Annotated in this window: 43 protein-coding genes (1 of these 43 running past the window's edge); 19 read left to right on the forward strand and 24 right to left on the reverse strand. The window is 44.5% G+C overall.

Annotated elements, in window-relative coordinates; genetic code table 11:
• Nucleotides 1–683: 683 nt before the first annotated feature.
• From serC to FFM77_RS14225, 6 genes are all read left to right on the forward strand, one after another.
• A complete protein-coding gene (gene serC / locus FFM77_RS03950; RefSeq protein WP_137634452.1) occupies nt 684–1787 on the forward strand; it encodes a 3-phosphoserine/phosphohydroxythreonine transaminase in 1104 nt (367 codons plus the stop codon).
• Nucleotides 1774–2943, forward strand: coding sequence for a phosphoglycerate dehydrogenase (locus FFM77_RS03955; protein ID WP_137634453.1), 1170 nt, complete (start codon nt 1774–1776; stop codon nt 2941–2943). The genes serC and FFM77_RS03955 overlap by 14 nt, the downstream gene beginning before the upstream one ends.
• 12 nt (nt 2944–2955) lie before the next feature.
• Entirely contained in the window at nt 2956–3390 is a 435-nt protein-coding gene (locus FFM77_RS03960; protein WP_137634454.1) for a GNAT family N-acetyltransferase, read from the forward strand.
• A 152-nt stretch (nt 3391–3542) separates the two neighbouring features.
• A complete protein-coding gene (locus tag FFM77_RS03965) occupies nt 3543–5201 on the forward strand; it encodes a peptide ABC transporter substrate-binding protein (RefSeq protein ID WP_137634455.1) in 1659 nt (552 codons plus the stop codon).
• Between the two features lie 679 nt (nt 5202–5880).
• Nucleotides 5881–6723, forward strand: coding sequence for a helix-turn-helix domain-containing protein (locus tag FFM77_RS03970; protein WP_137634456.1), 843 nt, complete (start codon nt 5881–5883; stop codon nt 6721–6723).
• 87 nt (nt 6724–6810) lie between these two features.
• Entirely contained in the window at nt 6811–6942 is a 132-nt protein-coding gene (locus tag FFM77_RS14225) for a hypothetical protein (protein ID WP_263390486.1), read from the forward strand.
• A gap of 62 nt (nt 6943–7004) precedes the next feature.
• On the opposite strand, the gene FFM77_RS03975 is transcribed toward FFM77_RS14225, so the two are convergent.
• On the reverse strand, nt 7005–11066 hold the full coding sequence (locus tag FFM77_RS03975) for a SpaA isopeptide-forming pilin-related protein (RefSeq protein ID WP_171001554.1): 4062 nt from the start codon (nt 11064–11066) through the stop codon (nt 7005–7007).
• A gap of 259 nt (nt 11067–11325) precedes the next feature.
• Between FFM77_RS03975 and FFM77_RS03985 the strand changes: the two genes are divergently transcribed.
• Nucleotides 11326–11535, forward strand: coding sequence for a hypothetical protein (locus FFM77_RS03985; protein WP_137634458.1), 210 nt, complete (start codon nt 11326–11328; stop codon nt 11533–11535).
• Between the two features lie 50 nt (nt 11536–11585).
• On the opposite strand, the gene FFM77_RS03990 is transcribed toward FFM77_RS03985, so the two are convergent.
• From FFM77_RS03990 to FFM77_RS04020, 7 genes are all read right to left on the reverse strand, one after another.
• Nucleotides 11586–12176 (reverse strand): ATPase, encoded by a 591-nt coding sequence (locus FFM77_RS03990; protein WP_137634459.1) that lies wholly within the window; start codon nt 12174–12176, stop codon nt 11586–11588.
• Nucleotides 12176–12361 carry a hypothetical protein gene (locus FFM77_RS03995; protein ID WP_137634460.1) on the reverse strand — a complete coding sequence of 62 codons (186 nt, stop codon included), beginning with the start codon at nt 12359–12361 and terminating at the stop codon, nt 12176–12178. Before FFM77_RS03995 ends, FFM77_RS03990 begins: the two co-directional genes overlap by 1 nt.
• A gap of 119 nt (nt 12362–12480) precedes the next feature.
• Nucleotides 12481–13722 carry an MFS transporter gene (locus FFM77_RS04000; protein WP_137634461.1) on the reverse strand — a complete coding sequence of 414 codons (1242 nt, stop codon included), beginning with the start codon at nt 13720–13722 and terminating at the stop codon, nt 12481–12483.
• A gap of 1 nt (nt 13723) precedes the next feature.
• Nucleotides 13724–14608, reverse strand: coding sequence for a shikimate dehydrogenase (locus tag FFM77_RS04005; protein WP_137634462.1), 885 nt, complete (start codon nt 14606–14608; stop codon nt 13724–13726).
• 26 nt (nt 14609–14634) lie between these two features.
• Entirely contained in the window at nt 14635–15519 is an 885-nt protein-coding gene (locus FFM77_RS04010) for a shikimate dehydrogenase (RefSeq protein WP_137634463.1), read from the reverse strand.
• Between the two features lie 500 nt (nt 15520–16019).
• Entirely contained in the window at nt 16020–16859 is an 840-nt protein-coding gene (locus FFM77_RS04015; protein ID WP_137634464.1) for an SDR family NAD(P)-dependent oxidoreductase, read from the reverse strand.
• 41 nt (nt 16860–16900) lie between these two features.
• Nucleotides 16901–17752, reverse strand: coding sequence for a sugar phosphate isomerase/epimerase family protein (locus FFM77_RS04020; RefSeq protein ID WP_137634465.1), 852 nt, complete (start codon nt 17750–17752; stop codon nt 16901–16903).
• Nucleotides 17753–17968: 216 nt separating this feature from the next.
• Between FFM77_RS04020 and FFM77_RS04025 the strand changes: the two genes are divergently transcribed.
• The 3 genes from FFM77_RS04025 to FFM77_RS04035 all read left to right on the forward strand — a co-directional run bounded on the left by FFM77_RS04025 (nt 17969) and on the right by FFM77_RS04035 (nt 22621).
• On the forward strand, nt 17969–18874 hold the full coding sequence (locus FFM77_RS04025) for a LysR family transcriptional regulator (protein ID WP_137634466.1): 906 nt from the start codon (nt 17969–17971) through the stop codon (nt 18872–18874).
• A 1333-nt stretch (nt 18875–20207) separates the two neighbouring features.
• The gene (locus FFM77_RS04030) at nt 20208–21101 is read left to right on the forward strand and encodes a LysR family transcriptional regulator (protein WP_137634467.1); all 894 of its coding nucleotides are present in this window, start codon (nt 20208–20210) and stop codon (nt 21099–21101) included.
• Between the two features lie 80 nt (nt 21102–21181).
• Nucleotides 21182–22621, forward strand: coding sequence for a hypothetical protein (locus tag FFM77_RS04035; RefSeq protein WP_137634468.1), 1440 nt, complete (start codon nt 21182–21184; stop codon nt 22619–22621).
• A gap of 481 nt (nt 22622–23102) precedes the next feature.
• On the opposite strand, the gene FFM77_RS04040 is transcribed toward FFM77_RS04035, so the two are convergent.
• Nucleotides 23103–25622, reverse strand: coding sequence for a PRD domain-containing protein (locus FFM77_RS04040; protein WP_137634469.1), 2520 nt, complete (start codon nt 25620–25622; stop codon nt 23103–23105).
• 260 nt (nt 25623–25882) lie between these two features.
• On the opposite strand from FFM77_RS04040, the gene FFM77_RS04045 reads away from it, so the two are divergent.
• From FFM77_RS04045 to FFM77_RS04065, 5 genes are read left to right on the forward strand one after another with little or no spacing between them, the layout of a single operon-like run.
• Nucleotides 25883–26320 (forward strand): PTS sugar transporter subunit IIA, encoded by a 438-nt coding sequence (locus FFM77_RS04045; RefSeq protein ID WP_137634470.1) that lies wholly within the window; start codon nt 25883–25885, stop codon nt 26318–26320.
• An 11-nt stretch (nt 26321–26331) separates the two neighbouring features.
• The gene (locus FFM77_RS04050) at nt 26332–26826 is read left to right on the forward strand and encodes a PTS sugar transporter subunit IIB (protein ID WP_137634471.1); all 495 of its coding nucleotides are present in this window, start codon (nt 26332–26334) and stop codon (nt 26824–26826) included.
• Between the two features lie 31 nt (nt 26827–26857).
• On the forward strand, nt 26858–27718 hold the full coding sequence (locus tag FFM77_RS04055) for a PTS mannose/fructose/sorbose/N-acetylgalactosamine transporter subunit IIC (RefSeq protein WP_137634472.1): 861 nt from the start codon (nt 26858–26860) through the stop codon (nt 27716–27718).
• Nucleotides 27719–27720: 2 nt separating this feature from the next.
• A complete protein-coding gene (locus FFM77_RS04060) occupies nt 27721–28566 on the forward strand; it encodes a PTS system mannose/fructose/sorbose family transporter subunit IID (RefSeq protein ID WP_137634550.1) in 846 nt (281 codons plus the stop codon).
• A gap of 38 nt (nt 28567–28604) precedes the next feature.
• Nucleotides 28605–28910 (forward strand): DUF202 domain-containing protein, encoded by a 306-nt coding sequence (locus tag FFM77_RS04065; RefSeq protein WP_137634473.1) that lies wholly within the window; start codon nt 28605–28607, stop codon nt 28908–28910.
• Between the two features lie 454 nt (nt 28911–29364).
• On the opposite strand, the gene FFM77_RS04070 is transcribed toward FFM77_RS04065, so the two are convergent.
• The gene (locus FFM77_RS04070) at nt 29365–31041 is read right to left on the reverse strand and encodes a glycoside hydrolase family 13 protein (RefSeq protein WP_137634474.1); all 1677 of its coding nucleotides are present in this window, start codon (nt 31039–31041) and stop codon (nt 29365–29367) included.
• A 301-nt stretch (nt 31042–31342) separates the two neighbouring features.
• On the opposite strand from FFM77_RS04070, the gene recA reads away from it, so the two are divergent.
• From recA to FFM77_RS04090, 4 genes are all read left to right on the forward strand, one after another.
• Entirely contained in the window at nt 31343–32422 is a 1080-nt protein-coding gene (gene recA, locus FFM77_RS04075) for a recombinase RecA (protein WP_137634475.1), read from the forward strand.
• Nucleotides 32423–32914: 492 nt separating this feature from the next.
• A complete protein-coding gene (gene nhaC / locus FFM77_RS04080) occupies nt 32915–34312 on the forward strand; it encodes a Na+/H+ antiporter NhaC (protein WP_137634476.1) in 1398 nt (465 codons plus the stop codon).
• Between the two features lie 110 nt (nt 34313–34422).
• Entirely contained in the window at nt 34423–35349 is a 927-nt protein-coding gene (locus FFM77_RS04085; RefSeq protein ID WP_137634477.1) for an NADP-dependent oxidoreductase, read from the forward strand.
• A gap of 603 nt (nt 35350–35952) precedes the next feature.
• Complete coding sequence (locus tag FFM77_RS04090; protein ID WP_137634478.1) at nt 35953–36819, forward strand: fructokinase; 867 nt, start codon at nt 35953–35955, stop codon at nt 36817–36819.
• Nucleotides 36820–37715: 896 nt separating this feature from the next.
• Here FFM77_RS04090 and FFM77_RS04095 read toward each other — a convergent pair.
• The 14 genes from FFM77_RS04095 to FFM77_RS04160 all read right to left on the reverse strand — a co-directional run.
• Complete coding sequence (locus FFM77_RS04095; RefSeq protein ID WP_137634479.1) at nt 37716–39983, reverse strand: glycoside hydrolase family 65 protein; 2268 nt, start codon at nt 39981–39983, stop codon at nt 37716–37718.
• A gap of 101 nt (nt 39984–40084) precedes the next feature.
• Nucleotides 40085–41188: an ABC transporter ATP-binding protein gene (locus FFM77_RS04100; RefSeq protein ID WP_137634480.1), complete on the reverse strand. Its 1104-nt coding sequence runs from the start codon at nt 41186–41188 to the stop codon at nt 40085–40087.
• Nucleotides 41189–41224: 36 nt separating this feature from the next.
• On the reverse strand, nt 41225–41893 hold the full coding sequence (locus FFM77_RS04105) for a YesL family protein (protein ID WP_137634481.1): 669 nt from the start codon (nt 41891–41893) through the stop codon (nt 41225–41227).
• Nucleotides 41894–41924: 31 nt separating this feature from the next.
• Nucleotides 41925–42737, reverse strand: coding sequence for a carbohydrate ABC transporter permease (locus tag FFM77_RS04110; RefSeq protein WP_137634482.1), 813 nt, complete (start codon nt 42735–42737; stop codon nt 41925–41927).
• On the reverse strand, nt 42737–43597 hold the full coding sequence (locus FFM77_RS04115; protein WP_137634483.1) for a carbohydrate ABC transporter permease: 861 nt from the start codon (nt 43595–43597) through the stop codon (nt 42737–42739). The genes FFM77_RS04110 and FFM77_RS04115 overlap by 1 nt, the downstream gene beginning before the upstream one ends.
• A gap of 51 nt (nt 43598–43648) precedes the next feature.
• Nucleotides 43649–44950: an ABC transporter substrate-binding protein gene (locus tag FFM77_RS04120; RefSeq protein WP_171001555.1), complete on the reverse strand. Its 1302-nt coding sequence runs from the start codon at nt 44948–44950 to the stop codon at nt 43649–43651.
• An 863-nt stretch (nt 44951–45813) separates the two neighbouring features.
• Nucleotides 45814–47094: an alpha-amylase family glycosyl hydrolase gene (locus tag FFM77_RS04125; RefSeq protein ID WP_137634485.1), complete on the reverse strand. Its 1281-nt coding sequence runs from the start codon at nt 47092–47094 to the stop codon at nt 45814–45816.
• Between the two features lie 13 nt (nt 47095–47107).
• A complete protein-coding gene (locus FFM77_RS04130) occupies nt 47108–48766 on the reverse strand; it encodes an alpha-glucosidase (protein ID WP_137634486.1) in 1659 nt (552 codons plus the stop codon).
• 563 nt (nt 48767–49329) lie between these two features.
• Nucleotides 49330–50289: a LacI family DNA-binding transcriptional regulator gene (locus FFM77_RS04135; protein ID WP_137634487.1), complete on the reverse strand. Its 960-nt coding sequence runs from the start codon at nt 50287–50289 to the stop codon at nt 49330–49332.
• Nucleotides 50290–50316: 27 nt separating this feature from the next.
• Complete coding sequence (locus FFM77_RS04140) at nt 50317–51324, reverse strand: LacI family DNA-binding transcriptional regulator (RefSeq protein WP_137634488.1); 1008 nt, start codon at nt 51322–51324, stop codon at nt 50317–50319.
• Between the two features lie 122 nt (nt 51325–51446).
• Nucleotides 51447–53687 carry a glycoside hydrolase family 31 protein gene (locus FFM77_RS04145; protein ID WP_137634489.1) on the reverse strand — a complete coding sequence of 747 codons (2241 nt, stop codon included), beginning with the start codon at nt 53685–53687 and terminating at the stop codon, nt 51447–51449.
• A gap of 190 nt (nt 53688–53877) precedes the next feature.
• The gene (locus tag FFM77_RS04150) at nt 53878–54810 is read right to left on the reverse strand and encodes a helix-turn-helix transcriptional regulator (RefSeq protein ID WP_137634490.1); all 933 of its coding nucleotides are present in this window, start codon (nt 54808–54810) and stop codon (nt 53878–53880) included.
• A 76-nt stretch (nt 54811–54886) separates the two neighbouring features.
• Nucleotides 54887–56809: an FAD-dependent oxidoreductase gene (locus FFM77_RS04155; RefSeq protein WP_137634491.1), complete on the reverse strand. Its 1923-nt coding sequence runs from the start codon at nt 56807–56809 to the stop codon at nt 54887–54889.
• Nucleotides 56810–56960: 151 nt separating this feature from the next.
• Nucleotides 56961–57671: the end of a DUF262 domain-containing protein gene (locus tag FFM77_RS04160; protein WP_137634492.1), read on the reverse strand. It continues 906 nt past the right edge of the window; the window shows 711 of its 1617 coding nt (coding positions 907–1617); the start codon falls outside the window, past its right edge; its stop codon occupies nt 56961–56963.

Raw genomic sequence — 57671 nt, forward strand, 5'->3', positions numbered from 1 at the left:
CGTTGTAACGATGACCGATTAGGAGCCATGAATATTGCAATGCTTGGGCAAGACTGGTTGAACGGTGTCAAGCACCCCAAAATTAAGAAGCTAACAACTGCTGGGTAAACCTGGCAGTTAAACGGGTAGCTGTCAATTACCCGATGATGTTGCCACTACGAGTAGGAGTGCCTAACGGGTATGTTGGACTACTGTGCCGTCAGACACGTGAGCGACAAGCCTCTGAATTTATTCAGGGGCAATTGACTATCACCATTGTAAGTTACCCACAATCCTTTAGCTAGTCATTTCAGTCCTAACTAACCCAATTCAATAGCTCAAACACTTGGACACTAGTACAGTAGCTTAAAATGAGCTTATCGTTAAATTCTCTATATATTTTCACATTTTTATTTAATTTTCATATTGACAAGCCGCAATAAACTTGGTAAATTGGGGGCATACGAAATCAAAGGAGTGGTCAAGATGTTTATGAACCAAAATGCCAATTTAATCGTCTCCTCCTGGTCAACACAATCATCTGTGTCGGCCTAATTTCGTGTAAACACTAGCCCGAACATGGATGTTAACCAACATTCAATGATGAGGGCAGTTATTCTATTTGACGTTAACAGTCCTCGTGGTCATCTGACCATTGGGACTTTTTTTATAGCTAATTTTAATAATGAAAGTGGGAACTTTTAATGACAACTTATAACTTTGCAGCGGGTCCCGCCGTTATGCCGAAACCCGTAATTGACCAAATTCAAGCTGAACTACCGTCGTTCCAAGGTTCTGGCATGAGTATTATGGAAATCTCACATCGCTCCGCCCTCTTCGATCAAGTTATCAATGACGCCGAAGCGGATCTGCGTGAGTTACTGGGGATTCCAGCTAATTATCGCGTGCTCTTCTTCCAAGGTGGTGGCACCTTGCAATTCACCGCGGCACCTTTAAATCTAGCCACGAAGCATCACCACATTGGGCTATTAGATAGTGGGCATTGGGCGAGTCGGGCAGCCGATGAAGCCCGGCGCGTTGGTACTAAAGTTGATATTCTTGGCACGGCTGCGGACAATCACTTCACGGCACTACCAACACTGGAGCAGCCAGTTGATCAAGCCCTCGACTACGTGCATCTCACGACTAACAATACGATCGAAGGCACGGCGTACACGACGCTCCCACAAACAGGTAATGTTCCGTTGGTGGCAGATATGTCGTCAAACTTTTTAGGCCAACAGTATCAAGTGACCGACTTTGGCATGATCTTTGCCGGCGCCCAAAAGAACTTAGGCCCCGCCGGATTAACGATCGTCATTATCCGCGATGACCTGATTGGCCAGGCACAAGATTTACCAAGTATGGTCGATTACCAACTCTTCGCCGACAAGCGTTCAATGTTCAACACGCCACCCGTCTTTGCTATTTATGCGGCCGGATTAGTTTTGAAATGGTTAAAAGCCCAAGGTGGTTTAGCCGCAATGGAACAGCGCAATCGTGACAAAGCCGCGTTGTTATATGACTTCTTAGACCAATCAAAACTCTTCACAAGTCACGTCAAACCCGCTGACCGCTCGTTAATGAACATGCCATTTGTCACTGGTAAACCGGCATTGGATGCCCAAGTCATCGCGGGCGCCACGGATCGTGGGCTCTTAAACTTAAAGGGCCACCGGTTAGTCGGCGGTATGCGCGCCAGTCTGTATAACGCCATGCCGAAAGCCGGGGTCCAAGCACTAGTTGATTATTTAGCTGATTTTGAAGCGACTCATGCCAAGGAGGAATTGACCGATGTATCAAATTAAAACTTATAATGCGATTGCGCAAGCTGGTCTGGATGCCTTTACAACCGATTATCAATTAAATCAAAGTGACGAACCGGATGCTTATTTGATTCGCTCCGTTGATCTGCACCACCAAGCTTTACCAAAATCCCTCAAAGTCATCGCCCGGGCCGGTGCTGGGGTAAACAATGTGCCCTTAGAGGCTGCCACGGCGAACGGGACTGCCGTCTTCAACACGCCCGGTAGCAACGCCAACGCGGTCAAAGAATTGATTATTGCGCTTCTGATAATCGCGTCACGCAACTTGATGGCTGCGGCCAACTACTCCGCCCAACACACGGAAGCCGATGTCTCACAACGGACAGAACACGATAAGACGAAGTTTAACGGCACTGAATTATTAGGCAAGACCCTGGCTGTCATTGGCTTAGGCCACGTCGGCTCTCTGGTCGCTAATGCTGCCCTAGGTCTCGGGATGCACGTTATCGGTTACGACCCATATTTGTCAGCCGACGCTGCTTGGAACATTGCCAAACAAGTCCAACGCGCCGATAGCATCGAAACTGCCGTTAAAAACGCAGATTATGTCACTGTTCACGTACCTAAAGAAGAAGACACGTTAAACTTACTAGGCGCTCCTGAGCTGGCCGCAATGCAGCCACAAGTCCAACTGTTTAATTACTCGCGGGGTGGGATTGTCGATAACGGGGCTGTTTTGGATGCCTTAAAAGCCGGCAGACTCGCACATTATTACACCGACTTTGGTGAGCCACGAATAGCTAATCACGCTGATATTACCGTCACGCCACATATTGGCGGGTCCACCATTGAAGCCGAGGTCAACGGGGCCACACAAGCTGCTCAGACGATTATGACCTATTTGGAGACTGGCAATGTTCAATATGCGATTAATCTGCCAACGTTAAACGTGCCCTTCAATGCTGCTTATCGCTTCACTGTCATCCATCAAAACGTGCCTAATATGGTCAGCCAAATCACGCAAAAGTTAGCCGCCGCCGGATTAAACATCGCCACGATGGCTAACGCTGCCAAGAAGCAGACCGCCTACACGATTATTGATGTTGATGACTTGGATCACGAAAGCAGTCAACAACTTATCGACGCGCTAAATAAAATTCCGGCAGTCAATCGCGTCCGACTGTTAATCAATCACTAAGGATTCGGTCAAATGCAGATACAAACCTTGAAACAACCTACGGATCAACAACTTGATCAGCTGATGTCACTCTGGTTAGCCGGCAACCTGCATGCTCACGACTTCGTGCGTGCTGATTATTGGCGTAAACAAGCCGCCGCGGTTCGTCAGGCGTTACCGCAAGCAATTTTGATTGCGGCGCTGGAAACCGACCAAATCCTTGGCTTTATTGGTCTGCAAGGTAACGATATTGCTGGGCTATTCGTCCAACCAACGGCCCAGCAACATGGCGTTGGGACCGCATTATTAGATGCTGCTAAAGCCCAGCATCATAAATTGCAGCTTTCGGTATATGTGGCCAATCGTAATGCCGTTGCCTTCTACCATCACAGCGGCTTTCACGTGCACAAGCAAGGTGTTGATAAAGCCACCCATCAACCGGAATACACGATGCGTTGGTACCGTTAATTCACAAAAGCCCACTCACCCTTTAAATCAAGGCTGGGTGGGTTTTTGTGTCCCCCTAAATTAAATTATTAAAAAATAACAGTTGATTTTAATCCAATTCTAATGTATTCTCATACACATATCATAAAAAGAACTAGGGGGATATTATACATATGCAATTAAAAAAAGTTTCAACCATCTTAGCCGTTACAGCAGCGGCCGGTTTCTTATTAACCGCTTGCGGTAGCAAAAGCTCAAGTTCTAGCAGCAGTGCCACTTCAGGTAATTTGGCCAAGTCCCAAGTCTTAAATTGGTCCGAAAACGGCCAAGACTTATCCACATTGGACCCATCATTGGCCATTGATGTTATCAGTGGGACGATGATTAACAATTCGCAAGAAGGGTTGTATCGTTTAGGTAAAGATAGCAAAGCGACCCCCGGAATTGCCACGGCCACTAAAGTCTCTAAAGATAAAAAGACTTACACCTTCACGTTACGCAAGAACGCTAAATGGAGCAACGGCGATAAAGTCACCGCTAAAGATTTCGTCTATGGCTGGCGTCGTACCGTTAATCCAAAGACGGCCTCACAATACGCTTACCTCTACTCTGGGATCAAAAACGCTGACAAGATCACGAATGGTAAAGCGAAACCATCAACATTAGGGATCAAAGCAGATGGCAATTACAAGTTAACTGTCACATTGGAAAAACCCATGCAATACTTTAAACTCTTGATGGGCTTCGTGGTCTTCTTCCCACAAAACCAACACGCCGTTGAAAAGTACGGTAAGGATTACGGGACCAGCTCCAGCAAGATGGTCTACGATGGCCCATTCAAGATGACCGGTTGGCAAGGCACGAACTCAACTTGGACCTTGGTTAAGAACAACAGCTACTGGGATAAGAAGCACGTCCACTTGACTAAGATCAACGATCAAGTTGTGAAGTCGACCACGACCGCCTTTAACTTATTCCAAAGCGGTAAGTTAGACGTCGCCACCTTATCTGGTCAACAAGTTAAGAACGAAAAGAACAACAGTAAGCTCACCATTCGTAAATCTTCTCGTTTGAATTACTTGGAATACAACCAAAAGAAAGTTAAAGCACTCGCTAACAAGCAGGTGCGCCAAGCAATGTCCATGACATTGAACCGTAAAGAATTGGTTAACAATGTCTTAGGCGATGGTTCCGTAACCCCAACTGGCTTTGTCACCGCTGGTTTAGCTAAGGACCCAACTACTAAGAAAGATTTCGCCACCGAAAATGAAGTCAAAGCTTCGGTCACGCAAAACAACGCCAAGGCTAAGGCCCTTTGGAAACAAGGTCTAAAAGAACTTGGCAAGAAGAAGCTAACCTTAACCTTGACTCATGACGATACCGACCAAATGAAAGCTTTATCTGAATATGTCCAAGGTCAATTGGAAAAAGAATTACCTGGTTTGACGGTTAAGAGTGTCACCGTTCCTTATAAGACCCGGATTTCACGCGAAGTCGCTGGGAACTTCCAGTTGGTTATCTCCGCATGGCAAGCCGACTTTGCCGATCCAATCTCTGACTTAGGGATCATGACTTCAACCAATGACTACAACTTCGGGAAATGGCAAAACAAGCAATTTGACGCTGCCGTTAAGACTGCTAACAGCACAACCAGCACGAAGAAGCGTTGGGAAGCTTTGGCAACAGCCGAAAAGACAATTGGAACTGATCAAGGGGTCGCACCACTTTCACAAAACGTGGTCGCTCAAATGGTCAATCCTAAGTTGAAGGGCTTGGTTTATAACACTGCCGGCATCAACTACAACTTCAAGGATGCTTACATGGCTAAATAACTGACTAAGCGTTCACATTTAAAACAAGGCTACAAGCTAATTTGATTTAGCTTGTGGCCTTGTTTTGGGTTATGGTGCTTAAATCTCGTTCCGCCAGGCAAGCACGCTATCCGGTGGGGACCGGTCATAGCTTAAGTACATCTACGCCCTCGCCTCAAGGCCGGAACCCACGTCTCTAAGGTCGTGTCCCATGCAGACCCAGCCTATCCCGCTGGCTAACTGCATCGACACGGGAGATACCATGCCTGCCCTGCTCCGCTTAAACTAGTCCTATTAATTAAATTCCCGACAATAGTCCTTTTTAAAGCGCTAGAACACCATGAACCATTCTGAAGTTTTCAAAACTGTCGTTGTCCTAAGTCCGAGTATTTTGGAAATCAACCTCACAGCCAAGATAACTAATTAACAAAGATAATCGACTAAAGTCTTCTTTTCTGGTGAAAGTTTACTGCTACCTTCCATTCAGCCCGACCAAATACCGGCCTGATGCGGTCAATTTAGGGATATGTATTCATTTTTCATGAAAATCAATCAATAAAAACAATATATTTTCAGAATATCAAGTATGCTTTATAAATATTGACAAAATTATATAAACATTGTTTAATTAAAGATAAGAGCGCATCTCAGCCCCGATACTATTGGTAATCTAATTGCCTTTCAAGGGAGGAAAATATAAATGAATATCGAATTATTCATTGCCCGTCGAAAGGCACTAGGTTTATCCCAGAAAGCCTTATCCGACGGCATTTGTACACAAGCAACTTTAAGTAAATTTGAAAACAATGGTAAAGCGCCAGCGATTCGCATCGTTGCACAGCTTTGTCAGCGACTGCATTTACAATTAGAAGATGTCTTTCCAACTGAGCGTGTTGCCGATGCGGCGGTCTTAAAAGAACTCGCCACGATTGAATTCGACCTCATCACTAGTGAATATACGGACGCCGAAAATCGACTAAGTAAAATCACCGATAAACCGCGTCATGACTTGGAAACTAAGCTACAATACTGTTATCTAAAAGGCTACGTTGCCGCTTTAAATCAGCACCCAATCAGTGACGTGTTATTTAACTTCGATCAAATTATTACAGATTTAGATGAACCCCATGCCACAATCTATACCCAATTGGCTTATTGTGGTACTGGGATCGCCTATCAAAATAATCACGAACCGGATAAAGCCGAATATTATTTTGAAAAAGTCCGTCAAGCTTTAACCGATCTTTCATTAGAAACTACCGCCAGTGTTTGGCGCGTCATCAATTTGGCTTACTATACCGGTAATTTTTATGCCAAGATTGGCGAAGAAACTATCAGTAGAACGTTGCTCGCCTATGCAATTACCGTTTGCGCAGAACATCATGTGACTTACTACGTCGCAAAGATTAAATTCTTACAAGCACAATTAAGTGCCGGTGGTCCTGAACAACAAGAATTATTAAGCGATGCTTGTGCCTTTGCAAGAATCAACAATAACCGGCAATTACTTAAGAAAATTACAAATTATTCAAATTCGCTTTAAGGACCAGCTTATTAATTGCAATTCTTGCCCAAGTCGCCTAAACTGCAAGTATCAAGAAGCGGAAATGACGATAGGAGGTCCTGGATTATGTTACTAGCAGGTTTATTAGCGGCCGCGGGTTTGGCTGCCGTCGCCGGCGTTTTGGCAGGCGGGCGGACACCCGCTGCTCAACCAGTGCGAGTACGTCATGATGAGGAGTCTGGCCAGAATCGTCGCTAAACTTAAACAAGAAAAAAGTTCATTCAGCACCTCAAAATTTTGAGATGTCGAACGAACTTTTTTTAGTCTAACCTTTTAAAACGTGCATAACTTAAGCCGCTTAATAACAAGCCAATTAGCCCTAATAACTTTAACCAAAGTGCAGTCGCATCATTAGTTTGTGGCAATTGTTGGTGGGCAACTTTCGGCGTGGCCGTTTTAGTTGGCATCACCGTCGCAGCACTGGCAGTCACCGTTGTGGTTACTACTGTTGGCCGATCGGTTGAAGACTTTGTCACCGTGGTTAACTGTGGTTGTTTTGGCGTAATGCCACCATAGTATTCACCAAACGTGACCCCCGCTGGTTGATCTGGCGTTACCGTCACGGTCACCACATCAGGGTATCCCGGTTGTTCTGGTTTAACCGGAACAACTGGTTTAGTCGGAATTATTGGTATTGTCGGTTGCCTTGGTTGTTCTGGTTTCGTCGGTGTTACTGGCGTCACAGGAACAACTGGCTTAACTGGTGGTACAACGGTCGCGGTATCCGCAACCGTGATCGATTGCATGGTCGTCTCCCCGATTGTCACCAGTTGTGGCTTAGTATTTAAATCATAACCAGCTGGCGCAGTCGTTTCAACGACTTGATACGTCCCATAAGTTAAGTTGTTAAACATGACTTGACCATTTTCAGCAGTCATACCACTCGCAACCAAGTTTCCACTGACATCGCGCAAGTCAAAAGCGGCACCGGCTAAACAATGTTTAGTTGTGGCATCAACTTTAATCACTTGCAACGACCCAGTTGGAGTTGGAATAACTGGTACCTTGACCCAAGTGTTGGTAATATCAGCGACCCCGTTAACGACGTTGCCACCAGTTGTGGTATAACCCGCAATTGGAGTTTCAACAACCGTATAAGTCATCGCTTGGTCATTGGCATCGTTCACTGCTAAGTTCGTGAACTGGCCCGTGTACCCATTAGCTGCCGTCAACGTTAAGGTTTGATCAGTTAACGTCCCATTAGCCACTAAGGTTACCGTGACACTTGGCGTCGTCGTTGACGCTGGCACTTGTACCCAGTGTTTGTTAACGGTAATTGTGGTCGTTGGTGGCACAACAATTACGGGTACTGCGACATCCGCCACCGTAATACCAGCCGCTTTAGCACTAGTCGCATCGACCGTTACCATTTGATCAGCGGCTAACTGATAGCCAGTTGGCGCAGTCGCTTCATGTGACGTATAGGTGCCACTAACTAGACCAGTAAAGGTTAATCGGCCTTGCGCATCCGTAGTGCCAGTCTGAACAAGCTGTCCATTAGCATCACGCAAGTCAAAGGTCGCACCGGCTAAAGCTGCTTGCGTCTGACTGTCAACTTTTGTAATGGTTAACGAACCCGTTTGTAGCGTATTCGTAAAGTCAACCACACCGTCAACTAGCTGACCACCACTCATCGTATAACCTGCAACTGGTGTTTCACTAACGGTATACACAATCGGTGTCCCATCAGCAGTGGTCATGGCTAAGTTCGTAAACTGACCCGTATAGCCAGTTTCGGCTGTTAGGATTAACGTTTGTACCGCCTTGCCATTCGCTGATAAGGTCATCGTCACCGGCGATGTTACCGCCTTGCCTTGGGTATTGGCCCAATGCTTGTTAACCGTAATGGTCGTCATTGGGATAACTGGATCAGTGATAGCTAAATTAGCGGTATAACCATTAGTATAGTCAACTGTAATTGTTTGATCAGCAACTAGCTGGTAGCCAGCTGGTGCATTGGTTTCTTTCAAGGTATAACTACCTTGATTCAAATCAGTGAACACTAATTGGCCTTGATTATCAGTCGTCCCAGTCTTAACAATCTGACCATTTCCATCAACTAAAGCAAAGGTTGCACCAGCCAAAGCAGTCTTGGTATCACTACCAGTTTTGACGATGTTGATTGTCCCAGTTTGATAGGTATTGGTGATAGTCACTTGATGACCATCAGTTGTTTGTGCACTCGTATAACCAGTTGGTACAGTTTCAACAACCGTATAAATAATGGTCTTTCCATACGCATCGGTGGCATCCAAGTTACTAAATGTCCCTTGATAATTATTAGCACTGGACAACGTTAAAGTCTGACCTGTACTTGTGAGTGTGTCATCAGCATTTTTAATATATAACGTCACCGTCACAGCTGGTGTCACCACGTTTGTTGGTACTTGCGACCAGATTTTTTTCACATTAAGCGCCGTTTTGGCAATGGGTAGATCCTGAACTACTAGATTAATATCAGCATTAACTACTGTAACTTTATGCAAGGTTTCATCTAATAGGTAGCCAGTAGGTGCCATTGTTTCTTGGATATAATAATCACCTGGTATAACATTAGTCACTGTTACCTGTCCCAAATAATTGGTTTCTAACCCTGATTGTAAAAGTGTTTTGCCATCAGAATCATATAAGCTAAATAACGCATGTGAAAGTGGCTTTTCTTCCGAACCAACTTTCTTAATGACAATATTATAGTCTTGCCAATTAGCAGTACCACCAGCACCCTGAGAATAATCGTGTCGAGCTTGAACCACAGTCGGCTCAGTATTGTTACTATTACCAGCATCTCCACTGCCTGATCCAGACGATGACCCACCATCACCTGGATTATTACCAGCATCAGGAATGTAGGATAATTTAGCACTATTTGAATAACCTTGTGCAACTTCATTAACCGAAACTGTATAAAAGATATATAGTGCCTGCGTAATATTACCGATATTCAACGTCAAAACATTACCATCATACTTAGCTTGCACACTTTTCGAAATATCTTGGCTCATCGTAAACTTATCAGCCTTCAAGTCATATGAGCCAACTTGGACAGTTAAATTATCTGGATTAAAGCTCTGATATTTGCCGAGTGAATCAGTAATCACAACTTGATTCCAGCTGTAACTATTAGGATTAGCAACGATATTCCATGTCATTTCTGAAATATTTTTTTCGTCATCCCATTTAGTAGGCCAGCCCGCTTTGTTGATATCAAAGCTACTGCCTGTCGCTGAAGTATTAGTACTTTCTACACTAGCCCAAAAAGTATTTCCATCGCGCCCGGTAAGGTGTGTTGTATAAAAATCATTAAAAGTTAATATTCCTGTGGAAGAGCCTTGTACCGCTGAAAACGTTGCAATAACATTTTTATCATCATCTACAATAGAAGCTGCATTGGCAGCAGTAAAAACGACTTTATCTGGTAATGTTATTGTGTATTGGTCTCCATCATGAACAACAAAGCCATCTGGTAACGACCAAGAATAGATAACTTTATACTGATTACCAGAAAACATACCATTACTAATGGTCGTATTGTCAAGATTAGAAAAAGTTGCATTTTCAGGATTCAGCCCAACTATTGGCAAAGTCGCTCTAGCTAATAAAGATTTGAAACTGGCAAACGGTAATATGCCAGTAGCTAAATGATTGGCAAGTGACGATCCTTTCTGACTCGTTGTTACCGCGCTATACATCTGTGTGTTCAGTTGCGAATTAGCAAGCGTCGCACTAGTCGATTTGGTTTGACTTTGGACAAGTAACTGCTGTTGATTAAGTTCACTGACAGCTGGATTCGCGGTTGATGACACATCGGAGACCGTCGTATCGGGCGTTGCGTCTTTGACTGTTGAATCGGCTTTTACCGGACTAACCGGTGCTGGTGTTGACGAACTTGAAGCACTGGCACTTGGCGTACTAGAACTTGAATCATCAGAACTTGAATTACTAGAACTCGAAGCACTAGAGCTTACAGAACTAGAACTTGTAGAGCTAGAGCTTACAGAGCTAGAACTCGCAGAACTAGAACTCGTAGAACTAGAACTCGTAGAACTAGAACTTACAGAGCTAGAACTTGCAGAACTAGAACTTGTAGAACTACTACCATTAGTCGCGGTACCGTTACTAGTGTCGTTGCTACCACCACTAGAGTCAGCGCTACTATTATGTAACGTGACAACCTGTTTCGTTGTCGTAGCTGAACTAGTCGCAGTCGTATCCGCATCACTAGTTGCTGTTGTACTTTGACTAGCAGCCTGAGCTTTCACTGTATTGGCTGCCATTAAGGTTAACAACGTTGCGGTACCGGCTAAAATTGTTTTTAATCGCATGTATTTTCCTCCTTTCTTCAAGGATTGGTAGTATTAGTTCAATCTAAATAAACTAACACCACGATTTAATTATAAATCACTTTATCTATTACAGACAATGATTATTATTAAATATTATTAAACCCGTTAGTCAATTCGCCTAATTAAGTCGTTGACTGTCCAAACTTGTCAAACGAATTGACTTGTAAACGTTATCGCAATTATACTTAGTTCCAAATTATAAGTAAGTTTGCTAGCATTACTTGAGAGGAAAATTACCTTGGATCAGAAATTTATTATGACCAATGGCCGCTTGATTTTCGCCTTAATTAGCGTCATTGGCGCCGCTTTGATTACATTGCGAGTTAGCCCTGCAACTTTATATCCGACACTACGATTATATTTAACCGGTATGGTTATTCTGGGTATTGGTTTAGATATCTTCGGCCGGATTGAATTGGCTAAGTTTGATACTGACGATGATGACTAATAAACTAATGGTGGTAATTCTTATAAAAATTAAGAATTGCCACCATTAGTTTATTTTTTCATTTTATATTGTAACGTGCTAGCTAGTGGTAGACCTGAAACTGAAACTAATAAGTCTAAGCTAACACGTTGCTGTTGCCGTGCATACATCAACGTCAACAGCTGACTATTGTCAAATATCTGAATATTATCGCAATATTGAGCCAATTTGCCAAGATTACTTAGCGATTGTTGATAACATTTATAGACCAACTCTGTCGGTACACCATGACCACCAAGAAGCACCCGCTGTTGCACACGTTTCACGGCTAATTGTACATTTGCGACAACAACATATAGTAACGTGATTGAATAGCCTTGTTGATGTGCTAGTTCAATTAGGTCCAGCTGAGTTCTATCATTTCCAGCTAAAGCCGTTTCAACATGTAATGACTTTCCACTCATTATCGTCTGTTTCAATAAGATTAGCTCTTGCCGCATCGCACGAAAATTATCCGCCCGTTTACGCCGATCACCTTGCTGTTGTCTTAAAATTTCATCAGCATTAAACCGTTTAGACGCTTTGAATAGACCGGGTTGCGTCTCAAACAATGTGCTTTTTCCAGCACCATTAACCCCAGCCACAATGATGTAGTCCGACATCAAATCGTAAACGCTCGTCGTTTAATAACTTGAATCTGACGAGTATCCAATGCATAATCATAGAGTGCCTTAAGAACTGCCTGCTTTGCTGGATCCTGTTCATGTAACACTACCTGTAGTAAAACATCCAAATTCATCGTTTTAGTTTGGTTTAGGATCTCATTTAGTTGTTGCTCATCAGTCATCGTAACCACCTGGCTTTCAAGCTTAATTATCCGAAAAAACACATTCAGCGTCCACGTATTAGCTGCAGCCTGAAACCACAAAAAGCACCCGAACAAGTCGAGTGCTTTTAAATTCAGTATTAAGCTTTCGCCGCTTCAGCGTTCCCTTTACCTTGACTACGGCGCTTCACGATAACCGCTAAAGCGACCCCAATCAACGTAATCACAACGTTCAGCAAGATAATCATCCGCGGTGCGCTGGCACCAGTGGCCTTAGTCAAGTAAGCCGCTAAGGATAAGACGGCATAGTTGGCTACACTTGAGGCAATCATGACTAACGACGTGGCCAGTCCCTTACTGTCTGGGAAGAAACCAACTGTCGTTGAGGTCGCGAGTTGTAGAACCCCGCCAGCCGCGGCATAACCAATCACGAAACTACCGATATACAAGATAACCGGTGTTTGAATGAAGTAGCAGAGTAACAACATCACTATTGAAATACTTGGATATAAAATCAAAACAGTGGTTTCTTTTAAGCCCATGTGAATGAACTGAGCGGTTAACAAGACCGCAATCGTCGCCCCAACCGCATAAAATGATTGCAACACACTTGGATCTTTAATCCCATAACTAATCCCTAATTCTTGATTACAGTTCAACCAAATCATAAAGGTTGCAGAACTCGTAAATCCGATTAAGATTGACGCAATTGATGCCGCTGAAAAATGAGTTTTCGGCTTAGCAGTCGTCCCATCGCCGTTGGCTGGCGTTTTACCAGCTTGCTTAGGAAATGGCAGAATCAAAACTAAGATGGCATCGATAATCATCAAGATCCCACAGCCAATGAAGATTGCTTTGTACGACATATTGGCCGTTGCCACTAACCCAATCACGAATGGTAACACGAATTGGGCGACCGTAATGGCAAACTTCGTAAACAAATTGGCAATTGACGCCGAATTTGGAAAGATTTCCATGACACTCGGTGACACACAGGTATCCAAGAAAGAGTTAGCGACCCCGTTCATAATCCCGACACCATAAGCGAACCACATGCTGTGAGCACTAATCATGCCGAAGAAGAACGCCGCGTATAACGCCATCCCAATGAAGCCACTGACCCGCCGACCGACTTTATCGGAAACGGGACCCGCAAATGGATAGGCAATCAAGCGGCCTAACCCATAAGCCGCAATGACGGAAACGACCATACTAACATCGATCGCGCCACTAGGTAAGGTCGAGGCCCCCCAGGCTTTGGCGAACTCGGTCTTGTATTGGCCCATAATGGAAGACGCAATCCCTAAGATAAAGTAGGCAAAGTATAAGGCTAGCGCGGTCGGGTAAAACTTTTTATTCGAACTCGTCGGTGTTGTTGACATGTTAATGACCCCCAGTATCGCTGAAGAAGAGCCGTTTGACATCATCAACAGGCATTTCTTGACCAGTGTACAGCTTGAAAGCTGCGGCCCCTTGCCAAACGAGCATGCCTTTACCACCGATAGCTTGACTACCATGGGCCGCCGCATCGACTAACATCTTCGTCGTTGCGGGACTGTAGACCGTATCCGTGACAACCAGATCATCACGAAAGACACTTAAATCTTTAATGTTACTTTGGTCAGCATGTGGATTCATCCCAACTTTCGTGGCGTTCGCTAAAATGTCACTGGCTTTAATGGACGCAGCTAATGCGGCTTGGTCATTAATATCGCCAACTTCAACGTGGCAAGCTGGGACCTTTTTCATAATCTTTTGTGCGGTGAGTTCCGCATTCTTATAAAAGTCATCTTTCGGGTTAAAGATCCGAATCGAAGCAGCGCCTTCTAAGGCCATCTGAACCGCAATCGCCGTCCCAGCGCCACCAGCACCAAGGACCGTCAATTTCTTACCCTTGGGATCAACGCCATGGTGCCGTAAATTCTCAACATACCCCGCGCCATCAGTATTATGACCCACTAAAACGCCATCATTATTGACGATCGTATTGACCGCACCAATTAATTCAGCGGCTGGCGAGAGTTCATCAACCAATTCCGCAGCGACTTTTTTACAAGGCATCGTCACATTAGCACCGCGCATATTGAAGATGCGCATCTTTTCTAAAGCACTAGCCATTTGATCGGCTTGAATATCAAATGCCAAATACGCATCGTTAATCCCCGCTTGTTCAAAACTGTAGTTATACATGGCCGGTGACCCGGAATGCCCCACTGGCGACCCAAATAATCCTAACATTGTCGTATGTCCATCAATTCTTGCTTCCATCAGCGTTAATCCCCTTTCAGTCTAATTTAATGTTGTGCTGCCGCTTGTTTGGCTTCGTAAGCTTGATACTCATCCGTTGGCATGTCTTTGCCAGTAAATAAGGTATAAGCTGCCGCACCTTGCCATAAGAGCATCCCTTTACCAGGTGCCACCGTGCAACCTAGACTTTCGGCATCTTCGATCAACTTCGTCTTCAATGGGTTATAAACCGTATCTGCAACGACTAAATCTTGCCGTAAGAAGGCTGGATCAACCAATGATTGACCATCTAATGGCTTCATCCCAACAATCGTAGCGTTAACCAAGATGTCGGCACTGTCGATTTCGGCCTTTAGCTTTGCTTGGTCAGCTAAAGGATAGACGTTAACCTCAACTTCAGGCTTAGCTTCCTTAATCTTCGCCTGTGTCTTTTCAGCATTAGCATAAAATTCATCATCTTGGTTAAAGATTGAGATGGCTTTAGCCCCATCCAACGCACTTTGGACTTGTAAGGCTGTCGCCGCACCGCCAGCACCAATGACCACTAGCTTTTTGCCAGCAACCTCGACGCCGTTTTCTTTCAAATTACGGACAAAGCCAATCCCATCAGTAATATGACCGGTTAATTTGCCGTTATCATTAACGATGACGTTAATTGCGCCGATAATCTTAGCAGCTGGTGAAAGTTCATCAACCAACGTCGCTGCGACACTCTTGCAAGGCATGGTGACATTGCTGCCCCGAACTTTAAATAACCGTAAGGCATCGATGGCTTGTGGCATTTGTTCTTTTTTAACATCAAACGCCATATAAGCGTAATCTAGCCCTTGCTTTTGGAAGCTAAAGTTATACATGGCTGGTGAGCCAGAGTGACCCACGGGGGTACCTAGTAACGTAAATAAACCGGTTGTTCCTGAAATGCGTTTTTCCATAATCAAAGACACTCCTATCTCAATTTGATTGATCAATTTATCGAACAAAAGAGACCGAGACAGTTGTCCCAGTCTCTCTTCGACTTAAACGTTCAATTTTAAATGGTCCCGTTCATTGTCGCCGACCGGTTGGCCAGGCTGACGCTGGAACGTGGTGGGCACGTTTTCGAGCCAAAGGACGGTCTCGAAAGCCGGCCTTTAGCTAAGTCACCAGCAAATCACTGGTAACTTAGCTAAATTTCACCACTGAGCATCAGCCTGACCGCCCTCACGGCTAAGCTAGTTTCTACTATATAAATAGATTTAATAATAGCGTTCAGTTAGCCGAGAGGGTGAGCGCCAAAATGCTCAGCCGTGTCGTTGGTCTTAATCTGGGTGAATTTCCCGGATTTAGACCAAGGTCAATTTGGAAGACCGACTTTTGGCTTCCAAATGACCCATGGCGTTCCAGCGTTTTGGCGCTCACCCGGCAGGCGGCAACTTAATCACTAACTCAGCGCTTATTTCTTGGCTGGTTGATGATGATCGATGGCGTATTGACGACGGCCACCTGGCTTTGGAATCATGTCAGAAATCATCATGTTCAACCCACCATCAACGGTAACTTCGCCGCCATTAGTGTAGTCAGAACGATCACTAGCTAACCAAAGCACCGTGTTTGCGATATCGTCTAAGTTACCAATCCGCTTGCTGGCAACTAAGCGCTTGCGACCATCTTCAACTTTAGGATCACTGTAGAAGTTAGCGGATAATGGTGTCTTAACTAAGCATGGGAGGACACAGTTACTGCGAACCCCGTATTGGCCCCATTCAGCAGCCATTTGCTTCGACATCATGTTGACGCCGGCTTTAGTCGTACTGTAAGCGCCACTGTAAGTTTCAGGATAACGCGATGCAACGGTTGAAATATGAACCATGTTGCCGTGCTTTTGTTGAATCATGACTTTCCCGAAACGTTGTGACATTAAGAAATAACCAGTCAAGTTAACGTTTAAAGCTGCTTGCCATTCATCTAAGCGCAAGTCTTCTAATGGTGAGAAGCGTAAGATGGCAGCGGTGTTTACTAAGACATCGACAACACCGAATGTGTCAACGACTTTCTTAACGGCTGCATCAACATCGGCTTCGCTAGTCGTGTTGCAGACAACGGCAACGGTTTTGATTCCGTATTCGTCAGCCAACTTCTTAGCGGCCGCTTCCGTCTTATCTTTTAACATATCAACTAAAGCAATGTTAGCACCTTGCTTAGCAAATTCTTCACAGAACTTTGTACCCATCCCACCGACAGCACCGGTGATGACAACAACTTTACCGTTTAATCCTAACCAACTGTTACTCATAATTTAGTTCCTCCTAATCAGTTTTCAATCGTTATTAAATGTTATGCATTTACTGGATCTTGTAAAATTTCAGGCCAAGCTTTCTTCAAAGTTGCGACCGTTTGCTTGTAAGTGTAATCGGCAACATAATCAATGCCTTTAGCCATGTAAGCATCAGAAATAACTTCAACCCCGATCACCTTGGGATCAACGCCGGCATCCTTGATCATCTTAACGAAGCCAGCCGTATCCAAGTCACCCGCACCTGGTGCCAAACGATCGTGCATGGATTCGTCACGTAAGATGGATTCAGCGTAAGGACGAGTGTAAGCGTCATCAATTTGGATTGAGATAACCCGCTTAGCTTGTTCCTTAGTCAACAGATCGTATGGTTGGTTAGCTCGAACCCAGTGCCACATATCTAATAACATGTAGACATTGTCGCAGTTGGCCTTTTGCATGATCTTCCAAGTCTTATCTAAGTTTGGTAAGCCACTGTATGGCATTGGTTCCAACGCGATAATATGCTTGCCAGCGCGAGCAGCCAATTCTTGTAACTTCTTGGCGGTATAGTCAATGGAATAATCTTCCATTAAACCAGTGTTGATATGTTTAACACCGAACAAGTCACACATATGGAAACAAGCTTGTTCCTTGTATTTTTGTTCGTATGAGCGTTCAGGTTCACACCATTGCACGATATATTCGACTTCGGTACAACGAATGTTGTATTTAGCTAAGGTATCCAAGATATCTTGGTCGCTCAACCCTTCGTTTACAGCATCAACGTAAGTTTCAGCCCGTAAACCAATCCCATCATAACCAGCTTCACTAGCGGCTTTGCACCGATCTGCGAAACTGCATTTGTCACCTAAAGTCCATGAACTAACTGTAATTGGATGTGTCTTTGTCATAATTGCTTCCTCCAAATCGTGGATTTTTCAACATGCATGCTCTTTAATTCACATAATTTATTTTACAAGACTAATGTAATCGTTTTCCAAAGCAGCGTCCAATTGCTTTTATCCGCAGTGAACGATAGCTAAAAGTTATCAATTCTGTTATATTAGCTATAGTAAGCGCTAACGAGTCGCTGATAACTCGCGATTTCACGGGAGGTTTTGTTACTCATGAACTTAGATCATTTACGTTACTTTGTGGCCCTATCCCGGACCGAAAACTATACTCAGACTGCTAAACTGTTACATATTACACAACCAAGTCTAACTAAAGCCATCCATTCGTTAGAGAATGAACTGAATATCGCCCTCTTCAAACGGACCGGCCGTAATGTCGCTTTAACCCCCGCTGGCAAGCTATTTGCCAACGGTGTGGAATCTTCCTTAATCACCTTGGATAAGAGTATTGCCGATGTGAAGACCTTTAATCTGCAAAAGGCCATCATTCGCGTAGCCGCCTTACGGACGTTAAGTATCAAATGGCTACCGGATATGGCCCAACGCTTCTTACATGCGACCGACAATCCGGCCATTCGCTTCCAATTCAATACCGATACTGGCTTATCCCCGGATATTTTAAATGGATTACGATCTAAAAAATACGACGTCGCTTTTTGTTCCAAAATGGACAACTATCCGGATATCAACTTTTTTCCAGTCGCTGAACAGACTATGGTTTGTATCACCCCATTAGATCATGCGCTAGCAACACGTTCGAGCATTAACCTGACCGAAACCTTGGCCTATCCGCAGATTACGTTTTCTGAACGCAGTGGCCTGCATCCCATCATGACCAAGCTATTCAATGACTGTGGCGGTCAACCGATTAGTGCTTACTCAGTCGAAGAAGATCAAGCGATTGCTGGATTAGTCGCCAATGGATTCGGAATTGCCGTCGTGCCAAACATGTCGATGCTACAAACTATGCCCGTTAAAATCATTCCATTATCATTCCCCAAATGGCAGCGAATTCTCTATATGGCTGCCTTAAAAAATGCGACACCACAACCGGCCATCACGCATTTCATTGACTTTGTCCGGGAACAAAGCGACCAGTTGTCGGTCAATAATATTTAACCGGTACGCTTGGTTGATTAACACACCCCTAAATGCTTGGTGCTAGTTGGTTTAAATTGCCACTCTGGTTGGCCCAGAATCGGCTGGAACGTGGTGGCCACGTTTTCGAGCCATAGTGCGGTCTCGAGAGCCGGGCTTTATCTAAGTCGGAAAATCACCGACCAAGATAAACGACACCACTGAGCCAATTCTGGTCCGCCCGCTGTTAATTAACGGGAAAAGTTAACGATTGATTATTCTTAGTTCAATCATTAGCCGAGAGGTTGGTTCCTAAAATGCTCAGCCATGTCGTTCCAGCATTTTAGGAACCAACCGGCAGGCGGCAATTTCAACTAGCACCAAGCGCAACCCCAAAACTAATGACTAATTTTCTAGTAAACGTCCTGCATTCGCAGGGCGCTTTTAATTAACCACAATCAACAGTTGTTATAATTAAAATTAATACTCAACTTACGAACTACCTTTAAAAACGGCATTTGCGTGTTATAAATCGGCTTTAGTATTATAATTGCTTATAGTTATTAAGGGATTAAGCTCGTTTTTACTCATTGGACGCTTAACTCAGTGCGATTTGATAACTACGACACCCCTTTAAGTGATAAATCGAATTTATTTAGCTAAGGACAATTTCCTAATCTAGCAAGCTTTAGACGTTATTCATTAAAAATGGTATTACTGACGATTATAGCTTTGACCCGTTAACTAATTTAGTTGTGCCAGTCTGCCGTTCAGTCTTGCGCGATTAATCAACGCAATCCAACAACCCCTTAACCGATAACTAATAATTATAGTCAGTTATCATGTGATAGTGAATTAACAGTTGATAACTGACTTATTAACTGCTAAGGTATTATAAGTTTTTATACTTTAAACCCATTAACTATTTTGAAATCAGCATCGTCAGCAACTGTCTTTTCATCAACAATTAATAATCATTATTCTCCTTTAATAATTTGACTTAACTAATTGGCACCCCCGCTTAACCAATAAGCCAAAATCATAGCTAAAATCTAAGTACTCCGCTATGATAGAGCGTGGACCAATTTGCTATTTCTGAGTATTAATTTCTGTTATAGCTTTAAGCCATTAACTATCGGCAGTTAACTAGCGGTTAAACACGACCTTGCAACTATAAATTGCGCCTTTTCGTGATTAATCGTGGTATGATTGAGTGGCCGATTGATAATTAAACTAACCAACGACCATAATTGAACACCACCTTAACTGATAACCTTTATTTATAACATCGTCGTCAGCAGGTCACCTATTTTTGACTGTTACTGGCGCTTATTGTTAATTACTAATTAATAATCTTTATGGAGGCTGCGTTTTCATGAATATTAAGGATTTGTACTATTTTCAACGTTTGATTAGTACGCAGAGTTATACGCAAACGGCCGCCGATTTCCACGTCAGCCAGCCCACGATTTCTCAAGCCATCAAACGTCTGGAACGACATTTTCAAACAACCTTATTCTTCCGTCAAGCTAAGACAAAAGCTTTAGTCTTAACCCCTAGCGGTCAACAATTACTACTAGCAGCAAACGATATCATCGCCAATTGGCAACATGTTAACGAATCGATTGGTCACTTACGGCAACATACGTTACGGTTAGGTGTTGAACCTTCTGTCGGCGAACGTTACTTACCAGCCTTAACCCAACCCATCGTTGAACAAGACCTACTTAAAAGTATCCACACTGTTGAAATGGGCGCCAATCAATTGGTCAAACAAGTCTTGGGTGGTCAATTAGACCTCGCCATCAGTTGTAATCTTGACCAGACATTAGATGAACGATTAGCGGTAACCCCATTAAAACCGTTCCATTTCAAGATCCTTTGCAGTCCTGAACATGCCTTAACAAAGTTGGAAAACCCAACGTTTAAGGACGCTTTACAATATCCGTTCGTCATCTTGAATGCGACTTACTTAAACAAACTTGTCTTCCATCAATTGGCCGAACAACTATCGATCGAACCACAAGTGATGTTTGAATCTGACAACAGTACCTTAATCAGTGGTTTAGTTCGCGAAAACCTCGCACTCGGCTTTATCTCCGATATTGGGATGGCCCCGACCGATGATCTGGTTGAGATTCCGATTACCGACGTTCAAGCACCAAGTGTGCATATTAACTTGATTCGCCGGGCGCACCAGTTCCCAATCGGGCTTTTCAAGCAAGTCATGGATATTGTCGAAGATACCTTTAATGTTAAAGTTAACTAAATTTTCAGAAAAAATACCACCCGCGCTGAAAAAAAGCTACAATGGACATTGTAGCTTTAAAATCAGCGGGGGTTTTATTTATGAACAGCAAATTTATCGGGGGACTAATTGGCAGTGCCCTGATTATAGGGCTCAGCTTACCGGCGATCACCGGCCAAGCCGCTACCAAGTCCTATCAAGTAAAAAAATTAACCAAAACAGCACACCACCACTACTATGTCCCAACCAAAGACTTTAGTCAGCATAGCTGGTACCTAGGTTTGCACGGCAAACATGCCACCTTAAAGCATGCACATAGATTATCTAAGACGGCCCGCAACACCTATACCAGTGATAAACAAATTCAGTTGAAGACTGGCAAAAAAACGTTTAAGTTGCTGGGAGTTAAGCCTAGTGCTCATGCGGCCGTTGTTTGGATCAATACCCAGTATTTACACAGCGGTAAGAACCCAAATCGGATCCGGTCAACCCGTACGTCTAAAGGACATTACACGCAACATGGCGATGCTTTAGACTGGTTTAACGGCAGTCATTTCAAGACACTCAGCAACGCGGATTATTATGTCACCACCTATCCATTCGCACGCAGCAGTGACTATCAACAATCGGCTTACCAAAAGACACCATCGACCATCAAAGCCGTCTCCGGTAATCATTTGGCTAGCTTCAAGACCTTGGCCTACTTGCCGATTACGATGCAAACAACTGGTGACTATAGCAATCCACAAAGTATCGTGATGACCCCACATGGGCAAGGCATGTACATCATGCAAACAACCCACAGTTATTCGACAACTGGCCGAGTCGTTTACTATAATCTAGCCGGCTTAAAAAAGTATGGGATTACCAGCACGCATATGGACCGTTTACGGCGCGCCACACACGATCACGCAACTAACAAACTAACGGCGACCGACCGCGAGATTCTGACTCAAGTTAAAGTTGGGCCGCAGTTTAACACTGGCCATGGGCAGTCATTAGCCTATAATCCACATAACCATCAGCTTTGGTTCATCGGTCACGGCGGTAAGCATGCTAATGTTCAGCGGCTTTCGAAGACGACACTCAAGCCGATTCGCAAGATCAACTTCCATCTGGGCAATCGTATTAAAGTCGGCAGTGTTTTAACGTTTGATCAACACGGAACCGCCTACTTCTACAGTCAAACGGCCACTGTCGGCAAGTCTCCCAAACGATCGGTTAAGCTCTTTGCTGGTAAAATTGGTGCCAAGACAGTACGGTTCCACTTAATCATGCAGGGTCTCCGTTACAGTCCGGGTACAATCACCCAAGCAATGAGCTATAATCCACGTCGTAACCGACTTTACTTAGTTTCAAACGGCAGTATTACCTCACTACCGGTTGCACACTTAGGGCACCTCAAACATGGCAATATCGAATCCACCATGTTCCAAACAACCCGTGAATTTGAAGGGTTAAGCTTTACCACTAATGGTCAAGCAAATCTGCTCGTTAATCGGGGCGCAGAAGTTTTAAAAGCAACTAGTAATGATTTCTAAAGATAATTAAAAAGGATTTACTTTGATTGAAATCAAGGTAAATCCTTTTTTAGCGATAAAATACGCTTGGTGCTAGTTGGATTAACATGCCACTCTGGTTGGTCCAGAATTGGCTGGAACGTGGCGGCCGCGTTTTCGAGCCATAGAGCGGGCTCGAAAGCCGGGCTTTATCTAAGTCGACAACCCACGACTAAGATAAACGACACCACTGAGCCAATTTTGGCCCGCCCGGCGTTAAATAACGGGTCTTAAAAAGTTAACGATTGATTATTTTCAGTCCAGTCACTTAGCCGAGAGGTTGGTTTCTAAAATGCTCAGCCGTGTCGTTGACCTTAGTGCGAGTGCTTTTCTCGGACTTAGGCCAAGGTCAGTTTTGAAGACCGGTTTTTGGCTTCAAAATGACCCATGGCGTTCCAGCATTTTAGGAACCAACTGGCAGGCGGCAATTTTAACTAGTCCCAAGCGTAACTGACACGCTTCATCAATTTGCGATAAAAATAAAATCTTTCAATAGCTGATACAAAAGTTCAATCTCATAATCTTGAATACGAATATTAAATTTTTGTTCGATTGGTTGAAAAATACCACTTGAAAGTGAGAAGAATTCTTGCTCTTTAGCTGTTAGGGTGTCCTGTTTAATGACATTTTCGGAACCCTTAGTATCCATAATCATCCGCTCAATCATTAATGACAAGTGCATATAGAGATTAAGCTTGAGACGCGGACTGAACTTCACATTATAGAAATCTTCATAATGCGCCACGATGTCCTGACTATCCTGAATCACAATATCGGGATTCAAGATTTGTAGTCGCCCACGAATACCTTCAATCGATAAGAAACGCAACAGTCGTTCAATCAACAAATCACTAGATTCCTGATTTTCACCGGCATGACGTAAGACTGATTGTAATTTCAGTGAGGTCGCTTTATCAAAAATATTATAGATATTCATAATATTCAAATCATAATCGCCACTGACATCTGTCGTGGTCAAGATTAATTGCGTATTCGCAAAAAATTGCCGGTCATGATTTTTTAGTAAGCCATGCAATTTTTTGTAGTCCACTGCAATGACTTCCAGTGATGGTGACAACGTAGATTCGATCAATTTCTTAAGTTCCTCTGATAGACCCACACCCGACATACACGAAACAATAATATTCTTTCGATTCGACAAGCCTTCGTAATATTGCGCATCGGTCGTTGAACTATACTTTTTGCTGGCCTCCGCAATTGATTGGAACGTCTCGTTACGTTGTACCCGCAACCCAATATCTAAAGCCATCGCCGTTGTCACATTATTCACAACCAAAAGTTCTTGATTCGATATTTTCTTAATCTCACTAAACATCTCGCGCAGTGAGCCCATGTCAAATAATACAATATTCCCCTTCGTCGCCGGGGCCTGATCGACTAAATAACTGCGCACGTACTCATTGATCTTTTCCAATGAGACATCAATCGGCATATCAAACGCTTCAAAAAAGTAATTGCCACATAACGTGTTGACAACCTGCTGAATACTTGAGGCTGTCTTTTCACCATGTGCCAACAAAATCGCATTATAGTGAACCGATTCGACTTTATCCGTACATTGCGCCATCAGGATAAAGAACGGCAAACAATAATAATTGCTCTGAGTGTACTGCGGCCCTAATTGCTTTAAAAACTGGTTAAACAAATAGTAACTTCTAGGGTAACGATCCTTGAGTGCAATCTCTACCTTGGCCAGCACCTGATTAGTTGGCAGATTATCATTGCATAGACTTGCAAATATAAAGGCTAAGGCTACATTACGCCAAAATACGGCATCCGGCGGAAATCCAATACCGTATCGGTGGGTAATTGTCGTTCGTGTGACCGTTTGAAGCCGCTTCGCAAAGGCTGTTAGCAAAGTTTCACTGATGGTTGTATCAATCTGATTAAGCACTTTCAGCACGGCAAAGTTCTGCTCAGTCAAGGTCTCACCATTAACTAACGACTCTGATAATGACTTAAATAACAGTTCTGCCGTGGGGCCTAATTGCAACACATTAATAATCAGTGACCGAATTCGATCCGTCAACATGGACTGATTAGGCGTGATACAAATCGCATCGGCAGTGGCGCCAGCAATGATTAATTGCTCGGCATCCGGCGTCTGAGCATACGTCGCCGCACAAAGTAGTTGAATCCGATTGCTGAGTTCCCGAATGTTAGTCGTATGTTCCGAGGCCGCCAGTTCAATCAGTTTATTAGGCATAATCATGATTCTTCGACCAATTTGGTTCGCCTGTTGCTGTAAAAACATCGCAACAAAGGTCATCCGTTCATCAAATGGCCGTTCATTTAACGGTTTTAAGTTAAGTTGCACTGCGGCCGCCTTAAAAAAGAGACCATTAGCTTTCGAATCCGATTGAGTTGCTGAAAAAATATACCGAATACCAGTTGTCTCTTGCTGATTCGCCTCATTGAACAAGTAATGCTGAGCTGACGAATTCAGCGCTTGCAGATTTTCAATATACAGATAACCGGTCTTTTCCGCAGTAAAGTCTTGAATAGTTGTGTTTAATGCCTGCTTAAACGCTTCCGGCTGACCTTTATAGCTCGCACAATCAACGGTTTTAAAAATGGCCGTTGCCGGCAAAATCTGCCGACGCACCGCTTCGCGATAGATTGCCCGGGCCATCGCTAACTTACCACTACCAGCAATTCCAGTCATAAAAATGGGTAAGCCGTTGACCGGATAAACAATGGCTTCTAGCGCATGCTGAATATCAGTGCTTAAACTGCCCCGATAACCGATTAATCCGTCAAAAGCTGAGTGTGCACGTTTAACCTGCCAATAAACTGGCCGCGTTCCAGTTTTGATTAATTTTCCGCGTTTATGCAGTTGTGATAAATAACTACTGGTGACGCCACGAGTTAGTCCGACTGCCGTTGCGGCTTGTTTAGTTGTGATCCGTTCATTGGGAAATTGCTGCGAAATTGTCGTATAAAGCTTATCGATTGCATCCAATACGGTTCCTCCTTAAGCACTATTTTTGATAATTAAGCACAACATACAGGTGACATTTGACTTGTATGTGATTAACATAGTCATTGTAAGCGTTAACTTTATTTAAGTCCAGATGAGTATGGCAAACGACCTACACATTTCAAATTGAAAGGAGGTGCTTCCTTGACGGTAACAATCATCGTGACATCCCGTCACCATGATTGGCAATTACCGTTTTCTGCAAGCTCGTTTAACGACACTACAGATTAGGAAGAAATTAAATGAAATATTTGTTACTCGTTAGCCACGGTGATTTTTCAAGTGGGCTAAAACAAACCTTAAGCATGTTTGCCGGAGGGGATCCGATTAACTCGGTGATTGCAGTCGGGCTGAAACCTGATGAAGCCGCTTCAACATTAGGTACACGGTTTGAAGCCACTTTAGCAGAGCTTCCCGCTGACGCTCAGTTCATCGTTTTGGCTGATGTTATTGGTGGTAGTCCGCTCACCACAGTCTGCAACGTTTTAAGTAATCACGGTAAGTTACAAGACAGCCTAATCATCGGTGGCATGAACTTTCCAATGGCCATCACCGCCACAATGTCTAAAGATACTTTAGATAACGCGGCCTTAAAAGAAAAGATTTTCGCTGAAGCAACTAGTGCAATCAAAGTATTTAATACAAACACATCATCAGATTTTTCAGATGATGATATTTAGGAGGATGCATCATGGCAGTTTCTTTTGTACGAATTGACGATCGAATGATTCACGGTTTAATTACGGTACGTTGGGGTAAAGAATATCCTTGCGATGGCATTATTGCCATTAATGATAAGGCCGCTAACAACCCGATTTTATCAGAGGCTTACAAAGCCGCATCTGATAAGAAGACCTTTGTTTGGACCTTGGCTCACTTTGAACAAGTAAAAGATAAAGTCTTAAATTCAGCAACTAAGTACTTCGTGATTACCAAGAATCCACAAGACATGAAACAAATCTTAGTTGATATGGCCTTCAAACCTGGCGACATTAAGACGATCATCGTTGGTCCTGGTAACGATCGCGAAAATGCGATCAAACTTGGCGACAACCAGTCCTTTACTCAAGCTGAAGGTGATGCCTTTGAAGCCATCGAAAAAGCCGGCTACAAAGTTGAATTTGCTTTGTTACCAGATCAACACATCGGTAGCTGGGACAAGTTCAAGTCAAGATTTGGTTATTAACAGCTAAGCTTTCAAAAGAAGGGGTATTAAAATGACAATTAGTTGGTTTCAAGCAGCTATTTTAGGAATATTCGCTTGTTTATGTTCCAACTCATGTATGGCCGGTCAAGCAGTTGGTAATTATACGATTGGTCGTCCATTAGTTGGTGGACTTGTTTGTGGGATTGTCCTTGGCAATATGCCATTAGGGATTGCCTGTGGGGTTGCGATGCAATTAGTTTACATCGCTTTAGTAACACCAGGTGGGACGGTTTCAGCTGATGTCCGGGCTATTTCTTACATTGGGATTCCTTTGGCCATGGTCGCTATCTCCGCTCAAGGTTTAAATCCATTAGGCGGTAGTGCTGCTGACTTAGCTAAGTCAGTTGGGACTTTAGTCGGGACTGTTGGGACGGTGCTCTATTACGCCGTTGCAACCATGAACTTGGTTTGGCAATCATTCGGTTGGAAAGATGTTCATAAAGGTAAGTTAGATAAATTAACCGCTGTTAACTTTGGCTGGCCTTGGATTTCACATGCTTTATTCTCATTCTTACCGACCATGTTTTTAACTTACTACGGTGCAACCGCGGTTACAGCTTTACGGAATGCGTTACCAATGGATGGTATCGCAATGAAGACTTTATTTACAGTTGGTGGCATGTTGCCATGTGTTGGGATTGCAATTTTACTTCGTCAAATTATCGGCCATCCAATTGATTTCGTGCCATTCCTAGTCGGCTTTACCTTAGCGGCTTCATTACATCTGAACTTAGTTTCCGTTACGGTTATTTCCTTATTGTTCGCCGTCATCTTCTATGAAGTTGAAATGGCTAGAGATGCTGGTAATGGTTCTGGCAAAGGCCCAGTTGCTGAAGGTCCTGCCGATAACGATGATGAGGAGGATATTTGATGATGCAAAACACTAGTAATTCGAATCAGCTTGATAAAAAGACCCTTACCAAATCATTTCATCGTTGGTTCTGGGGTGCGTTGACCTGCTTCTCTCAAGAACATATGCAGACTTTTGGCTACATGGCTTCCATGTTACCAATCCTTAAAAAGTTATATCCTAAACATGATGACCAAGTTAAAGCGATTCAAGCCTATACTGCCTTCTTCAACACTAACCCAATGCTTGGGACAGTGATTGTTGGGATCACCGCTAGTATGGAACAAGCCCGAGCAAATGGTCAAGATATTGACGGCGAAACGATCAACGATATGCGGGCCGGCTTAATGGGCCCGATTGCCGGGATCGGTGATTCATTGATTGATGGGACCTTGATTCCAATTCTCTTAGGGATTTCCCTAGGGATGTCTTCCGGCGGTTCACCGGTTGGGGCAATCTTCTATATTATCGCTTGGGTCTTAATTGCTTACTTCGGTCAACGTTTCCTTTATTTCCGTGGTTACAAGTTCGGTGATCAAGCGGTCAGCTTCCTAGTTGGGAAGCAAGGCGCTGCTATTCGCCACGCGATTGGGATTGTCGGTAGTATGGTCGTTGGTGGTGTCTTGGCTTCATGGGTCAACGTTACAACGTCACTTAAACTATATGGGTCAAACGGTAAAGTCTTCTTAAATCTTCAAGATAAATTAGACAGTATCTACCCTGGTATCTTAACCGTCGCGGTAACATTCTTCTGCTGGTGGTTAATGACTAAGAAGCATGTATCCGCTATTTGGACCATGTTAATTCTAGTAGTTATTTCACTCATCGGGGTCTTATTAGGATTCTTCAATCCTGGTCTTTCATACTAAATTTCAAGTTGACAACAAGCTGGAGGAGATGAAGTAAAATGACAATTAAAGAAATGAGAACCGGTTATGAACAAGAAGTTGCTTACCAGAAACACATGCTCAGAAATCTCGGGTATTGGTTTCAACTTTGGACCATTACTGGCGGTATTGGCATCGTCCTCACTTACTTTTTCCATGCCAAAAGCTTGGGGCTGACGATCTTTGGTATCACCCTACTCGTCATTGGGGCATTAGGCATGCTAATGTTTGGCTATTCCGGTTGGAAAGGCCAACAGAATATTAAAGCATTGGTGAATGATTACGAGTTAAAAATTGATTATCTACAAAAACATGCTGCTAAATAAATCCGTATCCAGTCGATTAATCAAACTAGTCTGAGACTGAGATTCAGGTATTAGTGCTGCTAAAAAGACATCTTGAGAAATTTTCTCAGGATGTCTTTTTGTCTTAGAAGTTAATCACTATGCTAGTTAGATTAAGTTGCCACTCTGGTTGGCCCAGAATTGGCTGGAACGTGGTGGCCGCGTTTGCGAGCCAAAGTACAGTCTCGCAAGCCGGGCTTTATCTAAGTCGGAAAATCACCGACTAAGATAAACGACACCACTGAGCCAATTCTAGTCCGCCCGGCGTTAAGTAACGGGTCTTAAAAAAGTAACGATTGATTATTTTCAGTCTGGTCACTTAGCCAAGAGGTTATTTCCTAAAATGCTCAGCCATGGCGTTCCAGCGTTTTAGAAACCAACCGGCAGGCGGCCATTGTAACTAGCGCCAAGTGTATTTCTATTGAACAAGTCTGCGTTAAAACTGATAAATCTTCGCTTCATACGGCCGCAATGTCGCACCTTGGTCGTCGGTATAATTACCAATCAATCGTTGCGCATCACTAGGCAACTGGTCGTAATCGCGCACTTGATCATGCGCCGTAAAGTTACAAATTACCAGTAACTGCTGCTCACCGGTCGTCCGCAAATAGGCATACACAGCCCCATCGTCAGCGTCCAATAGTTGATAATCGCCTGTCGTCAAAATAGCGTTCGTATGCCGTAACTGAATCAACTGTTGATAATAAGTAAAGATTGAGTTGGACGCAGCCAAGGTTTGCTGGACATTCAATTGCGGATAGTTCGGATTAACTTGTAACCATGGCGTCCCCGTTGAAAAACCGGCATTTAAGCTATTATCCCATTGCATCGGTGTCCGGGCGTTATCACGTGACATATGCGCAAGGTCGGCCAACATCTGTGTACTGCTGAGCCGGTGTTCTTCATCAACTAAATGGTGATACGCATTCAGGCTTTCTAGATCTTTATAATTACTCAATTCCGTAAAGTGCGCATTCGTCATGCCGATTTCTTCGCCCTCGTAAATGTATGGTGTGCCTTGCAGGCCATGCAACATTGTGGCTAACATCTCAGCCGAAACCACCCGATATTTTGGATCATCATTGCCAAACCGGGAAACAATCCGCGGTTGGTCATGATTATTCCAATACAAACTATTCCAAGCTTTACCGTGCAGCCCCGTTTGCCACTTACTTAAACTCTGCTTCAGGTCAATCAAATTAACCGGCTGATCGTTCCACTTCCCTAAAACCGGATTCGAATTGCCATCCAGGTTCATATGTTCAAATTCAAAAACCATATTCAATTCGTTGGTCGTCAATCCGGCTGATTGTTGCGCATCTTTGATTGTTGCATTCGGCGTTTCACCGACCGTAATCAAATCTGCGCCAGCTAAGACTTGGGTATGCATTTCTTGTAAGAAGGCACTTAACCGGTGCCCATTAGCGATAATCGGGCCGATATCTGCGTACGGTTCGCCAGAATTTGGTTGACCATCGACAAAGTCGATCGGTTTCGAGATTAGATTAATGACATCTAACCGAAACCCGTCAACGCCTTTTTTGACCCAAAAGTTCATCATGTCATAGATGGTCTGCCGCAATTTGGGATTTTCCCAGTTCAAATCAGGTTGTTCAACCGCAAAAGAATGCAAGTAATATTGTTGCCGCGCAGGGACATACGTCCAAGCAGAACCACTGAAGAACGAGCCCCAGTTAGTCGGCGCATGACCATCGACCGGATCACGCCAAATATAATAATCTGCATAAGGATTATCTTGACTCTTAGCACTTTCAATAAACCACTGATGTTGATTTGAGGTGTGATTAACCACAATATCCATCATTAGTTTTAAACCGCGTTGATGTAGCTGGGCTAACAAGTGGTCAAAATCCGCCATCGTCCCAAATTCCGGATTGATCGCCTCATAATCACTGATATCATAACCATTATCGACACCTGGCGACTGATAAATTGGATTTAACCAAACGACATCAGCACCCAACTTTTTAATGTAATCTAATCGACTTGTAATCCCCGGTAAGTCCCCAATCCCATCACCATTTGAATCCTGAAACGACCTTGGATATACTTGATAAACGACCGCTTTTTGCCACCATTGCGTTGTTGCCATATTAGTCAGCTCTCCTTTTTGTCTACGCTTACATTAAAGCCATTCTATCATGTTGGTCATCCCATTCGTAGTGCTTACCGCCATGTTAGCGGTAACTAAATACTAGTTGGTTTAAATTGCCACTCTGGTTGGTCCAACATTTTAGAAACCAACCGGTAGGTGGCAAGTTCAACTAGCACCAAGCGTTAGTAGCCATCGATTTTAGCTCTTATTTAAAATAGTTGAGCATCAATCGAACATACGTTTGGATTTAATGGTATACTTAGAACATTAACAAACGAGTTAAAAGGAGGATTTGACCATGGGTAAGAAATCACTAGCAACCGCGACTCCCAGTGCGATTGATCAGACAGAAACATCCGCCCGTAAAACGGCTTTAGATAAGGCTTTGGGTAAGATCAAAAAAGAATTCGGTGATGGTGCCGTCATGAAAATGGGCGACAATCGTTTAGCAAACGTTGAACGACTCAGTACCGGAATTCTCTCACTGGATCAAATTACCGGTGGCGGCTTACCACGCGGTCGTATCATCGAAATGTACGGTCCCGAAAGCTCCGGTAAAACGACCGTGGCCCTGCAAGCGGCTGCGGCCGTCCAAAAAGCTGGCGGTAAAGTGGCTTATATCGATGCCGAAAATGCGTTAGATCCTGCCTACATGAAAAACCTCGGCGTTGATCTAGACGACCTGCTCTTGTCACAACCGAATACCGGTGAAGAAGGTTTGGAAATTGCCAACACTTTAATCGAATCCGGGGCCATCGCGTTAGTCGTCGTCGATTCTGTCGCCGCCTTAGTGCCGAAAGCTGAAATTGATGGTGAGATTGGGGACGCTCACGTGGGGATTCAAGCCCGCTTGATGTCTCAAGCGTTACGTAAGATTTCCAGTGCTGTCCATTCGACGCAAACCGTCGTTATTTTCATCAACCAACTCCGTGAAAAGGTCGGTGTGATGTTTGGGAGCCCAGAAGTGACTCCTGGGGGCCGCGCTTTGAAATTTTACGCCTCAATCCGACTCGATATTCGACGAACCGGCCAAATCAAAGATAAGGTGGACGGTGAAGTTCAAGTCGTTGGGAATACCGTGCGCTTAAAAGTAACTAAGAATAAAGTTTTTCCACCATTTAAAGTCGCCGAAGTCCAAATGGATTACGGCTATGGCATTTCCCGAACGGCGGATATCTTAGACCAAGCGACCAAGGCGGATATTGTCCAAAAATCTGGCGCTTGGTACTCATACCATGATGAACATATTGGCCAAGGCCGCATTAATGCCATTAAATATTTGAATGACCGACCAGAACTAGTCGAAGACCTGATGCAACAAGTGTTACACCCTGCCCCAGACCCTGAACCGGCAGAGCCAACGACCAAAGACGCTTGACGGTAGCCCGGGCAACATGCTATCATCACAACAACTTAATTAATGAACGTTACGTCCCCTCCCAAGTAAAACAATAGCTGAGCGTCAGGAAGTCGGTGGTTGCTGCGAACCGATCAGGCTAGTTGCTTTGAAATACGGGGGATCACGTCCGGATACGTCCGGCGGTTAATAACTAGACCCGTTACCTTGCTAGTGAGTGGAAAAGTCTTCGGATTTTTCAAGCTGGGTGGTACCACGGTCCAATCAATCGTCCCTGTTGTCTTTATTGACAACAGGGACGATTTTTTTGTTTTAACTTTGTTGGTTTGGTTTACATTGCCGCTACAGTTAGGCTGGATTGATCAAGAAAGTTCAAAATCAATAATGTTATCTGTCATATGACATCAATCATAGTCGCAGTGACTAGCAGGTCTGCCCCATCGCGAACCTGTTGGTCAACGAAGACGGGCAACTTAACACCAACTACAATTATAAATTTTGGAGGAATGTACAATGAAAAAGCAACGACCATGGCGACCAGTGAGTTTACCGGAAGCTTTAATTGTTTTATTAATCATGTTAGCCATCATGGGCTTAGGCGTCATTAAGTTTGGCCTTTCACCACAAACACCGGTGATTTTAGTGATTGCGCTAGTTATCCTATGGGCGCGGATTCGGGGTGCCGCTTGGGATGATATTCATGGCGGCATCATTGAAGGGATTAAGACTGGGATCATTCCCATCTTTATCTTCTTACTGATTGGGGCCTTAATCAGTGTCTGGATTGCGGCCGGAATTATCCCCTCAATGATGGTATTTGGCTTTCACCTCATCTCAGCACAATGGTTTGTGCCCTCAGTCTTTCTGGTCTGTGCCATTATTGGGACATCCATTGGGAGTGCCTTTACGATTATCTCAACAATTGGGATCGCCCTTTTCGGGATTGGGACAACCATGGGCATCAACCCGGCCTTGATCGCCGGAGCCATTATTTCTGGGGCCATCTTTGGTGATAAGACCTCGCCGTTATCTGACTCCACCAACTTGGCTGCCGCGATCGCTGAAAGTGATCTGTTCAGTCATATCCGTAACTTGATGTGGTCGACAATTCCTGCGTTTATTGTCTCTTTAATTGGCTACACGATTCTCGGGATGGGCGCCGCAACTGAGACCCATCTCGGCAAAATCAACACCACGTTAGCCGTCTTAAATCAGCATTTTACCATCAGCTGGTGGGCCGCCTTACCGTTAATCTTGATGCTAGTCTGTGCCGTACGGAAAATTCCCGCGATTGCCACATTATTAATGAATATTACTTTAGCGATTGTGATGATTTTTATTGAACACCCACACATTGCCATCAGTAAAATCGCGACAATGGTTGAAACTGGCTTCGTTGCTAAAACTGGGAACGTCGGCGTTGACCAATTACTCTCGCGTGGTGGGATTAGTGCCATGATGGGGACCGTTTCCCTAATCTTACTGACCCTGTCGTTAGGTGGCTTGCTAATGCAGTTTAACTTGATTCAAACCGCAATGGTGCCCTTAGCTAAGCGATTAAACAACAGCGGTTCGACCGTTACCGCCGCCATTTTAGCCGGAATTGGCGTTAATATCTTCGTTGGAGAACAATACTTATCTGTGATTTTGCCAGGGAAAGCTTTCAAAAAGACGTTTAACGACCAAGGCCTAGCGAACCTAGCCTTAAGTCGTGTGCTGGAAGATGGCGGGACCGTCATTAACTACTTGATTCCTTGGGGCGTGGCCGGGGCTTTTGCCGCTAACACGTTAGGTGTCTCAACCTTAGCTTACTTACCATTTTGCTTCTTCAGCTTACTTTCACCAGTCTTCTCCATTATTAGTGGATTCACCGGTTGGGGACTCAAGCGTCAACCTAAAGCGACGGTTTAGTCACTAACTAAACAAAGTCTCGAATGTAATGGTTCTGACTTGTGGTTTCGCCCTTGTGCCCGCTACAATTGGGCTAAAGGATTTTTTGCCACAAGGAGGGGGATTCTACGATGCTTGCATATGGTTATCGAAAATTTGGGGGACCCGCCGTTTTTGAAACAATTCGGCAACCGGCCTTAGAACCTGCACCAAATGAAGCGGTGATTGAAACACTCGCCGTTAATTTAAATGACGCTGATCGGATCGAACGTTTAGGGGCCACGCCGACGACGCCATTACCACTGATTCCCGGTCATGATGTCGTTGGCCGGGTCATCAAAGTTGGTACCGCGGTCACCGATTTGCCACTAGGGACAATTGTGGCGGCACATACGGACCACACTTACGCTGAGCAAGTGTGCTTAGACGCTGATACCGTCGTCACTGTTCCGGATAATCTCAGTCCAGCCCAAGCGGTTAGCCTGATCACACCCGGGATTACGGCCTACAAAGCCGTTCGTTACTTTGCCGATATTCATCCCGGACAAACCGTTATCGTTAAAGGCGCTGCGGGTGGCGTTGGCTCATTGGCAGTCCAATTGGCCCAACGTTTAGGGGCAAAAGTTATTGCCATCGCTAGTCAGCGCCATGCCGAAACCGTTAAAAACTTGGGTGTGGCTCAGTTCGTGGCTTATGATCACCATGATCCAGCTCACGTGCTCGCTGACCGTGGTGATGTCATTATCAATGTGTCCTTGAATGGTGCCGATGGTAAAACTGATCTAGCAATGGCCCGGTTTGATGCCACAATTGTGTCAGTGGCAAAACGCCTGCCGGCAACAAGTAAGTCGATTGAGTTTCATTCGATTCATCCGACCAATGCGATTTCAGATCAGGCCGCCTTACAAATGTTATTTAAGTTACTAAGTACCGACCAGCTACAGACCAATATCGGCTACCATCTGCCGTTCACTTTAGCGGGCTTTATCCAAGGCCACGCGTTGTTAGATGAACCGCACAATGGTCGTATCATTATTGAAAAAGAGCTTACTGAATAGCTAAAAACAGACTAGTGCAAATCGCATTAGTCTGTTTTTAGTTCTAGTTACACTTAGTGCTAGTTGGATTAGATTGCCACTCTGGTTGGGCCAGCATCGGCTGGAACGTGGTGGCCGCGTTTGGAAGCCAAAGTTCGGTCTTCCAAGCCGGGCTTTATCTAAGTCGGAAAATCACCGACAAAGATAAACGACACCACTGAGCCAATGCTGGCCCGCCCGGCGTTAGTTAGTGGAAATTAATGATGATCTATTATCGACCACAAATTTAGCCAAGAGGTTGGTTTCTAAAATACCCAGCCGTGTCGTTGGACTTAGACCAAGGTCAGCTTTGAAGCCAAAGCCCGGGCTTTGGCTTCAAAATAGCCCATGACGTTCCAGCGTTTTAGAAACCAATCGGCTGGCGGCAATTTCAACTAGTATCAAGCGTATATCCTTTTTTTAATGACTATCACCCCACAATCATTTTGATAAGCAATGTATAGCGATTTTCAATAACTAAATCAACATTTTAATGTAACCGTTCACAAGTTGTTGTAAAAAGTGTATACTAATAATAAAAAGTATATACATTTATTGATAACTGAAATTTTGGAGGACTTAATTATGACATTAGGCGCAATTGAAGCCGGCGGGACTAAATTTGTCTGCGCGATCGGCACTGAAACCGGGGACGTTTTGGACCGAGTTTCGATCCCCACGACGACTCCTGATAAAACGATGGCCGCCGTTGATGACTATTTTAAAGCACATCCAGTCGATGCGATTGGGATTGGCTCATTTGGCCCCATCGGTGTGAACCCAACTGACCCTAAGTACGGCTACATTACCACGACCCCTAAACCCGGCTGGGGTGACTTCGACTTTCTCGGTCACTTAAAACAACACGTTGATGTGCCGCTTTATTGGACGACCGACGTTAACGAAGCGGCGTATGGCGAAGCTGAACTCGGGATTGCTAAAGACGTGCCGAATAGTATTTATGTGACGATTGGGACGGGTGTTGGCGCTGGTGTGATTAGCAACAACCAGATTTTTAATGGCCGCACGCACACTGAACTGGGGCATATGCGCTTGAATCGCCTACCGGGTGATGACTTTGAAAACAACTGCCCGTATCATGATATTTGTCTTGAAGGCATGGCAGCCGGCCCAGCAGTTGGCAAGCGCACCGGTAAAGCCGGTAAAGATGTTGCCGCAGATGATCCCGTCTGGACGATTGTCGCTGACTACATTGCCCAGGCCTGTGTGAACTTAACCGTCTCCTTTGCCCCTGACAAGATTATTTTAAACGGTGGCGTCATGAAGCAAACGCAACTCTTCCCAATTATTCGTGAAAAGTTTGACGCTTACTTGAACCACTATGAAGACGTGCCGGCTTTGGACGACTATATCGTCCCCGCTGGTCTTGGTGACAACTCTGGGGTCGTTGGTGGGCTTTTACTAGCCAAGCTTGCATTAAGCCAAGCCTAAATCTTTACACATTCCATACACAACCTTTATCAGAACTATGTAATCGATTGGTACACTATGTTTGTAAACATTGTTAGCCAACCCCTATAAATGTTTTCGGTGTGATGCGTTACCACACCCACCTCGTTTAGGTCAATCTAACGAGTAAGCGCGCGACTCACAGCTTGTTGTGAGTCGCGCGCTTTTGGGTTGGATAAGAATACGATAATACGCTTGGCATCCGTTAAATTGCCGCCTGCAGGTTGGTTCCTAAAATATTGGAACGCACTAATGGCAACGACCCGGCTGAGTATTTTAGGAACCAACCTCTCGGCCAAATGACTGGACTAAAAATAATCAATCGTTAATTCTTTAATACCCGCTACCTAACGCCGGGCGGGCCAGCATTGGCTCAGTGGTGTCGTTTATCTTGGTCGGTGATTTTCCGACTTAGATAAAGCCCGGCTTTTGAGACCGCACTATGGCTCAAAAACGCGGCCACCACGTTCCAGCCGATGCTGGCCCAACCAGAGTGACAAGCTTCACCTTAACTGAGTTATTTTTTTCGAGCCGAAACGTGTTCGGGCCGACTGGGGATTCCGCTTGCTACGCCAGTCAACTATACCGGAAACCCACCGCCACTCTTGCCTGCGAGCCGAAACGTGTTCAGGCCGACTGACGGTTCCGCTTGCTACGCTAAGTCAACTACTCGGAAAACCACCGAGTAATTGACTTAGCTAGGCAATGCTCACCATCAACCCGTCGGCCCGAACACTCTACAAAAAGAGAGCCACGCGACAACACATCACGCAGCCCTCAAAGGAGTAGGTTAGAATGAGTTTGACATCATTCCAGGGTTTGGGACTTGATCCCGACAAGTTTCGGACACGTCGGAATCAAGTTTAAAGTTAGCAATCTTAAGCTTTAACCGTATCATTTAAAGCAACATCTTGACCGTTTAATTCAATAGTTAATGGATCCCCACTAACCAAGGTTACGGTCGTCCCTTGTTGATCAACTTCAACTTTCAACAAACGTCCACGGAAGTTGACATGGAATTGATATTGCTGCCATTCTTTAGGGACGAATGGGGCAAATGAAATCTTATCATCACGGACTCGCATCCCAGCGAAACCTTGCACAATTGCTAGCCATGACCCAGTCATTGACGTAATGTGCAAGCCATCGACCGTATCATTGTTGTAGTTATCCAAGTCCAACCGAGCTGTCCGGGCATACATTTCAACCGCTTTGTCTTCATAGTGCAAATCAGCAGCTAGAATCGCATGCACGGCTGGTGACAAGCTAGATTCATGGACAGTCAATGGTTCGTAAAAGTCAAAGTTGGCTTTCTTCTGGGCATGGGTGAAGTCATCCATAAAGTAGTAGATGCCTTGTAATACATCCGCTTGCTTGATATAAGGTGACCGCAAGATCTTATCCCATGACCAGTTCTGATTAATTGGTCGTTGATCAGCTGGAATTGATGAAGCCGGTTTCAAGTCTTTATCCAAATACGTATCATTTTGGACGAAGATGCCAAGCTTGTCATCATGTGGGAAGTACATCCGATCGATGATATCTTGCCACTTAGCTAATTCAGCCGCGGAGATATTCAACGAAGCCCGCTTTGTTTCATCCAACTTGTCCAAGCTAGCTAACGTATATTGCAACGTCCAGCGTGCCATGAAGTTAGTGTACCAGTTGTTGTTAACATTGTTTTCATATTCATTCGGGCCAGTGACCCCATGAATCATGTATTGTTGCTTACGTTCTGAGAAATGAACCCGGTCCGCCCAGAAACGTGAAATCGCCGTTAAAACATCGATGCCTTTGGTCTTCAAGTAAGTCTCATCGCCAGTATAGCGCGTGTAGTTGAAGATAGCATAAGCAATCGAGCCATTGCGATGAATTTCTTCAAACGTGATTTCCCATTCATTATGACATTCGATCCCGTTAAACGTCACCATTGGGAAGAGTGCCCCATCTAGCCCTTGCATCTGGGCATTGTGATAGGCACCATCCAATTGATTATAACGATAAGTGAGCAAGTTTTCGGTCACTTTTGGTTTCGCTAACGACAAGTAGAATGGAACCCCGAACGCTTCGGTATCCCAATAAGTTGCCCCACCGTATTTTTCACCGGTAAAGCCTTTCGGGCCGAGGTTCAGACGACTATCCTCGCCATAATAAGTCGAGAATAACTGGAATAAGTTGAACCGAATTCCTTGTTGCGCTGCATCATCACCGCTAATGGCGACATCCGCCAATTCCCAGCGTTTTGCCCAGGCATCCGTATGCGCTTTTAATAACGCTTCATACGATTGTACGGCGACCCGTTCGCTGATTTCAGCTAACCCATTGCGTAATGCTGGTAAGTCTTCGTAATCACGCGACGTCACCACGACGACCCGCTTTTCAAAGTTCTTCGTTTCGTCAGGATCTAAGTGACCCCGGAAGATATTGGTAACCGCTTTTTCGGTTTCAGGAGCATTGGCGCCCCGAAAGTCCGTCTGGTGCAGCATCTGCATGCCTAAGGTAAAGCGCGGTGTGCCGAAGTCATTGGGCTTGGTCTCCGCAATCATACTGCCACCCGTAATTGCATGGCTTTTATCTAAGACCTGCCAGAACTGTTCATCATAGTTCGCATCTTCGTTGAACACATCCGCGTCAATCTGCGAGATAAAGCCCAGTTGAACGGGTGATTCACTCAAGTTATGCACACTGTAATGGACATCGAATAATTCTTTTTGAGCCACACTGACGAAACGGTCAATCATGAATTGGACTCGCTTGTCGCCTTTAGTGACGATAAATGAGCGCCGTAACACGCCAGTATGCATATCCAAATCCAAGGTGAAATCACTAATCTCATCTTTGGCTAAATCGACCTGATCACCATCAATTGTCAGGTTAACTTTGATGAAGTTGACCGCATTGATAACCTTACCGAAGTAAGCCGGATAACCATTCTTCCACCAACCGACCCGGGTCTTATCAGGATACCAGACGCCCCCGAGGTAAATGCCTTTAAGCGTGTCGTTGGAGTAATGCTCCTCAAACATCCCGCGCATCCCCATATAGCCGTTACCAATACTTGTAATACTTTCTTGTAGTCGTTTATCCGTAGGGACCAGTTCATGACTGATGACGTGCCACGGATCAACTTCAAAAATTCGTTTCATTACTGCGTCCTCCTAATTGGTCCCGATAAAAAGAGCCTGAGACATTCCTGTCACCAGACTCTTTTCAGCAGCACTAACTTAACCGCCTAACGCTTGATTAATTATTCAATCGTCAATTCGGTATCGTCATCGAAGAAATGAGCCTTACTCATTTCAAAGGCCATCTTGACTTCTTCGCCTGGTTTATGATAATCACGAGCATTAACTTGAGCGACAAACTCAGTATCGCCAGTCCGTGAATAGAGCATTGAATCAGTTCCTAAGAATTCAGAAACTTCGACCTTCGCATTCACTACGGCATCGGACATGGCTTCTAAGGCCACTTGTTCCGTGTGAATATCTTCGGGACGTACCCCAACGGTAACCTTCTTGCCATCATAACCTTTGTCGCGCAGGACTTTTAAGCGGCCTTCTGGTACGGCAACATCGAGGCCTTTACCGTTTGAGACCCGGCCATCTTTGAGGACAGCGTCGAAGAAGTTCATCGATGGTGACCCCATAAATCCGGCCACAAACTTGTTCGTTGGCTTATTGTATAAGTCATCAGGTGTCCCGACTTGTTGCACCTTCCCGTCATTCATAATGACGATCCGGTCCGCCATCGTCATGGCTTCAACTTGGTCATGAGTGACATAGATCATGTTCGTCTTCAAACGCTGATGCAATTGGGCGATTTGCGTCCGCATTTGCACCCGCAACTTGGCATCCAAGTTAGATAAGGGTTCGTCAAGTAAGAATAACTTGGCATCCCGGACAATCGCACGGCCTAAAGCGACCCGTTGCCGTTGCCCACCAGATAAAGCCCCTGGTTTACGTTTCAAGTATTCCGTTAAGCCCAAGATTTCAGCGGCATTATTAACCCGCTTTTGAATTTCATCTTTAGGCATCTTGCGAATCTTTAACCCGAAGGCCATGTTGTCGAAAACGGTCATTTGAGGATACAAAGCATAGTTTTGAAAGACCATCGCGATGTTCCGATCTTTAGGGTGGACATTGTTCATGACTTCCCCATCGATCTTCAAATCACCTTTAGTAATATCTTCAAGCCCAGCAATCATCCGTAAAGTCGTGGACTTCCCACAACCAGACGGTCCAACGAAAACGATAAATTCATTATCTTTAATATCTAAGTTAAAGTCAGTTACCGAATCCGTATCGTTGCCAGGATAACGTTTATAAATGTGTTCTAGTTTTATTTCTGCCATTATGCAAACGCTCCTTCAATTTCCATATTCATTTCGTCAGCTTTGCTGTTCGGTCGCATCCTTCGTGAGTGACCGCGGGTTGAACAACCGGTAAGTTGCTAACGCCGCTAATGACATGCTGAACAACAGGATGAAGAAGATCAAGTGCAACTCAAAGTTGAGTGCAAATAAGATCACCGTCGCCACTGCTGATAGCACTAACTTCACGGGATGCGCCACCATTAAGGCTAATAAGGACTGCTTTTCAAACTGACTGTAATTCCATCCGTTCCAAACGGTTAAAAGCACTAAGCCATAGACTAGCGTTGCCACATGCAACATGACATTACCGGTCGTGGTCCGTAACAGGATCAACCAGCCGCTAGCAAAGACCGCGCCTAACAGATTGGGCTGCCAGTGCATTAAAGCTTGCAAGTAAGCGTGCCAAGTCACTTTAATAAAGGACCCGCTATCCGTTGTCTGCCACTCATGAACGGCATGGTATGCCGCCGTGGTTGCTGGCATCGTGAAGGCCACTAACATGATCGTCACGAGCGTCATCGTCATCGCATACATCTGGTTCAACGGTAAGGTGAAACTCAAGATCAGCATAATCAACACGGGCAGGTTAATCACAAACCAGACCAAGTTAATCGTCACCAGTGCGGCGACCCAATTACCAATCGTCATCAACTTTTGACCGAATTTCGATTGTAAATTTAACATTAGGACCCTCCTTTCGCTTACAAGACTTTAATTACTTAACCGCACCATCGGTAACACCTTTGATAATGTAACGTTGGGCAAAGATGTAGAAGAGAATAACTGGAATAATCGACAAGGTCAATCCGGCTAAGGCTAAATGCCATTGCTTCGTGTATTCACCGAAGAAGAAGAACATCTGCAGTGGAATCGTGTATTGATTTTGCGGTAAAACCAGTGATGGTAACAGGTAGTCGTTCCAAATCGCAATGATGTTTAAGATCCCGACCGTCACCGTAATTGGTGTCAGCATTGGGAAGATAATCTTAAAGAAGATTTGGAACCGGTTGGCGCCTTCCAATTCAGCGGATTCATCCATCGCGATTGGAATACTACCCATCGTCCCTTGATATAAGAAGATCGACAAGCTGGCGTCAAAGCCTAAATACATAAACATTAAGCCCCACATGTTTAACATGTGGACGTGACCAAAGTTAGCTGTTAACGGAATCATAACCGTTTGGAAAGGAATCAACATCGCGGAAACAAATAACATTAACAACGCGCCACTTAACTTACTCTTGTTCCGTTGCAATGCGTAAGCGGCCATCGATGAGAAGAACACGATGATCAATACGGAAATCACGGTAATTAAGAGTGAGTGACCTAGTGAATTCATGAAATCCAACGCTTTAAAGGAATTGCCGTAGTTCGCAGTCGTCCCATTAGTTGGGAGACTGAGGACTGAAGCGAAGATTCCTTTGGGCGTCTTGAAGGAGTTCGTTAAAATCATGTAAAACGGGAAGATCCAGATAATGCCTAAAATGAGACCGAAGATTCCCAGAAAGAACCGACTCGTCTTTTTCATTACAGATCCACCTCCCGCTTACGATTATAGTAAACTTGCAATAATGAGATTGCCGCAACAATTAGGAAGAAGATCAAGGCTTTAGCTTCCGCTAAGGCGAAGTTATTTTCCGAATAGGCGGTATTAACAATGTTCATCGCTAACATTTCAGTTGATTTGTAAGGACCACCATTCGTCAAGGACAAGTTTTGGTCATAAATCTTGAACCCGTTAGAAAGCGTTAAGAACATGCAGACCGTGAAGGCTGGTGCAATCATTGGGAACGTAATATGAACGAACCGTTGCCAAGGTGAGGCTCCATCCATTTCAGCAGCTTCAATAACTTCACTCGGAATATTTTGTAAGTAGGCAATGTAGATAATCATGATATACCCACTCATTTGCCAGACCGTCACGATGACTAAGCCCCAAAAACCAGTCTTGCCATCAGTCAGCCAGCCGGTCAGCCAAGCCATATGGAAAGCCTTGCCTAACGCATCAAAAGCTTCGGTGAAGATAAATTGCCAAATGAATCCTAAAATCAACCCACCAATTAGGTTTGGCATAAAGAACACGGTTCGTAAGAGATTACTACCCTTGAATTTCTGGGTAACTAGTAATGCCAATCCTAAACCGATCACGTTGAGTAAGATTACGGTTACAATTACAAACTTGACGGTAAACCATAAAGCGGCTAAAAAGCCGCTATTATGGAAGAGCGTGATGTAATTTTTGAAACCGAGCATCTCAGTATAGCCAAGGCCGTCCCAGTTAGTGAATGAGTAAAAGATCCCCATGATGGCTGGAATAAAGACGACCAGTGCTAACGCAACGAGGGTTGGCGTCAGAAAGAGCCAGAACGATAAGCTTCGATTCTTCATAAATAAATCCCCTCTATCTGAAATACTTTTTCAATGAGTTAACAGCTCACGCTAGTTGGATGATGATTGTTGTTCGTTCCAACCCTTGATTGAGTTCTTAACTGTGGTGTTCCAACTTTGCTTGCCTGAGAGATACTTTTGTAAGTTTGGTTGGAACGTGTTTGGATCCCATGATGTCCCAGTGTAAGCAGGGAAGGCCCAGCCAATCGTCTTGTGTTGTTGTGAGTACTTGAAGACCACTTGAGTCAAAGCATCTGGCATCTTCATACCAGTGTAACCTTTGTAGGCAGGTACGAAGTGTAACTTGTTAACAACGAGCTTCTTACCTTGTTTCGACGTGTATAACCAGTCCAAGAAGTTCTTAGCAGCAGTTTGTTCTGCTTGTGACTTGTTCTTGTTAACACCCCAGTAGAGTGACGTCCCAACAGGCATCTTGTTTTCATAACCCTTAACAGGAATTGGAATCATACCAACATCTTTTTGAGCAAACTTCTTGTCGATTTGTTCAACAGTTGGATAGATCCAGTCACCTTGTTGAATCATAGCAACTTTACCTTGTGAGAAGTTTTGGTTAACTTGAGCGGAGTAATCCAATTGCATAACTGGGCCAACGGAGTACTTCTTTTGTAAGTCGATCATGGACTTCATTTCTTTGTTAGCAGTGAATTTCATGCTCTTTGACTTGTACATCTTTTGCGCATTGCCACCGAATTCTTGGCCGACGTATAAGTTAGCTAAATGGTCAGACAAGATCCAAGTTTCCTTACCAGGTAAGGCGAAGACACCCTTGATGCCTAACTTCGACTTCTGTGAATCAATCTTCTTAACCGCAGCTGTCAATTTTGACATCGTGGTTAAGCTAGTTGGGTCAATCCCAGCCTTCTTGAAAATGGTCTTGTTATAAACAAAGCCATAACCTTCAACGTTAAATGGTAACCCAACGGTCTTGCCATTTGACTTAACGGCATCCAAAGTCCCTGGTTGAGCGGCTTTAGCAGCTTTAGTGTTGGACAAATCAGCTTCTTGAGAAGCAAATTGTTTAACATCGGCTGGACCAGCCAAACTAAAGATTGTTGGTGCATTCCCAGAAGAAATCCGGGTCTTTAAAACGGGACTGTAATCTGTACCGCCACCAACTGATGAAACTGAAATGGTGACATTTGGATGTAACTTATGATATGTTGCTGCAATTTGTTTGAATTGCTTGTTCGATTCAACCTTCCCTTGGAAGATCGTAATCTTAACTTTCTTGTCAGACGAACTTGAAGAATTGCTTTTACCACATCCGACCAATGTTAATGCCATTGCGCCGGCTAAAACAGAAACGCCTAACTTTTTCCATCCCTTTGTCATGATGTTACCCCCTACTTAATTTTATTAAGATATATATAACCTTTATGACACTTTCAATTATGCCAATCTGAAAGCGGTTTCGCAACCCTTTTCACAATGTTACCGATAACAAGATTTATGACCTTTTTATAAACGCTGTTATATCAAGGTCGTTAAGGGCTTAAACTGAATGCAATCGGTTGCAGAAATTCATGGTTCTATCATATTTTCATCAAATAAAAAGCCTAAAGTGTTGGCCTATACCAGTTGTATTGTGTAGGCTTTCACTTTAGGTTTTTAGTTTAAATCCTGAAATTTTGAACTTGAGCGCTGATTGTTCGCCTGCACTGACCAGGACGTTCGCGGTGGGGCAAACCCTGCCAGCCACAGCCCGGTCTGCCAGGCGCTGGTCAGCCGTAACCCACGTCTAACCAGTCGGCCCAGTCACTAAGGTCGGCAACCCACCGACCTAACTGACTCGACACGGCGAACGACCTGGTCGACTCCGGCTATGATTGGTGATAAATTGCAGATCTGATAAAGTGCAAGCCCCCGAATCACGACTATTAGCTTGATGCTATCCAGAATCGACACTTGCGTAATCTGCTCTAATGTCTCTGAGTCCTCATAGTTAGTAAATTAACTGTATTAATGGCAGCTTAATATCACCTAAAATCATCACCCAGACTTAAACGACATCTGACATGAACAACTGACCGGTTAATTAACGCCGGGCGGGCCAACATTGGCTCAGTGGTGTCGTTTGACTTAGCTGAGTGACTTTTCTCGGCTTAGTCAAAGCCCGGCTTTTGAGACCGCCCTTCGGCTCAAAAACGTGGCCACCACGTTCCAGCCAATGTTGGCCCAACCAGAGTGGCAATCAGCTACTGCACAAAAATCAGGGGTTCGTTATCAAGGCTAACTTGATGGTCCACAACATCGATAACTTGGCCGGTCAATTGGTTGCGATACTGACCATCTGCTAATTCACAACTGATCGTGCCACTGAACGGCCGTAGTGCAAAGTAGCCTAACGCCACTTTACCTGCCGCTTGATAGCGAATCGCCATCACTTGGTCATTGACTGGTTGGACGCTATAGGCCCCACTGACGAAGAGTTGGTTATGCTTCACCGACGTGATCCGTTGAATTGTCGCCGTCAAGTCAATCGGCCCTTGTAACGCAACTGGATCGGCATCAAACAGACTTGGTAAATGGTCTGCGCCAAATTCTTCACCCGCATAGATCAGCCCACTGCCCTTTTCGAATAAGTTAAAAGCTAACCAGTTGCGTAATAATTGCGGATCACGTAAATAACTAGCAGCGCGCGGAACATCATGATTTTCAAGGAAACGCATCTTGACGTAATTCTTTGGAAAGGTCACATCTTGCTTCATTAAGATACGGGCAAATTCGCCCAAGCTGCGTTCGCCCATCGCCGTGGCATGTAAATCATCTAAGACATCATAGTCGTAGACCATATCAAAGGCTTGATAAAGTTCGCTATCGGATAAATCTTCAAAGCCGCCATCACGAACTTGTTTTAAGAACCCAGAATCATTGCTTTCAGCCAGCCACACCAACCCCGGCTTATAATCGGCCAAAGCTTGCCGCGCCGCTAACCAGAAGTCTAACGGCACTAGCGGAGCCACGTCACAACGGAAACCATCCACATAGGTTGCCCACTGTTTGAGCGTTTCAATCTGATAGGCCCACAAGTCATGATTACTGTAATCCAAATCAATAATATCTGACCAATCGGCCACCCGATTGCCAAAGCTCCCATCAGCCTTACGGAAGAACCATTCAGGATGGACCTGACGCAACTTTGAATCTGGCGAGGTGTGATTATACACAATATCAATCATCACCCGCATCCCCTGGGCATGGATGGCCTTGGTCAAATTAATAAAGTCGGCCATCGACCCTAATTCGGGATTAATCGCCCGATAGTCTTTGATAGCATAAGGTGACCCCAAAGTACCTTTGCGATTCATCGCCCCGATGGGATACATCGGCATTAGCCAAATCATATCGGTTCCTAACGCCTTGATCCGCGGCAAATCGGCTTGGACCGCCTTGAATGTGCCAGTCGGGCCATAATTACGAGTGAAGACTGAATAAATTAATTGTTGACGTAAATTCGTATCTGTATCACGTGCCATTGCAAAATTCCTCCTAATTCTGAGTCACGGTTAAGGTCCACGGTTGGTAAGTCGTCTGCTGGCCACTGTGGCTCACACTGCCTTCCAGTAACTGCACTTCCGTCGTCGTATCGGTCATCACTGTGATGGGTTGATTACTTAGATTGCAAGTGACCGTCGCCGTTGTTTGGTCAAGTTGCCGAGTAAACCGAAAAATACCCGCTGGGGTGGCTTGAATAATTTCATTACCTCGTGTGAATAGTGCTGTTTGCTTTAACTGTAATAAACGTTGATAAAAATGTAGTAAGCTCTGCGAGTCAGCCTGTTCACTGGCCACATCAGCCGTTTTAGTCAGGCCGTCTAACCACGGCGTTACCGTCGAAAAGCCAGCATTCGGTTGTTTGGCGTCCCATTGCATCGGCCCACGCGCCGCCATCTTATGTGTTTGATTCAACATCGCTAAAGCTTCAGCGGACGAGTAGCCGACTGCTAAGGCGCGGTCATAAAATGGCTGGACGGTCCGATCATTAAAGGCCGTTAGATCACTAAATTGTAAATTCTTTAAGCCCAATTCTTCACCATAATAAATAATCGGAATGCCCCGTTGTAAATACAGCATTGTTGCCAAACATTTCAAACTCCGCTGGTGATATTTTGGGCTGGCATAACGGGTCGCAACTCGGGCCATATCATGATTGCTCCAATACAGCACTGGTAAGCTTACACCGGCCAGCTTAGTTTGAATGGTGGTCAGCTGCCGCTTCATGCCTTCAACATCTAAGCCCTTAGGTTGAAATTCTGCGGGAATTTGCGGATCTAACTGGTCTTCACGATCCACCAAGGACCGAAACGTAATGACCGCATTACACTGATTATTTGCCGGTCGACTATAATCAATCAATAGTTCCGGACTCGCCGATGCTGCTTCACCAAGAATAAAGATATCCGGTTTGAGTTCCCGTAAAGCCCCACAAAACTTACTGAGATAAGGTTGCACATGTGGTAAGTGCGCATAAAAGGCTTCCGCAATCGTTGGTTCCGTCGATTGATTAGGGACATTTTGATGAAAATCGGCTTTATCAATATGAATAAAGGCATCTAGCCGTAATCCGTCAATCCCTTTACCGACCCAGAACTTGGCGATTTCTAACATCGAATGGCGCACTTCTGGATTTTTCCAGTTCAAATCCGGCATATGCCGATCAAATAAATGAAAATAATACTGATCAGTTGTACCAGGATCTGGTTCCCAGACACTACCACCAAAAAACGAGCCCCAATTATTCGGTAACTGCTTGGCCGGGGCATCTGCCCATAAATAATAGTCGCGATAAAGGCCTTGTGGATGCGCCACTGCATCTTGGAACCATGGATGCTGATCCGATGTATGATTCATGACAAAGTCTAACAATAAGTACATCCCATTCGCATGCAACGCCGCAATCAAGGCCTCAACATCGGCCATCGTTCCAAGTGATTGATCAATGGCATAGTAATTCGACACATCGTAACCATTATCAACTTGCGGTGACACATAGATGGGATTCAGCCAAATCGTCGTGACACCGAGCTGCTTTAGATACGGAATCCGCTGAATCACACCACGGAGATCCCCAATACCATCCTGATTGGTATCTTGAAAACTTTTCGGATAAATCTGATAAATCACTTGTTGGTCATACCACTTCAACATACCAACACCCCCTAGCCACTTTATAAAGCGGTTTCATTAATAACTTTAGATTACTGATTATTTTAGCGGGAAACAAGGGGGGATATGGTGTTAACGGTAACAGGTTTAAGCCGGTGTTAGTTGGCTTGACTTTGCCACTCTGGTTGGGCCAGAATCGGCTGGAACTTGGTGGCCACGTTTATGAGCCACAGTGCGTCTCATAAGCCGGGCTTTGACTAGGCTGAGAAAATCACTCAACTAAGTCAAATGACACCACTGAGCCAATTCTGGCCCGCCCGACGTTAATTGCCAACTGCTTATAAGTTACAATTATTCATTTTACCCAACGAATTTAGCCGAGAGGTTGGTTTTTAAAATGCTCAGCCGTGTCGTTGGCCTTAGTGCGAGCGGTCTTCTCGGACTTAGGTCAAGGCCATTTTGAAGACCGCACTTTGGCTTCAAAACGGCCCACAGCGTTCCAGCGTTTTAAAAACCAACCGGCAGGCGGCAACCACAGCCAGTCCTAAAACACACCAACAAAAAAGAAGCCAAAATATGGCTTCAAAAATAATAAATAAGTGCAATTACAAGTTATCGTTGCGCGTAGACCCGGCAATCGATAAGGTCGGCGCTAATTGTTCAATGCCTTGGGGCTGCCCGTCTTTGGCAATCTTAGCCAATAACATTCGAGCACATTGAACACCCAATTCAAAAATAGGCTGCTGAACCGTCGTCAACTTTGGCGTCGCGACTTGGTTCAAAAAGACCCCATCAAAACCAATAACGCCAAAATCATTAGGAATATCAGCATTAAACAAATTCAACGCTTTTTCAACGCCAAACGCCAAACGGTCACTGGCACAGACAAAGCACGTATTCGGCTTTAATTGTGACCACTGGCTCTGAATATATTCCATCGCTAAATGGCTGTGATTACTGAACCGTTTAATCTCCGTTGGTAGCTGGTGTTTTTGCATCGTCATCATATAACCCGCTTCACGCGAATATTCAAATGGTTCCTTTACATTAATCCCGATAAAAATCACCTGCTGATAGCCTTGCTTTAACGCGTATTCCGTCGCCATCTTGGTGCCCAGCGTATTATCAGTATCACAATAATCAAACTCCAGCCGATTTTCACCGAATAAGACAACTGGCCGTTCCAATCGTTGCAGCCATTCATAATCCGAGTGTCGCATACCAGTCACGATATAGCCATCGCAGCCACCAATATCGAAATGATGCTCCGTCACCAGTTGCAGTGCGTATTGTTCTTTCCCCAGCTCTTTGGAAATCCCGGTTAACAGGTTCATGTAATACGGTTCCGTTGTATCCATGTCTTCCAAGATGAATAATTTTATAATCTGGGTCCGGTTATTGACTAAGGCCTTGGCCGCGACATTGGGGCGATAATCAAGTTCCCGCATCGCGTTAAAGACGCTGGTCTTCAATTCATCACGGACTTGTTCGGGATGATTAATCACCCGCGAAACCGTCATTTTTGAGACATTGGCTTTCTTGGCCACATCTGATAAAGTCGTCACCCTGCCACCCCCTTCAACACTTTTATTTTACACCGTTGCGACTGAATGCCGTTCAATAATTTGGTGCGGGACGATTAATTTTGTCGATAGATTTTCACTCATTTGTAGACTGACCGCAATCTTGGCGGCTTCATTACCTAAGCGCCGCGGAAAGACTTCAACGGACGTTAATGCTGGATGGGCCGCTTCTGAATAAACTGAATTATTAAACCCAATAATTGAGACTTGTCGGTCCGTCACCATTTTCGCTGACCGTAAGACTTGCTGAATCCGCAGTCCCAACATATCATCGACCGTTTCAAAGGCCGTAATCTCTGGATGTTGCGTCAAATACTGGATGACCAATTGCCGGCCGCCCGGATATTCTTGGGCGGGCAATTCGAACGAGTTAATTAACAAGCCATTTTCCATCATGACCCGTTGATAACCAAGCATCCGGTCATTTTGGACCATTTTTTTCAAATCATTATACACAAAACAGATATTTTTATGCCCATGGTTAACTAAGAATTGGGCCGCGTCTGAACCTGCCAAGATATTGTCATTATCTACGTATGGTGTCTCGTTGACTAACTGATAAGGCTTGCCAATCATGACATACTGCGCATCTAATTGGCGCAACTTCAACAAAATCGGGTCATTTTGTTCAGAATACAACACGATAAAACGCCGAATCATCCCCTGCGTCACCATAATATCAATACTATGTAACAATTCGGCTTGTGACGACCCCGTGGCTAGATTCACCATCGCCTGCGCATGATAGCACGCTTCACTAATCCCACGCAGGACTTTTAAGAAAAATGGGTTCGTAAAAATTTCGTGATGGTCGACCGGCAGAATCACCCCAATCGCATTGCTGCGCTTATTCGCCAAGCTTTGCGCATTGAAATCCGGGGCATAGTGCAACGTTTGCATGGCTTTACGCACCCGGGCTTTCGTCTTCTCACTAATCGCCGGATTATCATGCATCGCCCGTGACGCGGTGGATGGTGAGACCTTAGCTAGTTTCGCTACATCTTTAATTGTCGCCATAAAATCTCCTCCAATATAACGCTTTCATAAGCCCATTGTAACGGTTTCATAGCAGCAGTGCAATCGGTTGCAAGAAATTGCATAAAAAAAGAACCGCCACTAACACGACGATTCTTACCAGGCTAACGCCCTATTAGTTCTGAAATCATACCTTTGATGCTTTCCGTATCTAGAGTACTTAAATAACTCAAGACCCGCGCCGGATCTTCAGCTTCGCTATAGGCTTGCCAGATCGACCATTTGGCTTCAAAATCCAGCTTAGCAAACTGTAAACGTTGCTTGATTAACTCTGTGACTAGCGAATGTTGGTCAACCGCTTTAAAGTCTTGATAGGTCCAAGCCGTCGCTGTCTGATGATCTTTTTTCGCCACAGCCCCAACCAACACGACTTGATACTCCCGGTCAGCTGGTAACAGTTGATGCGGATCATCAGCCGTGACCGTTAATTTGTGTTGCGACTCATCCCAAGTCATCTCAGTAATCGCCACTTGTTCGCCTTGATGTTCCACCAATTGATAGTGGCCATCTGCACCTGGATAAACTTTTAAAACCAGCTTAGTCGGTAAGGCCGTTAGCGGCGTCATAAAGTTCGGATTCATCGGAATAATACTGCCCGCTTTAACAAAGACGGGGTAAGTTGCCTTTTCCCGATAAGCTCGGAAATACCGGTCACCATGGTAACGCAAGCCGGTAAAGAAATCATACCAGCCACCTTTTGGTAACCAGACATCCGTGCTGGCCAGATTGGTTGCCGGATCGGCTGGTGACGTAATCGGTGCGACCACCATCGCTGGTCCAAATTGGAATTCATTAGGCACCTCATAGGCCAATCGCGTCTCTGGATGCCCATAATACATCGGTTGCACCAATGGGAGGCCCGCCGTATGAGTCTGGTAGTTAGCGCTATCCAGATAAGGGACTAACTGGCTACGTAATTGTAGAAAATCAATCATGACCGGCGCAATCGTCTGATCATAGTTCCACGGTTCCTTACCCATAAAGATATTATTCGAACTATGCAGTCGCAAGATTGGACTAAAGACCCCTAGTTGTAGCCATCGCAACGATAGCTCACCGTCATACGTGCCCCGCATGTGGCCACCGATATCATGACTCCACCAGGTATAACCAATATTGCTGGCCGTCGCGGTGAAATACGGCTGGAACCGTAACGAGGCCCACGAAGCCACGGTATCACCGGAAAAGCCAATGGGATAGCGGTGACTGCCTGGACCAGCATAGCGTGACAAAATCAAGCCTTCGCCCGGATGACGGCGGGCATTATCCGTATAGTGATCAATGTTGAGTAACCATAAAGGATCAATTTTTTTAGCGCCACGTGCACCACCTTGTTGCCAATCAACCCACCAAAAATCCACACCTTGTTGTTCTAGGGGATGATGAACTAGTTTAAAGTAAACCGATTTGAATTGCGGATCTTGGAGATTGAACAAAGCTGGTTGCTCTTTTTTCGGATCTAAGTGTAATTGCGCCGCTACGGCCGGATAACAGGCTTCACTTGACCGAATACCAGACGCTGGATGCACATTCAACGTCACTTTACGTCCCTGCGCATGGAGTTGCTGCATCATTTTAGCCGGATCTGGGAAATAATCTCGATTCCACGTGTAACCCGTCCAGCCACTACCATATCTAGCCGGGATTTTCGTCGTATGCCAATTCATATCAAAGACCGTAACCGCAATCGGTACTTGCTGCCGGTCAAAAGTCTGCATGAGCTTTAAATATTCACTTTGCGTGTAAGGATAGAAGCGACTCCACCAGTTGCCCAATGCATACCGCGGCACTAACGGTGGGAAGCCAGTCAGTTGATAATACACCTTGAGTGTCTGCCGATAATCGCGACCATAGGCAAAATAATAAAGATCCGTTTCTGAATCAGTCCGGGCTGTCACTTGGTCGCCGTCTAAAATAAATGACTGGGAATCATCCAAAACACTGAAACCATCCTTTGACATTAAGCCATCTGCTAAGGGAATCGCCCCGTCTGCTCGATCCAAAGTCCGCGCAGTGCCTTTTAAGTTCTGCGCATTAGCTTCACCAAAGTGCCAACGACTGTAATGCACACCATAATTGGACGCTGCATCAATAAACAAACTCCCCGCATCAAACGGCCCACCATCGTAGTAAAGGTGCAAGCCCGTCGTTATAATTTCTACCACATGACCATGTTCATTTTGAACCACCTGAAACGTTGGCGCTGGAAAATCTCGATGCTGGACCATTTGCGTTAATCGGTCTTCAAACTGACCGCTTGCCGAGTATTCCATCCGAATGAGTTGCGGTGTTAAGACCGTAAACCGAACGTGAGCACCTTGTACCATCTTGTCTGTCACTTGCATCTTATTTGACCCCTCCAACGACTTTTTTATGTATGTCCCGGATATACCGGGATTGGGTAATATGTTCAGTGTAATGTAAAACGGTTACATTTTAAAGTGGTGATTTTCAAAAGGGGTGGCTTAACTACAGTTATGAGTATCAAAAGAAACCACTAAATTTTAACTTTAGTGATTTCCTTCAGTCATACTTTTATTCAGTTAATACTGCCTGTCGTCGTTGTGCGGGCGACTCACCGTACCGTTCTTTAAACTTTTTGTAGAAAAATGACTTTGATGAATAACCGATGTACATCACAATCTCATCAATTGAAATATGTGGATTAGCTAGTAACGTCATTGCTGCTTCCATCCGCCGACTATCAACCAGTTGGATAAAGCTTTGACCAGTAGCCGACTTTAACCGGTTAGACAAATAATTAGGATTGTAGTGAAACGCTTGTGCCATTGTTTTTAAAGTACAGACATCATAGTCCTGATCAATATACTGCAACAGATCCGCCGTCGTCACTTGGCGTTTTCCTCGCTGTAATCGCGGTGGCAAATAATTATCCAATCGCAATAATTCAATCACCATCAGATCAAAGAAATGCGTCACCCGCGTTGCTGCAAACACTGCTGGACAGAGAACTTCACACAAGATTCGTTCGGTAATATAAGCCGGATCCTCAATCTTATCATTGTTAAATTGCGCATAATGCCAACGCCGATAATCCTGTTGAATCACGCTCAATTGTAACTTTAGTTGCGCATTATCCGTCACTGGCAATAGTGTTAATAGATCATGCGCCATCGGTAACAAGAGCGTCGTCAGGATATCACCGGCTTTTAATGGCAGCACACGATATGTCTGTTGGGCAGCAACAAACACTAAGTTACCACTGGTCAACGTCAGACGCTGACCATTAATGTTAACCAACACCGTGCCCGCGAATGCATATAACAACGTTGGTCGAGAATTACAATGACGATGGATACAACCATTTTCATTTTCAAAAAACGCGGTCACTACCGGTGTTAATGCAGACTTATTCGGAGCTAACGTGAGCCAGGTATCCAAACTTGTTAGTTGCTTAGCCACTAGTTGCCGCCGAAATAGTTCTTCACCAATATGATAAATGTCCATGCCCCGAAGCCTCCTTGATACTGATTAAATCGCCCAGTTCAGTGTAGTCAATTACTCACCAATATTCAATCATCAATTAGTTGTGTTTGATTGACGTTGCTGCGTTTAAACCAGCTAAACGACCAGATGTGTATGCAAATCCTAATGTCCCGCCTTCAAAATCGACATAAATCTTGCCATACATCCCACCAGCATCGGCGCCAGCCACGTATAGGTTTGGAATGGCGGTACCATCTGTCTTAGTCGCTTGAATTTGATCATTAATCCGAACGCCGCCTAAAGTACCTAAGTTTCGTGCAACATACTTAATGGCATAATAAGGACCGGTCTTAACCTTAATTAACCGTTTCGGATTGGCAAAGAATTGCGTATCCTTGCCTTGCTTAATCGCACCATTATATTGCGTCACCGACTTCTGGAACGCAGTCTGGCTGATGCCCATTTGCCGAGCTAAGCCATCAATGGAATCACTCTTAAAGACAACGCCAGTTCCCGTTAATTTATTCAGTAATGGTGCAAAGTCCGTTGGGGTATTTTCTTGCTTGATACTCGTCTTAGTGTCTGATGGTTCATTAAATTCCATAAAGGACTGCGGATTATGCTTCCACTTGCCGTATTGATCCTCAATCGCGACCGTTCCCTTAGCCTTAATTTTATTCAACATTGATTTATCAAAAATCACATATTCAGTCTGCTTAGGTTGCGCTGCAATTTCGGCACCTCGACGTGCATATAGTGTCGCGTCAGTTTCGTCACTAAATCGTTGGCCTTGTGTGTTAACACGTAAGTTTGGGAAAGCCGTAAAGGTATCTAGGGCAAAGTACTTATCACCAACTCGTTGTGTCATCTTCTTAACCCCAGCGTTAGTATAAGTTTCCCAGAAGTAATGCGTCGTATCTAAACCTTCTTTACCGGCCCCCGCTGACCAGGCCATTTTAATACCGTCACCCTTATTTTGTAAGACTTGACCTTTCGTATTCGGCTTGCCCAAGTACCGATTCAACATCTTTTGATTGCCGCCATAACCACCAGTAGCAATGATAACTTTCTTGGCATGGACGGTTAATTTAGCCCCATTAGCTTGTTTCGCAACGACGCCAACAACTTGATGCCGCTTATTAGTTAATAGTTTTTGAGCTGGCGTACCGAAGTAAACTTTACCGCCTGCATGCCGGTAGTTTTTAATTAACGTTTTAATGGCAACGGTACCGCCTTTTTGATAGCCATGTAAGGTGGCCGGGTCCCCTTGATGAGCATAGCTACCACCAGTCCCAGCATCAACCAACTTCATATCCGCACCGTTTTTATTCAGCCAATCCACTGTTGGACCAGATTGATCGATGATCCGCCGAACCAAAACGCCGTTCATATAACCTTGTGACGCATCCAGATATTTATCATATAGCCACTTTTTCGAAACTGTTTTATGTTGGGCTTTTTGTTGCGCACTATCAGCCGCAAACATCCCGCCAGCCAATGTGCCAGCACCCATTGGAGAAGCTGTCTTTTCCATTAAAACAACATTAACCCCTTGTTGCCGAGCTGCGAGTGCCGCCGCGGTGCCAGCCGCACCAGCACCAACAACAGCAACATCGGTATGCGTTGATTTAGGTTTGACCGCTTGCTTTTTGGCTGCTTTATTCAATTGTGCATCGGTAGCGCCAGCTTTCTTCAACGCTTTTTTAGCCCCATCGATAATCCCATTAGACGAGTGGGTTGCTCCAGAAACAACATCAACTTTAGTCGTTTGATCAGCGACAATTTCTTTGGTAATCTTCTTGGTTGCTTCAGCTGATAAGACCTGATTGTCATGAATACTAAGCACTTTGACTTGTTTAATCTTATTCTTATCGACTGTAACTTGAACCTTAACTGGACCATCCTTACCTTGCCCAGTCCCCGTATAAGTTCCCGCTTTATAAAGGCCATTACTACAACCTGCAACCCCTAGTAACAGCGCTGCTAAAGCTAATCCTGTTAACCCTTTTTTGAATCGCATCTTAATCCCCTCCAAGAGATATTGTTCTTAAGTAAACGTTACCAAACTGGGGTAACCCTTGATAAGACTAATATCACAGGTATCGATTCCGCTTTTCACAGGTTAGAAAAAAGCTACCCTCAATTTGAATTGAAAGTAGCTACTTTTGAATTTATCGCCAAAAACTAGCTGCCGGACTTAAAGCTGCTAATTGCCGTTCAGTCACAAAATCATCATCGATAATCTTCACCTCAGCTAACTTACGGGTACCCGCAAACTTGGACTCAGCCAGAACCGTTTCAATCGGCTGATTCTGTTTTCTAATACGGACATTTTCTTCCTTTGTAATTAAAACCTTATTACCAATTTGATTAGCATTTTCAATGTTGCCATTCAATATCAGCACCTTAACCGCATTAATATCAATCTTAGCCTGTTCATCTTGATAGTACGTTTCGAAGAGCAAATGCTTCGCTACCTTCTCTGTCTTCACTTGGAAATGTACCCAGCTTTCCTTAAACTGGTCAACGGATATCATATCTTCAGCAATCGCGTCATTGATCGCTTTAACGGAAGTTAACCGATGATCATTCACCTGCTCAGCAATCGTTGAAAACGTCTTTTCATACTTATTGGCCACTAGACCACCAACGGTAAAGTTATAGACAATAAAGCTGTAAATCTTTTGTAGCACTGGTAACAGTTCCGCCTCAGAATACTTATTTTTCACCATAGCCAAGACTAACGGATAGAACGTCTTACCACCCATATCTTTTAAAACCATCAGCATGTCAACAACCTTAGTATCGCTAAAATACGCATTATTTTTCGGGCTAGTCATGGCCACAAACACATCCGCCAATCCGGCTAATTCTTCAGTAAA

The organism is Lactiplantibacillus songbeiensis (assembly GCF_005405125.1).
GTDB classification, from domain to species: domain Bacteria; phylum Bacillota; class Bacilli; order Lactobacillales; family Lactobacillaceae; genus Lactiplantibacillus; species Lactiplantibacillus songbeiensis.

Bases quoted from the DNA above. Each gene is read 5' to 3' on its own strand.
- serC (WP_137634452.1), top strand. From the start codon at position 684: ATGACAACTTATAACTTTGCAGCGGGTCCCGCCGTTATGCCGAAACCC.
- FFM77_RS03955 (WP_137634453.1), top strand. From the start codon at position 1,774: ATGTATCAAATTAAAACTTATAATGCGATTGCGCAAGCTGGTCTGGAT.
- FFM77_RS03960 (WP_137634454.1), top strand. From the start codon at position 2,956: ATGCAGATACAAACCTTGAAACAACCTACGGATCAACAACTTGATCAG.
- FFM77_RS03965 (WP_137634455.1), top strand. From the start codon at position 3,543: ATGCAATTAAAAAAAGTTTCAACCATCTTAGCCGTTACAGCAGCGGCC.
- FFM77_RS03970 (WP_137634456.1), top strand. From the start codon at position 5,881: ATGAATATCGAATTATTCATTGCCCGTCGAAAGGCACTAGGTTTATCC.
- FFM77_RS14225 (WP_263390486.1), top strand. From the start codon at position 6,811: ATGTTACTAGCAGGTTTATTAGCGGCCGCGGGTTTGGCTGCCGTCGCC.
- FFM77_RS03975 (WP_171001554.1), bottom strand. From the start codon at position 11,066: ATGCGATTAAAAACAATTTTAGCCGGTACCGCAACGTTGTTAACCTTA.
- FFM77_RS03990 (WP_137634459.1), bottom strand. From the start codon at position 12,176: ATGTCGGACTACATCATTGTGGCTGGGGTTAATGGTGCTGGAAAAAGC.
- FFM77_RS03995 (WP_137634460.1), bottom strand. From the start codon at position 12,361: ATGACTGATGAGCAACAACTAAATGAGATCCTAAACCAAACTAAAACG.
- FFM77_RS04000 (WP_137634461.1), bottom strand. From the start codon at position 13,722: ATGTCAACAACACCGACGAGTTCGAATAAAAAGTTTTACCCGACCGCG.
- FFM77_RS04005 (WP_137634462.1), bottom strand. From the start codon at position 14,608: ATGGAAGCAAGAATTGATGGACATACGACAATGTTAGGATTATTTGGG.
- FFM77_RS04010 (WP_137634463.1), bottom strand. From the start codon at position 15,519: ATGGAAAAACGCATTTCAGGAACAACCGGTTTATTTACGTTACTAGGT.
- FFM77_RS04015 (WP_137634464.1), bottom strand. From the start codon at position 16,859: ATGAGTAACAGTTGGTTAGGATTAAACGGTAAAGTTGTTGTCATCACC.
- FFM77_RS04020 (WP_137634465.1), bottom strand. From the start codon at position 17,752: ATGACAAAGACACATCCAATTACAGTTAGTTCATGGACTTTAGGTGAC.
- FFM77_RS04025 (WP_137634466.1), top strand. From the start codon at position 17,969: ATGAACTTAGATCATTTACGTTACTTTGTGGCCCTATCCCGGACCGAA.
- FFM77_RS04030 (WP_137634467.1), top strand. From the start codon at position 20,208: ATGAATATTAAGGATTTGTACTATTTTCAACGTTTGATTAGTACGCAG.
- FFM77_RS04035 (WP_137634468.1), top strand. From the start codon at position 21,182: ATGAACAGCAAATTTATCGGGGGACTAATTGGCAGTGCCCTGATTATA.
- FFM77_RS04045 (WP_137634470.1), top strand. From the start codon at position 25,883: ATGAAATATTTGTTACTCGTTAGCCACGGTGATTTTTCAAGTGGGCTA.
- FFM77_RS04050 (WP_137634471.1), top strand. From the start codon at position 26,332: ATGGCAGTTTCTTTTGTACGAATTGACGATCGAATGATTCACGGTTTA.
- FFM77_RS04055 (WP_137634472.1), top strand. From the start codon at position 26,858: ATGACAATTAGTTGGTTTCAAGCAGCTATTTTAGGAATATTCGCTTGT.
- FFM77_RS04060 (WP_137634550.1), top strand. From the start codon at position 27,721: ATGCAAAACACTAGTAATTCGAATCAGCTTGATAAAAAGACCCTTACC.
- FFM77_RS04065 (WP_137634473.1), top strand. From the start codon at position 28,605: ATGACAATTAAAGAAATGAGAACCGGTTATGAACAAGAAGTTGCTTAC.
- FFM77_RS04070 (WP_137634474.1), bottom strand. From the start codon at position 31,041: ATGGCAACAACGCAATGGTGGCAAAAAGCGGTCGTTTATCAAGTATAT.
- recA (WP_137634475.1), top strand. From the start codon at position 31,343: ATGGGTAAGAAATCACTAGCAACCGCGACTCCCAGTGCGATTGATCAG.
- nhaC (WP_137634476.1), top strand. From the start codon at position 32,915: ATGAAAAAGCAACGACCATGGCGACCAGTGAGTTTACCGGAAGCTTTA.
- FFM77_RS04085 (WP_137634477.1), top strand. From the start codon at position 34,423: ATGCTTGCATATGGTTATCGAAAATTTGGGGGACCCGCCGTTTTTGAA.
- FFM77_RS04090 (WP_137634478.1), top strand. From the start codon at position 35,953: ATGACATTAGGCGCAATTGAAGCCGGCGGGACTAAATTTGTCTGCGCG.
- FFM77_RS04095 (WP_137634479.1), bottom strand. From the start codon at position 39,983: ATGAAACGAATTTTTGAAGTTGATCCGTGGCACGTCATCAGTCATGAA.
- FFM77_RS04100 (WP_137634480.1), bottom strand. From the start codon at position 41,188: ATGGCAGAAATAAAACTAGAACACATTTATAAACGTTATCCTGGCAAC.
- FFM77_RS04105 (WP_137634481.1), bottom strand. From the start codon at position 41,893: ATGTTAAATTTACAATCGAAATTCGGTCAAAAGTTGATGACGATTGGT.
- FFM77_RS04110 (WP_137634482.1), bottom strand. From the start codon at position 42,737: ATGAAAAAGACGAGTCGGTTCTTTCTGGGAATCTTCGGTCTCATTTTA.
- FFM77_RS04115 (WP_137634483.1), bottom strand. From the start codon at position 43,597: ATGAAGAATCGAAGCTTATCGTTCTGGCTCTTTCTGACGCCAACCCTC.
- FFM77_RS04120 (WP_171001555.1), bottom strand. From the start codon at position 44,950: ATGACAAAGGGATGGAAAAAGTTAGGCGTTTCTGTTTTAGCCGGCGCA.
- FFM77_RS04125 (WP_137634485.1), bottom strand. From the start codon at position 47,094: ATGGCACGTGATACAGATACGAATTTACGTCAACAATTAATTTATTCA.
- FFM77_RS04130 (WP_137634486.1), bottom strand. From the start codon at position 48,766: ATGTTGAAGTGGTATGACCAACAAGTGATTTATCAGATTTATCCGAAA.
- FFM77_RS04140 (WP_137634488.1), bottom strand. From the start codon at position 51,324: ATGGCGACAATTAAAGATGTAGCGAAACTAGCTAAGGTCTCACCATCC.
- FFM77_RS04145 (WP_137634489.1), bottom strand. From the start codon at position 53,687: ATGCAAGTGACAGACAAGATGGTACAAGGTGCTCACGTTCGGTTTACG.
- FFM77_RS04150 (WP_137634490.1), bottom strand. From the start codon at position 54,810: ATGGACATTTATCATATTGGTGAAGAACTATTTCGGCGGCAACTAGTG.
- FFM77_RS04155 (WP_137634491.1), bottom strand. From the start codon at position 56,809: ATGCGATTCAAAAAAGGGTTAACAGGATTAGCTTTAGCAGCGCTGTTA.